Source organism: Syntrophaceae bacterium (assembly GCA_013177825.1).
GTDB lineage: Bacteria > Desulfobacterota > Syntrophia > Syntrophales > PHBD01 > PHBD01.
Map to the genome: position 1 here is coordinate 1,033,799 of JABLXX010000001.1, position 57,671 is coordinate 1,091,469.

Genomic DNA, 57,671 nt, shown 5'->3' on the forward strand with positions numbered 1-57,671 from the left:
CCCCCACGATGATTCTCGTTCCCTATCTGAAAGCAAAGACCGGCCTGCCCGTCGTGGCCGCCGGGGGCGTCAGCACCGGCGCCCAGATGGCGGCGGCCCTCGCCGTCGGAGCCTGCGGCGTCGTCGTGGGGACCCGGCTCATCGCCACCCCGGAGGCCCGGGCGGCGGAGGCTTACAAGGATGCCGTCGTCAGGGCCGATCCCGACGATATCGTCGCGAGCGACCGGATCACCGGAAACCCGGCCAATTGGCTGGAAGAGAGCATCCGGGCCTTCGACGAGCGGCCCGACCCCGCCTCGAAGCGCTGGCGGGACTTTTGGAGCGCCGGCCGCAGCGTGGCCCAGACGGAGGAGATCCGCCCCGCCGGGGAGATCGTCCGGGAGATGGCGGCGTCCTACGTCGAGGCGGTCCTACTCCTTGGCGGCACGCTTGCGGGAAACCGCTGATTCTCATGCCCCCGCGGAGTTCGGTTTATCCGGGGCGCGGGGGCTGTAACGGGGGCGTGCCGCCGTCGCGGAAACTTTTCCGGACGGGCTGTTGAAAAATACCCGTCTGCTGCGTTTCCCTTATCCTTCGCCATTCGACGTACCGAAAAGGGTACGACTCATGGCTCAGGATTTCGGGGGCCTTGCATCCGGGCATTTTTGAACAGCCCGCCCTATACTTCCGACAGGGGCGTCCCAATTGCTCCTCTGGAAACCCCCGGCCGCGCCCCCGCGAAGTTCTGTTTTGCCGGGGCGCGGGGGCTGTCGCCGGCAAGGATTGGTTTCAAACCGTTCTCCTTTTCGGGCTCGCGGTGCCGCCGGACGGATTTGGCACTTCCCGAAGGTGGGTACGCACAACATGCAGGTGGTCCTGCGCAACATGTTGTGCAGGAGGTGGGACCGTACCTCTCTGTGCTATGATAAGTGTGCGATATAAATAAGCTATATATGTTCCAGAGGATGGCATCGATCTTGCAAAATTGAGATGCGTGACCGTCCATCGGTCTTCAGCCGTTCAAACGGGGGCGGGCCTGCTGCCGGCGCCCACCAACAGGCAAATCTACGCAGAAAGGAGAACAGCTTTGGATACTTCTTACTTGGCCCTGGAAGGAAAGGTGGCCCTGGTAACGGGCGGGAGCCGCGGGATCGGCAAAGCCATCGCTCTGGCCCTGGCCGATGCGGGGGCGGACGTGGCGGTCAGCGCCCGGAAACTGCCGGACCTGGAGAAAGTGGCGGAGGAGATCCGCGCCAAAGGGCGGCGCGCCCTGGCCGTCTCAGCCCATGTGCGCGAGATGGAGGCCATCCGCAACATGGTGGAGACCGTCAAGAACGAGTTCGGACGGATCGACATCCTGGTAAACAACGCCGCCACGAATCCCGGCATGGGGCTCCTCGTGGACATGGAAGAGAAGATGTACGACCAGATTATGGTCACCAATCTCAAGGGCTACACCATGACGAGCATCCTGGTCGGCAAGATCATGCAGGGCCAGAAGAGCGGTAACATCATCAACATCTCCTCGGTAGGCGGCGTGTCGCCGGACATCGGCCTCGGCCTCTACTGCATCAGCAAGGCCGGCATCAACATGCTGACCCGGGCGATGGCAAAGGAACTGGGGCCCTACGGCATCCGTGTCAACTGCATCGCCCCCGGCGTCGTACAGACCAAGTTCAGCCAGGCCCTCTGGACGAACGAGCCCCTGCTGAAGCAGGAGATGGGCCATACGCCCCTCGGACGGATCTCCCAGCCGGAAGAGGTGGGCAGGGTCGCCCTGTTCCTGGCTTCGGACGCCTCGTCCTACATGACCGGCCAGATTCTCGTGGCCGACGGCGGCGGATCCATTTAGCGGTCAAAACCAAGCGCCCGGCCCCGCGGGCTGAAAATGAGGATCGGGGACCGGCCTTCGACGAGGCCGACCAAATCAAGGAGGCAAATCGACATGGGTTTGATGACAGCGCAGGAGTACAGGGACAGTCTGAACGACGGCCGTATCGTCTACTACAAGGGCCGGAAGATCGAGAACGTGGCGACGGATCCCGATCTGATGGCCTGCGTCGAGACCGTTGCCGTCGATTATCTGATGGCCCACGATCCGCAATACAAGGATCTGGCCCTCGTCTATGACGAGGAACTGGGAGAGAACATCAGCCGTTACAATCACGTGCCGAAGAACGGCGAGGACCTGCTCAAGCACCTGGAGCTCATCATCAAGGCGACGGAGCTGGGCGACGGCTACATTCCCCTGGCCCACGACATCGGCGCCGACGCGATGAACGCCATCTCCATCACCGCTCGGACGATGGGGGATGCGGGGAAGGTTTACCTGGAGCGGATCGAGAACTACCGGAAGTACCTGAAGAAGACCGACAAGTGCGTCGTCGCCGGAGTCACCGACGTGAAGGGCGACCGGAAGCTCCGGCCCTCCGACGCGGGCCAGGCCCACCCGGACTTCCATGTCCGGGTCGTCGACAAGAACGACGAGGGCGTCATCGTCCGGGGCGCCAAGGTCCACATCACCGGGGCGGCCTACTGCAACGAGTTCTTCGTCATCCCCTGCCGGGCCATGAGCGGGCCGGAAGACGCCCCCTACGCGATCGCTTTCGCCATCCCGGCGAACACCAAGGGGATCCGCCAGATCGTCCGGCCCTTCCACGGGCGGATCAGCGATATGGAGTTCCCCCTCGAGAGTCCCCTCCGCCGCATGCACACGGACTCCCTGATCATCTTCGACGACGTCTTCGTTCCCTGGGACCGGGTCTTCCTGTGCGGCGAGTGGAAAATGGCCGCCACGATGGTCTACAACTTCGCGCTGATGCACCGCCGTACGGGCTGCGCCTACCGCATCCCGCTGAGCGAGCAGCTGCTGGGAGTCGCCGTGGCCATCGCGGATTACAACGGCGTGAGCGACGCCCCCCACGTCCGGGAGAAGATCACCGAGCTGGTCATCTACCTGGAGACCCTCTCGGCCCTGTCGCGGTCGGCCTGCCTGGATTTCGTGAACCACGCGGGGATCCCGGTGCCGAACCCCATCACGACGAACATCGCCAAGTACCACTTCGCCCACAACTATCACAAGGTCTGCGAGATCATCCAGGACCTCGCCGGCGGCCTCCTCGTGACGGCGCCGACCTACAAGGACTGGCAGAATCCCGAGACCCAGGCAGACATCAAGAAGTACCTGCAGGGGAAGGCCTCCGTTCCGACGGAGGACCGGCTGCGGATGTTCGACCTGATCCGCCGGATCACCTCGGCGGACCTGGAGACGATCTGCCTCCATGGCGAAGGCTCACCCTTCGCCGAGCGGATGACGATCTTCATGGAAGCCAGGAAGATCATCGGCCGGTGCAAGGGCATCGCCGAGAATCTGGCAGGCATCAAGAAGTAACCGGGCGGCGGGCGGGGACCCTTTCCCCCGCCCGCCGACTCCCGGGTATCACGGGAAACAGGACGTCTCGCAGTGGAGGAGCGGCCGCGCAGACCGGCGGGTCCGTCAGCGGCGGGTTCTCGGCACGACGCGAAGCAAGGAGGAAAGCATGAGCAAGCTGAAAGGAAAGGTCGCCATCGTCGGGATCGGCGAGGTGCCGACAGGCCGTTTCCCCGAGACGGCGGCCATCTACCACGGCATGGCCTCGGCCAAGATGGCCATCAGGGACGCCGGGATCGACAAGGACGAGATCGACTACGTCATGCCGACGGGAGCCCTCTACAGCCCCGCCTTCAACACGGAGCTCGTCACCTGCCGCATCGCCGAGGAGCTGGGCCTCAAGAACGTGAAGAAGAACTGCCAGATCTTCGCCGGTGGCTCCAGCAGCACCTGCGCCCTCGAGATCGCGGCGGCCCTGATCTACAGCGGCGCCGCGTCGATGATCCTGTTCGTCCACGCGGATAAGCTGGGCACAGGTGTCACCGCCCAGGGGGCCATCGACCTATTCTCCACGGCGGGCATCTCCGCCGAGTGGGAGGTTCCCTACGGCCAGCACTATTCCGCGGTGACCGCCCTCTCGACGATGCGCTACATGTACGAGACGGGCTGCACCGACGAGCACATGGCGGCGGTCTGCGTCTCCAACCGGAAGTGGGCGGAGTTGAATCCGAACGCCTTCTTCCGCAAGCCCCTCACGATCGAGGAGGTCGTCAAGTCCAAGATGCTTTCCACGCCGCTTCGGGCCAAGCAGTCCAACATGCTCTTCGACGGCGGGGCGGCCTTCATCGTGACCTCGGCCGAGCGGGCGCGGGACCTCGTGGAGAAACCCGTTTATCTGCTGGGAGAGGGAGGAGTGGTCACCCATTTCGTCTATTCCCAGGAGCCCGATGTATCCCGGTTCGGCTGGGCAAAAGCGGGCCGGATGGCCTTCGAGGAGGCGGGACTCACCGCGGCGGACATGGACCTCGCCGAGATCTACGACTCGTACCCCATCTTCCAGATCATCGGGTTCGAGGAACTGGGCTTCTGCAAGCGCGGCGAGGCGGGGGAAATCTTCCTCCGGGGAGAGACGTGGCCGGGAGGCAGGATCCCGTGCACCACCAACGGCGGCATGCTCTCCCAGGGCCACACGGGAGCCGGTGGCTCCGTGGCGCTCCTGGTGGAGACGGCCCGGCAGCTCATGGGCAAGGCGGGGGATCGCCAGGTGCCGAACGCCCGCTTCGCCGTGGAGACGGCCGTGGGCGGGACGTACATGGACGCCCAGGTGTCCATTCTCGGAACAGAGATCCCTTAGAGAGGAGGAACGACATGGACGCACCGAAGAAACCCGTACCCGTGGTGAACCCCTGGGCGAAACCCTTCTGGGATGCCGCGAAGGAAGAACGGTTCATCATCCAGAAGTGCACGGATTGCGGAAAATACATCTTCTATCCGCGGATCGCCTGCCCCCACTGCTTTTCGGACAATGTGGAGTGGGTCCCCGCCTCGGGCCGGGCAACCGTCTACACCTACACCGTCGTCGAGAGCAATGCCCCCTCGGCCTTCATCGCCGACATGCCCTACGTCGTTGCCGTGGTCCGGCTCGAGGAGGGCGGAGTGCAGATGCTGACCAACATCGTGGGCTGCAAGCCCGAGGATGTCCGCTGCGACATGCCCGTGGAGGTCGTCTTCGAACAGCTCAACGACGACTTCAAACTGCCCAAGTTCCGCCCCGCGGCGAAGTAAAGGGAAAGGAGAAAGCCATGCCGGACAAGTACTGGGAAGATTTCGACCCGGGGTTCCATTTCCAGACCCCGTCGATCACCGTCACGGAGACCCACGTGGTGAACTGGGCGGGCCTCACCATGGACTTCTATCCGCTCCACACCGACGAGGTCTACGCCCAGAAGACCGTCTTCAAGGGGCGGATCGCCCACGGCCCGCTGATCTTCGGACTCGCGGTGGGACTGGCGGCGCAGGCCAAGATCGAGGGCGGGGCCATGATCGCCTGGATGGGGACGGACAACATGCGCATGTTCGCTCCCGTGAAGCTGGGCGACACGATCACGGTCCACATCACCGTGAAGGAGAAAAAGGAAACGGCCAAGCCGGTCCAGGGATTCCAGGTCTGGCATTACGAAGTCCGCAACCAGCGTGACGAAAAGGTCATGTCCCTGGACATGAACTTCCTCATGCACCGGCGGCCCCAGGCGGGTTGATGGATCGGGGAGACCGAGCGGAAAAGGAGACGGTGCGATGGATTTGAGCTTTACGGAACAGCAGAACGCCCTCAGGAAGACCGTCCGCGACTTCGTGGAGCGGGAGATGCCCCGGGAGTGGGTCCGGGCCTTCGACGGCCGGGACGAGTTTCCCCACGACCTTGTCCGGAAATTCTGCGACCTGGACCTGGCGCGGATCAACATTCCCAAGGAATACGGCGGAAAGGGCGGCGACGTCCTGGACCTGATGATCCTTTTCGAGGAGATCTCGAAGCGCCTGGCGGTCCTTTCCTGGGCACTGGGAAACATCCTCCTCTACGGCAACGAGATCATCACCGTAAACGGCAGTGACGAGCAGAGGGCGAAGTACCTCCCGCGGCTGGCGAAGGGCGAGATCATGTTCAGCTTCGGCCTTACGGAGCCCAATGCCGGGTCCGATGCGGCGAGCATCCGGACGAAGGCCGTCCCGGAGGACGGCGGCTGGGTGATCAACGGCAACAAGATGTTCATCACCGGCGCCGGCGTGACGGACTATACCGTCACCTTCACCCGGACGAGCGAATCCAAGTATAACGGGATCACCGCCTTCATCGTCGACACGAAGCTGCCGGGATACAGCACGCGCCCCGTCGAGAAGCTGGGCTACCACGGCTCCAACACCTGCGAGGTCAACTACGACAACGTTCGTGTACTCCCCGAGGACATCCTGGGCGGCGAGAAAGGTTTAAACAACGGCTGGAAACAGGAGATGAAGCTCCTCAACCAGGAGCGCCTTGTCCTGTCGTCCTGCTGCATCGGCATCGCCGAGGCGGCCGTCAAGGACGCCCTGGCTTTCGCCGCCGAAAAGATCAAGCGGAGTGCCGGGACCGACACCCAGTCCCTCCAGCACACCCTGGCGGAGATGGCCACGGACCTGGAGGCGATGCGGCAGCTGGCCTATTCCGCCGCCTGGAAGGAGGTGCAGCGGATGCAGCCGGTCCTGGAGACCTCCATGTCCAAGTACTTCTGCGCCGAGACGGCAAAGAAGATCTGCCTGCGCGGCATCAACGTCATGGGGGAGTCTGGTTCTCTCATGACCCACGACATGCAGCGCTATTTCCGGGACATCCTGATCCTGGCCATCGGCGGGGGGACGTCCCAGATCCAGAAGAACATCCTCAGCAAGGTCCTGGGGATGTAACGCCGCCCCTGACACTGTCGTTTCGCTGGAGGGGGTAAAATATTACCGGCAAAACGACGGAAAGGGATGAAACGCGGCAAGCGGAAGCGAGGAAAGATGCGGAATCGGCCGGACGGGTGCGGGGGGACCAATACCAAAGGCATACCCGGGAGGCACTCGGGCGGCGAGGGATGGATTGCCACAGTAACGGGGATTCACCATCGATAAAAGGAGAGGAACGATGCAGAGAAACTGGGAACAAAACTGGCCCAAGCAGGACCCCCTGGTCCCCCCCCTTCCCACGGAGCCTATTTTTGAACTGATCCGCAAGCAGGCGAAGATCCGGCCCGACAAGACGGCCATCCTGTTTTACGGACATGAAACGACCTTCCAGGAACTGGACGACGCCACCGATCGCCTGGCCACGGCCCTCGTGAACATGGGCCTCGGGAAGGGCGACCGGATCGGCCTCTACTTCGAGAACTGTCCCCAGTTCGTCATCGGTTTCTACGGCATCCTGAAGATGGGCGGCATCGTCGTGAACGTAAGCCCCATGTACAAACAGGATGAACTCGTTCATGAGCTGAAGGACGCGGGGGTCGAGACGATCATCATGGAGGACTTCTTCTGGCCCGTCCTGGAGCCTGTCATCGGCGAATGCGGACTGAAGAACATCCTCGTCACGAGTTTCGCCGACTATCTGCCGGAAAAGCCGACGATCCCCCTGCACGCCTCCATGTCCACGGAGAAGAAGAGCATTCCCGGCACCATCGACTTCAAGAGCCTCATCGAGAAGACACCCGCCAATCCGCCGAAGGTGGAGATCGACCTGGAAAACGACGTGGCCCTGCTCCAATACACGGCGGGGACGACGGGATCCCCCAAGGGGGCCATGCTGACCCACGGCAACATGGCGGTCCACAATCTGGCGGTGCGCCATTACTATGAGTACACGGAGAACGACGTCCACCTGATCATCCTGCCCCTGTTTCACATTACCGGCCTGGACATTGCCATGAACCCGGCGCTGGCGGTGGGGAGCACCCTGATCCTCTTCGCCCGGTTCGACCTCCTGCCCATGCTGGACGTAATCCAGAAATACAAGGTCACCGGGTGGGTCACCATCACGCCCATCAACGTGGCCGTCTGCAACCTGCCCATCATCGGCAACTACGACCTGAAGTCCCTCCGCTTCGTCCTCTCCGGCGGCGCCCCGGTTCCGCTGGAGATCCACAAGCGCTGGAAGGAGCTGACGGGGACCCACATCGTGGAGGGTTACGGCCTCTCCGAGTGCACGGGCGGCATCGTGGGCAACAACTGCCAGAACTTCTCGCCGGGCACCATCGGCAGCCCCGTGTTCTGGCACGACGTGAAGATCGTCCATCCCGCCACGCCGGACAAGGAAGCCGGCATCGGGGAGGAGGGCGAGCTCTGGATCAAGGGACCCTGCGTCATGAAGGGCTACTGGAATGCCCCGGAGCAGACGAAGAACACCATCACCCCCGACGGGTACCTCATGACGGGGGACATGGTTACGGTGGACAAGGACGGCTGGTTCCGCATCGTCGGACGGGCCAAGGAGATGATCAAGGTCTCCGGGTTCTCCGTCTTCCTGGCGGAGATCGACGCCTTCCTGTACCAGCACCCGGCGGTCGCCGAGGCGGCGGCCATCGGTGTTCCCCATCCCTACCGGGGAGAGGAGCCCAAGGCTTATGTCGTCCTGAAACCCGACTTCAAGGGCAAGGTCACCGAGCAGGAGATCATCGACTGGTGCAAGGACAAGATGGCGGCTTACAAGGTGCCCGCCTCGATCGCGTTCACGGACGGTCTGCCCAAGAGCGGGGCGGGAAAGGTCCTGCGGCGGCTGTTGGCGGAACAGGAGAAAAAATAAACCGATTTCGGGGTGCCGGATCGTCTCCGGTCCGGGCCATCCGGCATCCCGAAACGTGAAAGGATGAAGGACATGGGAAAGGCGTTTACCAGCGAGGATCAGGGCGGCATCGCCGTCATCCGGATCGACGTGCCGGGAGAGGCCGTCAACACGTGGACGAACGAGGCCATTGCCGGCTTCGAGGAGACCCTGGCGGAACTGGAGAAGGACCGGTCGCGCTATCGAGCGGTGGTTTTCTATTCCGGCAAGGCGACGGGTTTCCATGCCGGTGCCAACCTGGACATGCTGGGGGAGCAGACGGACATCGAGGCGTTCCGTTCCCGTCTGGCCCATTTCAACGATCTGTTCGGCCGCCTGGAGAACCTCGGCGTCCCTACCGTGGCCGCCATCAGCGGCCCCTGCATGGGAGGCGGCTACGAGTTTGCCCTGGCCATGACAGCCCGGATCGCCGCGAACGGTCCCCGGACGCAGATCGGACTCCCGGAGTGCAACGTCGGAGTCATCCCGGGCGGCGGCGGCACCCAGCGCCTGCCCCGACTGATCGGTCTGGGAGCCCTGGAGATGATCGTCCGCGGGGCCGTCGTTCCCGCCGGCAGGGCCCTGGAACTCGGCCTGGTGGATCGGGTCTGCCCGGAAAAGGAGGATCTCCTGGAGCGGGCCAAAGCCTTTGCAGACGAGATCGGCCGGGATGCATCGCTGCTCCGGAGAAGCGCGCCGGACCTCTCCGGCCTGGACGAAGCCGTCGCCGCGGCCCGCGCCCTCGCCCGGAAGGCCGCCCGGGGCCGGGACCTGCCGGCGCCCCGCCTTGCGATCAAGGCCGTTGAGGAGGGACTGAAGTGCGCTTCCCTCGCGGAAGGGCTGAAGATCGAGACGGAGTGTTTTCTCGAGGTCCTGGCGACGCCGGAATGCAAAGGCTCCATCAACACCTTCTTCCTGAAGACCTATTCGGACAAGCCTCTGACCATGATCCCCAAAGGGTTCCATCCCCGGCCCCTGAAGAAACTGGCCGTGCTGGGCTTCGGCACCATGGGACGGGGGATTGTCATCGACATGCTGCGGCGTCTCCAGGTACCGGTCGTGGTAAAGGATCTCCCCGAGGCCATGGAGCCGGGGATGGCCTTTGTGAAAAAAATCCTGGAGGGCATGGCGGCGAAGGGCCAGCTCAAAAAATCCGTCGATGACCTCATGGGGCTGCTCAAGCCGGTGTCGGAATGGACGGCCGATTTCGCCGACGTCGATCTCGTCATCGAGGCGGTTTTCGAGGATCCCGCCGTAAAGGAGCAGGTCTACGGGGACCTCTGCCGGGCCGTGCCGGAGAACTGCCTGATCGTCAGCAACACATCAAGCCTGCCGGTGGACCGGCTGGCCCGGAGCGTGACGTTTCCGCAGCGCTTTCTTGGGGCCCATTTCTTTTCCCCCGTCTGGCGCATGGAGCTCCTGGAGATCATCCGGGGAAAGGAGACCACGGACGAGGCGGTGTACGATCTCCTGAACTTCGCCGCAGGCCTGCGCAAACGCCCCATCATCTGCAACGATAATCCTGGTTTCGTCGTCAACGCCATGCTATTTCCTTATTTCATCAAGGCATACGAGTTGCTGGGGGAGGGCGTGCCCATGGATGCCGTGGACGATGCAATGATGCGGTTCGGCCTCCCCGTCGGCCCGATCCGTCTCACCGACGAGGTGGGGATCGACGTGTCCTACCTGGTCCTGACCAAGTCCCTGGGACGGAAGGCGCCGATGGCGCTGGAGAACATCTACAAGGCGGGCCGCTTCGGCCGGAACAAGAACGGAAAAGGGTTTTACACGAAGGAAGGGGCCGTCGATCCCGAGGCGCTTCCCCTTGTCAATCCGCAGGGGCTGAAGAAGGAAATGAGCGTCGAGTCCCTCCAGGAAATGCTGTTTCTGCCCTTTGTGGAGACAGGGAAGGAACTGCTCGACAAGGGCGTCGTCAAAGGGCCCCGGGCCGTCGACATCGGCGCCGTCTGGGGGATCGGCTTTCCCGCCGACAAGGGAGGGCCGCTGAAGTGGGCCGACCTGACCGGGTTGAGCGGGAAGCTTTACGGCAGGAACTTTTACAAGAGTTGAGCCTGGAGGCGGGAGGCCGGCAGGGTCTGCGGCTGTGCCCTCCATGGAGGGGGCCGGGGGACCGGCCCGCGCGGTCCGGAACAGAACCGGGACAAACGGGAAGCCTTCGGCCGAAGGAAAGCCGGGGTGAAAACAGAGGAGGTTGAGCGATGATATTCGGCACGACGGTCGGAGAGCTGTATGACCGGTGCGTCATGAATTTCAGGCACCGGGTGGCCATGAAGTACCATGACGAATCGTACACATACGACGACATGCAGAAGGCGGCCTACAGCCTGGCGAACGCGCTGACGAAGCTGGGGCTGAAAAAGGGAGACACGACGGCGTTCCTGATGGCCAACTGTCCCGAGTACATCTCCTGCGAGTATGCCCTGGCGAAGATCGGCGTGATCCGGGTGCCCCTGGCGGTCCTGCTGACCAACGACGACCACGTATTCATGATAAACCACGCGGAATGCAAAGCCCTGATCTACCATGAGAAGATGGCGTCCCGCGTGATGGAGATGCTTCCCCGCCTCAAGACCGTCAAGCACTTGATCTGCATCAGCAAGGACCATGAAAAGATCGCCGAAGGCCATCTGCACCTCCAGACGCTGATCAAGGACCATCCTCCGGAGGTTCCGCTCGTGGACATCGACGAGGAAGACCTGGCGGGGATCTACTTCACCGGAGGAACGACGGGCGTTCCCAAGGGGGTCATGCTCTCCCACCGGGCCTGGACGGGCACGTACATCACCGAGATGCTGGAGTTGGGCTTCGGCTATGACGAGGCGTTCGCCTTCGCGACACCCCTCACCCACGCGGGGGGCTGCCTGATGATTCCCATCATGATCCGCCGCGGGGTCTGCGTCATCCTCGACGGGTTCGATCCCAAGAGTTTTCTCGCGGCCGTCGAGAGGTACGGGGTTACATCGACGTTTGTGGTGCCCACGATGATCTATGCCCTGCTCGATTATCCGGACCGGGGGAAGTACGATGTCTCGAGCCTCCGGAACATCGTCTACGGGGCCGCCGCCATCGCCCCGGAGCGGTTGAAGCAGGCCATCAATACCTTCGGACCCATCTTCACGCAGCTCTACGGCCAGACCGAGGCGCCCATGATGATCAGCGCCCTGCCCCGGGAGGAGCACGTTATCAAAGACCCGGAGCGGGAGCGGCAGATCTTCAGCTCCTGCGGAAGGCCCACGTTTCCGGCGATTGTCCGGCTCGTCGACGGTGACGGGAAGGACGTGCCCCAGGGGGAGGTGGGGGACATCGTCTGCCGGCACATCAACGTCATGAGCGGCTACTGGAAGAATCCCGAGGCCACCGCAGAGACGATCCGTGACGGCTGGCTCTGGACGGGCGACATGGCGAAGATGGACGAGGAGGGGTTCCTCTACATCGTGGACCGCTCCAAGGACATGGTCGTCAGCGGCGGATTCAACATCTTCCCGCGGGAGATCGAGGACGTCCTTTTCGAGCATCCCGCTGTGAAAGGTGCTGCGGTCATCGGAGTTCCCGACGAGAAATGGGGAGAGGCGGTCAAAGCGATCGTCGTCCTCCATGAAGGAAAGACCGCCACGGAGAAGGATCTGATCAACTTCGTGAAGGAGCGCAAGGGAAGCCTCATCTGTCCCAAGACGGTCGAGTTCTGGGATGCCATCCCGCTGACCAACCTGGGGAAGGTCGACAAGAAGAAGATCCGGGAGCGCTACTGGAAGGGTTACGAGCGCAGGGTCTGAGAAGCGAGCGAGCCCCCCGATCCGCCCTGTCCCTTGACGGGCGGAGGGGCGGCGGGGAAAGCCTGAAAGGGAGTTCAAGATGGATTTCAGACTGACGGAAGAACAGGAAGTGATCAGGGATACCATCCGCCGGTTCATCGCACGGGAATGCACCCGCGATGCGGCCCGGGAAGCGGACACACAGGGGGGCTTCCCGGAAAAGCTGTACCGTCCCCTGGCCGACAACGGGTTCTGCGGCCTTGTCGTACCCGAAGCGTACGGCGGCGGAGGCCGGAACGTCCTGGCGGCGGCGCTCATTGTCGAGGAACTGTCGGCCGTCTATCCGGCCCTGGCGGGGGCCTTTGCTGCCTGCGCCTTCGGGGGAGGAAAAAATCTGGGCGATCTGGGCAGCCCGGAGCAGAAGGAACGCCACCTGCCTTTCGTTGTCGACGGGTCCGCACTGTTTGCCGGCGCCATCCTGGAGCCGGACGGGGGGTACGGCCGCTTCGCCGCCGGGATGACGGCTGTTCCGGACGGAGACGGGTTCCTGCTCAATGGAACGAAACAGTTCGTCCGCCTGGCCGGCCGGGCCGCGGCGATCCTCACCCTGGCCCGGACAGGCCCCGGAAATCCGCCCCGGGAAGGTCTTTCCTTCTTCCTGGTGGACGCGAAGAAGCCGGGAATAGCGGCCGGAACGGCGGATCTGGTGGGAACCGCGAGCCTCGGCATCGGTGAGGTCCGCTTTGAGAACGTAGCCGTTTCGCGGGAGGACGTCCTGGGCGGCCCGGAAGGGCTCAATCGGGGCTGGGAGCAGTGGGCGGTGCTGCAGGAAGCGGAACACCTGGAGATTGCCGCCTGCGGGCTGGGGATCGCCCAAGGGGCATACGACTACGCCGTCCAGTACGCAAAGGAGCGGGTCCAGTTCGGCCGTCCCATCATTGCCTTCAGTGCCGTGAAAGACATGCTTGTCGACATGGCCGTGCGAATCCGGGCGGCCCGCCTGGTCGCCCGGCAGGCTGCCTGCCTGGCCGACGAAGAGAAGCGCTGCGCCGCGGAAGCGGCGACGGCCAGGATTCTGGCCGTGGAAACGGCCAGGAAGGCCTCCATGGACTGCGTTCAGGTTCTTGGGGGATACGGATACACCATGGAGTACGACGCCCAGCGCTATGTACGGGACGCCCTGGTCCTCTTCGGCGGTGCAGGTCCGCAGGAGATGCTCAGGGAGGACCTCGGGGAGCTTCTGGGGCTGGGTTGACACTCCCGGAACGACGTCTTTCAAACCGCCCGCAATCACGGGTATTCATCTCCACCCTGCGGGAAGAAGGAGAAACCAGCAATGAATAACGCCTGACGCCGGCTGAAGGACGGCGGCGGGCACGGACCCCGGGTCCCCGGGCGCCATCCCCTCCGGATGGCGTCGACGGAGAGGTGTTCCCTGCGCACGGCCGGATCGGCCGGATGCGGAGGAGGCGGACGAACCCCGGGAGAACGGGAAAGGAGACCCTATGGCTGATCAGAATTTACTTCGCGTGGATGAATCGAAACCCTGGCTGCAGCCTGAGGCCGGATGGCCCGAAAAGGTTCCGAAGAACATCGATTTCCCCCGGATCACCCTCTACGAGATGCTGGCGGAGTCGGCGGCGAAATACGCCGACCATCGTGCGGCCTGGTTCCTGGAGTCTTTCATGACCTACCGGGAGATCCTGGGCCACGTGGACGCCTTTGCCCAGAGCCTCCGCAAGCTGGGCCTGAGAAAAGGCGACGTGGTCGCCCTGATCCTGCCGAGCTGCTTCCAGTACGTAGTCGCCTATTACGCCTGCGCCAAGCTGGGGGTCATCGTGACGGGCATCAATCCCACCTACAAGCCGGGGGAGATCCTCCACCAGCTGAACATCACCGGGGCGCGGACCCTGATCTTCCTGGACGCCCTCTACGAACCGCTGCTCAAGCCCATCGAGCAGGATCTGCACATCCACCACTGGATCAAGACGAACGTGGCGGATCTTCTCAAGATCGCGGACTGGAAGAAGTGGATGGCCAAGAAGCTCAAGAAGATCCCCACCGGTCCCGTGCCCCCCGAATCCCTCTGCTTCCTCGACCTTCTGAAGGCGAAGCCGGAGCCGCTGCGGACGGCCGTGACCCCCGACGATGTAGCCACGTACATCATGACCGGTGGGACAACGGGCGTTCCGAAGGCGGCGGTGCTCAGCCATTACAACTGCGTGTGCAACGCCATCCAGGTGGGTGCCTGGATGTGGACCATGGTACCCGGGGCCTGCATGATCGGGATTCTGCCCCTGTTCCACTCCTTCGGGATGACGGCCATCATGAACACGGTGCTCCACTGCGGGATGTGGATGATGCTCTTCCCGCGGCCCCCCGAGACGGAGGTGCTCCTGAAGACGATCTGCGACATCGCCCCGGACCAGCAGACCTATTTCCCGGGAGCGGAGGTCATGTTCCAGCGGATCGCCGACTTCCCGGATATCGGCAAGTATCCCATTGCGACGAAGCTGTACGGCTGCATCTCCGGGGCCGGCCCCCTGCACCGGAACGTCAAGGAGAGCTTCGAGAAGCTGACGGGGGCGCGTCTCATTGAGGGCTACGGCCTCTCGGAGGCCTCGCCGGTCGTGGCGGGTGGTCCCATCAGCGATGTGGACACGACAGGAACCATCGGACTGGCCCTGCCGGGCCTCGAGTGGAAGATCGTCGACATGTTCACGGGCGAGGGCGAGATGCCCGTCGGGGAGAGCGGCGAGCTCATCATGGCGGGCCCGACGGTCATGCAGGGATACCTGAACAACCCGGAAGAGACCGCCGATACGGTCCGCCTCCGGGAAGACGGCAAACGCTGGCTCTACACCGGCGACATCGGCTTCATGGACGCCCATGGGCGGGTGACCCTCAACGATCGCAAAAAGCAGCTCATCAAGGTGAAGGGCTTCTCGGTCTTCCCCACGGAGGTGGAGCAGCTCATGGGGGTTCACGAGGGAATCAGCGAAGTGGCCGTGGCGGGCCTGCCGGACCCGGAGACGGGAGAGGCCATCAAGGCCTGGGTCGTCCTGAAGGAGGCCTGGGTGGGCAGGATCACGGAAGACGGGCTCAAGGACTGGTGCAAGGCGAACATGACCCACTACAAGGCGCCCAGGCACATCGAGTTCATCAAGGAGATTCCCAAGACCCTGGTGGGAAAGGTGATGCGCCGGGAACTGCAGGAAAACGACCCGCTCTACATTGCAAAATACGGAAAGGCCTGAAGCGGGGAAGGCCTTTCTTTCAACGGAAGGCGACCGGCGGATTTTCTGCGGGCCGTCTCCCGTGCCATCGATTCCTTTCCGTAGGCAGGCCGCGGCCCCTGTTCCGTGCCCCTCCACACCGGAGCCGCCGCGGTCTGCCGCTTTTCTTCAAGAATCCCGTCAGGAAGAGGTCTCGGGCCTTTGGATCCCCAGTTTCTTCATCCGGAAGGCAAGGGTTGAAGGGGGGAGTTCCAGAAGCTCTGCCGCCCCGCCCTTTCCCCGGACCTTCCATTTCGTCTTCTGCAGAGCCCAGAGGATGTGACGCCGCTCGTTGTCCATCAGGCTCACGCCGTTGCCCGGGGGCGGTGCCTCGGAGAAGCGCGACCCCAGTTCCGGTACCCGGAACACCGGGCCGGGATTGAGGATCGTTCCCCGCTCGATAATGTTCTCCAGTTCCCGGACGTTTCCGGGCCATTCGTAATCGAGCAGCTTCTCCATTTCCACTTCGGGGATCTTGGTAAACTCTTTGCCCCGTTTCTGGGCGTAGATCCTGAGGAAGTGGAAGGCCAGAAGGGGGATGTCCTCACGACGCTCCCTGAGCGGCGGCACGTAAATGGGGAAGACGGCGAGGCGGTAGTACAGGTCCGGGCGGAACTTCTGGGTTTTTACGTCCATCTCCAGGTTCCGGTTCGTCGCCACCAGGAGCCGGAAGTCGGAGCGGATGGTTTCGCTGCCTCCGACCCGCTCGAACTCCCGGGTCTGGAGGACCCGGAGGAGCCGTACCTGCAAGTCCAGGCTGATCTCGCCGATCTCGTCGAGAAAGAGTGTTCCGCCGTCGGCCAGCTCGAAGCGGCCGAGGCGCCGGCGGATGGCTCCGGTGAAAGCCCCTTTCTCGTGGCCGAACAGCTCGCTGGGGATCAGGCTTTCCGGAAGGGCGCTGCAGTTCACCTTGATGAAGGGCTTGTCTCGCCGCGTGCTGTGGCGGTGGATGGCCCTCGCCACGAGTTCCTTGCCCACGCCGGTCTCGCCGATGATCATCACCGTTGCGTCCGTTCCGGTGACCTGGTCGATCTGGGCCAGAACCCGGTGGATCCCCGGACTATCACCGATGATGTCGTCGAAATGCAGGTTCTGGAGGTGTTCTTCCTTGTAGTAGAGATTTTCCTCGCAGAGCTTGCGGTTGAGCCGCTGGATCTCGTCGTAGGCCCGGGCATTGTCCAGGGCGAAGGCCGCCAGGGCCGCGAAATAGGACAGGAGATCCAGGTCCGATTCCCGGAAGGCGCTGGAGAGAAGCCGGTTGTCGTGATAGAGGACCCCGACGGTCTTGTCCCGAAGAATCATGGGAACGCAGATCCGGGACCGGATCACCTCGGCACCCGGGCTCCCGTTCCCTTTTTCGGGCGTTCCGTCGGCCAGGATCCGGCCCTTGCCCGTCGCGGCCACCTCCTCGATGATCTTCAGGGACGAGGCGAACGAGCCGTGGCTCACCTGCTCCGAGGTCAGGTTCTTCGATGCCCGCAGAACCGGCCTCGGTTCGCCCTCCACCCCTTCGAGGAGAAAAATGGCGCTCCGCTCGGCCCCGGTGATCCGGTTCAGGGTTGAGAGGATGTGCTGGACCAGGTCCCGGTTGTCCTGGATTGTGACCACCTTCTGGCCCAGGTTCAGGATTTCCCTCAGGAGCGATTCCCCGGCGGGCCGATCCCCGAGCAGTATCCGGAGTTCGTCGGGAATGAGCTTGTCGTTGAACGCATCCAGGGTCTCCGAGGTCATGACCGTCAGTACCTTGGCTTCTTCCCGGTCTCCTTCGGCCAGGTACTGGCGCGCCAGTTCCAGCCGCGATTTGGCCAACTCGATCTGCTGCCCCGATTCCTCGATGTTTGCAATGGAGTCCCTGAGTGACCGGATCACCTCTTCGCGCGGACGGCCCTCCCGCTGCCACTGTTGCGCCTGGAACCGGTAGGCGACTCCCTTTAGAAAGATGTTGTGCCCACCGATCATTGCCTGAATGTCTTTATCCAGGCAGAGTTCCTCCATGGCCGGGAGTTCCCCCCTGTCCATGGCGGCACGGAGTTCCAGGAGGTAAGGGTACAGGTAAACCGTTGTGTGAACCTTCCGGGTGTGGTGGAGGAATTCCCGGAGATTCTGCAGAGACTGCTCGGTATCCCCCTTGAGGTAGTACGCGTAGGCCAGGGACATCTTGCCGGTGATCCATACCCAGTCATTGTGGGCCCGTTTTGCCATTTTCGCGGAGTCTTCCAGGTACCGGATGGCCTCGTCCACCCGGCCGATCTCCAGCATGACGTTGCCGATGTTGCCCGCCGTATAGGCAGCCAGGTAGAGATCCCCCTTGCCCAGTCCATGGTTCCGGAGGGCGTCCAGCATTCCCAGTCCCTGGGTCACCTGGCCGATCTGGGCGTAGCAGTAACCCACGGTCATGACCGCCAGCAGGGGAAAGCCTCCCTGGGGATACCGCTCGATGTCCGGGACGGCTTTTTCGTACATCCGGACCGCCTCCTGGAACCGGCCCTGCCAGAAAAGGAAGAACGCGCTGAAGGTGGTTGCCGATTGCAGGACGCGGGGATCGTTCAGCTCCTGGGCCAGGGCCCACCCCTCCTCGAAATGCCGGAGGGCGCTGCCGTAGCGGGAACGAAGCCACTCATTCTTGGCCATGTGCATCTTCAGGAGGGCCCGGGCGCGGTCGACCTTCCAGCGGGTCGCCTTTTCAAGGGCCGACTCCAGGATGGAGAGGACCTTCATCGTGTCGTGCCGTGCCGTGGAGATCTTGGAGTACTTGATGGCTGTCTCGCTGAAAAGACCGTCCGCCTCGCGTCCCGTCAGTGCGGCGAGATCCTCCAGGGCCTTGCTGTAACACTGGAGGGCTTCCTCCGGACGAAAGGCCTCGAGGTGCAGATCCCCCGCCTTGATCAGGTACCGGCAGCGGTTGGCGTCGTTGAGGATGTGGATCAGGTGGTGAGCGACGGCGTGGGCCTTCTCCTCGTTGTCCGGGAGCTGCCGCATGAGGATATCGGCGATGTAGCCATGGAGCCGCTTTTCTTCCCGGGGATCGAGCGTCGCCCGCAATCGCTTGCGCTTCTTGTCGCTGGCAAATCCGTAGTAGCCGGGTTCTTTCCGGACCAGGCTGCCGTCCGCGACTCCCTGCTCCAGTTGGGCCAGGATCTGGGACGGCTTCAGGTCTGCCAGGAGATCCACCAGCCAATCGATGCAGAAATCGTCCCGAAAGAGGGAAGCGATCACCAGGGTTTTTTGTCCGTCGAATCCGCTGTTTCCGTTGGAATGGTAATACACGGCATCGGCCTCCCCGAAGTAACGCGGAATCCTACACCAGAACGGTATTTTTTTCAATCGGGCAAAGGGGTTAAGTCTTGTCTTCCGTCTGTGGTGGGCGTTTTGGGAAAAGCGTTCCGTGGACGCCGCCCGGATGCCGGGATCCGAAAAGAGGGAGTGGGGCTTTGACTTTGCAGGGCTTGTCGTTTATAGCTTTCCCGTGCCTCCGGCCCCCTGCCCAGCCGCGCCCCCGCGGCTGGATGTTTTGTCCGCGGCGCGGGGGCTGTCACGGGGGCTTCCGCCGTCGCGAAAACGTTTCCGTCCTCTGCCTTTTGAAACCGGGCAGCCGTGAAAATGGAAACGTTTTCTAATTGCTCCTCTGGAAACCCCCGGCCGCGCCCCCGCGGCTGGACGGCTGGTTTCGGCGCGGGGGCTGTCACGGGCGGCGCAGGGGGGGATCTCCATCCGCCCCTGCATTCTTCGGATGCAAGGATCGGGTTCGTGGAAAACGGGAAGCTCTATGACGTGATCATTGCCGGTGCTGGTCCCGCAGGGACCGCGGCGGGTCGGATGCTGGCCGAATCGGGTGCCCGTGTCCTGATCCTGGACAAGGCCCGGTTTCCCCGCCAGAAGCCCTGCGGCGGCGGCCTGCCGCCCCACATCGTTCCCCTCGTGGGGCCCCTTCCGGGGCATGTCCTGGAATCGTCCGTCGGCAGAGTCCGCTTTTCCTATGCCGGAGGCCGCCCGTTCGACGTGGTGCTGGATCCGCCCGGCATTGTCATGGTGATGCGGGACCGCTTCGACGACCACCTCCTGCAGTGTGCGGAGGAGGCGGGATGCGAGGTCCGGGAGGGGCTGGAGGTGACGGGCGCTTCGGAAGGGGACGACTCCGTGGAGGTCGTGACGGAAGACGGCGGGTCATGGCGGTCCCGATGGCTCATCGGTGCCGACGGGCCGCTCAGCCGGGTCGCCCGGACCGTCGGTCTCTTTCCCCGGAGGTCCCTGGGCATCGGGCTCTCTGCGGAGACGGAGGTTTCGCCGGCAGACCTGGAACGGTGGGGCGGGACCATCTGTATCGATTTCGGAGTCGTGCCCGAAGGGTACGGGTGGGTCTTCCCCAAGCGGAGCCATCTCTCCTGCGGCATGGCGACCATGCTGCCTCGGCTGCCGGACATCCGTAGGAGGCTCCAGGACTTCCTGGACCGGACCCCTGCCACGAAAGGCAGGATCCGCACCCGATTCCAGGGGCATCTCATCCCCTACTGCGACGGGACGCCGGCGATCACGTCCCGCCGAACCCTGCTCGCGGGAGATGCGGCCAGCCTCGTGGATCCCCTCACGGGTGAGGGAATCCACTTCGCCGTCCTGAGCGGACGGATGGCCGCCCGGGTCATTGCGGAAGGACGGCCGCTCCGGGAGTATGAGGAGCAGGTGAACGACGAGATCCGCCTGGACCTGCAATATGCCGCCCGCCTCGCCGGCCTGTTCTACCGGTTCCCCGGCGTTTCCTATCGCATTGGTGTCCGGAGCCGGCGGGCCGTTCGCTACTTCGAGGAACTCCTGGCGGGGAAACGGACCTACGGGTCCGTCCACGCAGAGCTGAAATCCCTCTTTGCCGCCCGGTTCCTCAGGGGCATCGGCGGCCGCCGAGACTGAGGAAGAATCAGTCCTTCTTCTTCCCCTTGCCGGCGGACTTCATGGCCGCCTCCTGAACGTCCCGGATGCTGAAAAAAGAGGAATTCCAAAGGGCCACGTAATCCAGTCCCTCCTCGACGCTGTGGTTTTCCATGAAGTTCAGGAGCCGCTTGGATCCCCTCACGGCGGAGCGAGGGTTGTCGGTGATCTCCGCCGCCAGCTTCAACGCCCCCTCCAGAAGCGCTTCCGGTGTGTCGAATATCTCGCTGAGCAGGCCCATCCGGAGGCACTCGGCGGCGGTGAAGTCCCGGGCCGTGAAGGCCATGAGCCTCGCATTGCCCTGGCCGATGATCCGGGGGAGCCGGTTCAGGCTGCCCATGTCCGCCACGATGGCGACCCGTGCTTCCCGGAGGGAGATGACGGCATCGCTCGACGCCAGGCGGATGTCGCAGGCGGCGGCCAGGTCGAGCCCTCCGCCGAGGCAGTAATGGTGGATGGCGGCAATGTAGATGTTGTCGCCGCTGTGCATCCGGTTGAATCCCTGCTGCATCTGGAGAATCAGGCGGCGGAAGTCCTCCCTGTTCGCGGGGGTCGCAGCGCTGATGGTCTCCAGGAATTCCGAAGCGAAACCGAAGATATCGATGCCGACGCTGAAGGCCCTGCCTTTTCCGGCAACCACGACCGCCTCCACCTCGGGGTCCTTCTCCAGTTCGTCCACCACCAGCGCCAGGTCCCTCCAGAAAGGCCAGTTCATGGCGTTCATCTTCTCCGGCCGGTTCAGGTAGAGGATGGCGGTCTTCTGTTCGGGTCTCTTTTCCACCGTGTAGGTTTCGTACATGTACATGCTGCCTGTACTCCTTCCTTTTGAGATATGCTGCAGGAGCGCCGTCAACGGCCGCTCCGGGAATTGCTCCGGTTTATGCCGGAGTCGCCCCGGCCTCGCCTCTGCGGGTGGATGGTTCTTCCGTGGCACCGGGTTCGTCATGGCGGTTTCCGCGTCTTATTTCCAGACCCCCCAGAGGATTGCCAGGACCAGGGCCGGGATCAGGTTGCCGATCCGGATTTTCGTGAGCTCCAGGAGGTTGATCCCGATGGCCACAATGAGGAGCCCTCCCGTGGCGGTGACCGCGTCGAGGACCGCGGGGGCCTGGAGGAAAACAAGCCGCGACGCCAGGAGCGTCAGGCTCCCTTGGACGGCGAGGACCGAGAGGGCGGAGAAAAGGACGCCCGGACCCAGCGCGGAGGCCAGGGCGATGGACGCCACGCCGTCGAGAAGGGATTTGATGTACAACGTCCGGGGATCCCCCGCCACGCCGTCCTGGATGGAGCCGACGATGACCATGGCGCCCGTCACGTAGAGCAGGGAGGAGGTGACAAAGCCCTCCACGAACGTGGAGGAGCCGGAGCGGGCCCGGGCCTTCAGCCACTCGCCGAGTTGCTCGATCCACCCTTCGAGGTTCACCGCCTCGCCGATGATGGCGCCGAGGAGCAGGCAGGCGATGTTGGCCATAAGTTCCTTGCCGGAGAGGGCCATCTGGAGACCGATGAGCAGGGTCGACAGGCCGAGGCACTGAAGAAGGAGCGTTTTCATGCGCTCCGGAAGACGTTTCCCCGCGGCCAGGCCGAGGAGGCTTCCGGCGACGACGGCGCCGGTGTTGACAATGGTTCCGGTCAAGAGAGACTCCGGGATTGGATTGCGGCGGCAGTCCCACGCTTGTACCGGAGGCCGGAAAAGGTTGTCAATGAGTTTTATAACTATCCGATTAGCAAGCCGAAAATGTTGATTTGCATGTCAAGTACCGCTTTCCCTGCCGGACCGATTGTGCTATGCATCTCCCCAATGTCCCGGAGAAGGGAGCCGGCCCGCGATCCCGCCGGCCAAAGAAGCAAAGCTCCTCTTCCCGGGCCTGAACCTCTCTTGGGAAGGAGGCAGTAAGAATCATGGGAAGCTTGATTGTTGACGAACGGGATCAGAAGTTTCTTCTCTACGAACTGCTGGACGTGGAAAAACTGTGTGCAGCGGATCGCTTTCAGGATCTCTCGGCGGATCTGTTCGACATGATTCTCACCGAGGCCCGGAAACTGGCAACGGAGGAGATCCTGCCCACCCTCGCCGCGGCGGATCGCGCGGAGTGCTCCCTGAAGGACGGCAACGTCGCCGTGCCGGAGGTCTTCCATCGTCCCTACAGGCTGTACTGCGAGGGCGGATGGATGGGCATGAGCCGCCCCGCCGAGCACGGCGGACAGGGACTGCCCATCGTGATCAGCTCGGCGGCGAAGGAATGGTTCATGCACAACTTCGCCTTTCATGCCTATCCCGGCCTCACCGAGGGGGCGGCGCACCTCGTCGAGACCTTCGGAACGGAGGAGCAGAAACGGAAATACATGGAAAAAATGTATTCCGGCGCCTGGGGTGGCACCATGGCCCTGACGGAGCCGGGTGCCGGGTCCGACGTGGGCAACCTCAAGACGAAGGCCGTCCGTATGCCCGACGGGACCTTCCGCCTCTCGGGAACGAAGATCTTCATCACCGGGGGAGACAGCGACCTGACGGAAAACATCGTCCACCCGGTCCTGGCGCGCATCGAAGGAGATCCTCCCGGGACGGCGGGCATCTCCATCTTTCTCGTCCCGAAGTTCCTGGTGAACGACGACGGGACGCTGGGAAAGAGGAACGATTACACCATCGGCAACATCGAACACAAAATGGGGCTCAAGGGCTCGGCGACCTGCCTGATCAACTTCGGCGACAACGGGGATTGTTATGCCGAGCTTCTCGGCGCGGAACGGCAGGGCATGCGCGTCATGTTCCAGATGATGAACGAGGCCCGCATCGGCGTCGGCCTCCAGGGGCTGTCCAGCGGCTCCATCGCGTATCTTCACGCCCTTCAGTATGCCAAGGAGCGGTTTCAGGGGTCGTCGCTCATGAACATGAAGAACCCCGAGGCGCCCCGGGTTCCCATCATCCAGCACCCCGACGTCCGCCGGATGCTCCTGTGGATGAAGGCCCAGGTGGAAGGAATGCGGGTCCTCATGTACTACACGGCCTGGTGCGTCGACAAGGCCCGCACGGCGGTCGAGGACGGCGAACGGGAAAAGTGGACGGGACTTCTGGAGATCCTCACGCCGATCTGCAAGGCCTACTGCTCCGACATGGCGTTCCGGGTGACCGAGCAGGCCATCCAGGTCTATGGAGGATATGGCTTCTGCCAGGAATACCCCGTGGAGCAGTTCATGCGGGACGAGAAGATCGCCTCCCTTTACGAGGGGACGAACGGCATCCAGGCCCTGGACCTGGTGGGACGCAAGCTGGGCATGAAAAAGGGCATCTACTTCATCAACCTCCTCGGCGAGATCGGGGCCGTCACGGCCCGGTACAGGGAAAGGCCCCTTCTGAGCGGGTTGTCCGACGGCGTCCAGGCCGCCGCCAACGTGCTCGGCGAAATGGCCATGTTCTTCGGAGCCAGCAGCAAGGCCGGGAAATTCATGATTCCCGTCGCCAATGCCTATCCGTTTCTCATGATGATGGGCAAGGTCGTCCTCGGGTGGCTCCTCCTCTGGGAGGCCGGCGTGGCGGAAGAAAAGCTCGAAGCCCTGTGCCGGGAGAACGGCGTCGCCCCGGAAGACCTCTTCAAGCTTTTTGAGGTCCACGATCTACTGAGAAACAACGCTGATGCGGCGTTCTACCAGGGAAAGATTGCGGCGGCGAAATACTTCATCCGGCACGTCCTGCCGGAGGTGGAAGCGGCGGCGCAGTCCATCCGCAGCGAAGACCTCTCCATGCTGGAGATTGCCGACGAGAGTTTCGGCTGAGGGGGAGGCGGTTTCCCATGACAAGGAGACGATCCGGTCGGGGCACGGGCGGCTGTTTGTGGAAGCCCCCGCGCCCTCGTGAATGCAAGGCAGAGGGACAGATTCGAAACCGATTCCGTTTCTCAGACTCCGATCCTGCTTGGGGAAATCCATGAGGGCAATTTTTCTTTCCGATACGCACCTGATCGACCGGCACGAGCCGGTCTATGGGGCGGTGATGCGGTTTCTGGAAGGATTGCAGGGTCCCCGCGGCGCACCCGGAGGAGTGCAGGCCCCCGGCGACGGGGCGGGGCGCTGCGACGCCCTGTTCCTTGCCGGGGATTTCTTTGATTTCTGGTTCGGCCGGGAGGGCCGGATCTTTCCCGATTTCCTTCCCGTCATCGAGCGGTTGACCGCCCTCCGGGACCAGGGGGTCCGGATCGGACTCTGCGAGGGCAATCACGATTTCTTCCTGGGGGACTACTTCACCGGTGTCCTGGGCATGGAGGTTTTTCCCGACTGGGCGGAACTCGATCTGGACGGGAAGCGGGTCCTCCTGACCCACGGCGACGTCATCGATCCGCCCGATTCAGGGGCCGCCCTGGTTCGTAAAGTGCTCCGGAGCCCTTTTATCTACCGGCTCCAGCGAATCCTGCCGTTCCCCTTCGTCTGGCGGGCTGCCCGCCTGACCTCCCTGGCGAGCCGCCGCTTCTCCGGGGAGGCGGAGAGCCTCCTCGTCGACGGCATGCGCCGCTTCGCCCTCGAAAAGTTCGGAGAGGGATACGATGCCGTCATCTGCGGCCACAGCCACCGGCCCGTCATCGAGCACTACGAGACGGCCGGGCTGACCCGCACCTTCCTGACTCTCGGCGACTGGCTCCGCCACTGCTCCTTTGGAGTATTCGAAGACGGCGTGTTTTCACTGTCGTTTTACAAGCCCTGAAAGGCAGGGGAGAAGCCGTCTCTGCCGGGGGGGTAAGACGACACGGTTCCCCCCGGTCTCGACATCGGGCGGGGGGTGTGCTATGGTCCCTTTCCTTTTGGGAGGTGGTTATGAATTTCGGGGGCTTGGATCCTGAATTCTGTGCTCTGGGGCAGTCCGCATTCGTCGTGATTCCCGTTCCCTACGACCTGACCTCGACCTACCAGTCGGGGTCCCGCCGGGGTCCGCTGGCGATCCTGGAGGCTTCGGGCAACATGGAGCTTTACGACGAAGAGCTGGACCGGGAGACCTATCGCTCGGGGATTCATACCGCTCCCGCCATCGAAGCGGATGCGTCGGGGCCGGAATCCATGGTCCTCACCGTAAGGGAACGGGTGGAGGAAGTTCTCGATCTGGAAAAGATTCCCGTCCTTCTGGGAGGCGAACACAGCGTTTCCCTGGGGGCCGTCCAGGCGGTCCGGCGGAAGTATCCGGGACTCAGCGTGCTCCAGCTGGACGCCCACGCGGACCTGCGGGACGCCTATCAGGGTACGCCCTTCAGCCATGCCTGCATCGCCAGGAGGATCGTGGAGCTTTGTCCCCTCGTCCAGGCTGGCATCCGCAGCATGAGCGCGCCGGAGGCGCTATACCTGAAAGACTCGGGGATCCGATCGTTTTCTGCCGATTTTGTCATGGCAGGCGAGGAAAACCTGGACCGTATCAGCGAACTCCTGGAGGGGGACCTTTACATCACCGTGGATCTGGATGCCCTCGACCCGGCCTTCATGCCCGCCACGGGAACGCCGGAGCCCGGCGGCATCGACTGGAGAGCCCTCACGGGACTGCTCCGGCGGGTCTCGCGGCGGGCCCGGATCCGGGGCTTCGACGTCGTGGAGCTTTCCCCCCTTCCGGGTCTCGTGGCCCCCGATTTCCTGGCGGCAAAACTTGTCTACCGAATGATGGGGTATGCCGGATTAACGGCAGCCCTTTGAGTTCCCTCGGGAATCGGCGCCTTTGCGGAGCCGGTTGATTCGACTTGAAAAAAAACAAAAAATAGCGCATGAAGCCTCTCGGCGCAGCCATGCCAAATTTTCCGGCTGGAGGAAAAGAATCATGATTGGATATGTCCCGAAGAAGATCTTCTTCACGAAAGGGGTGGGTGTCCACCGGGAAGAACTCCATTCGTTCGAGTTGGCTCTTCGGGACGCGGGAATCGAAAAGTGCAACCTGGTCCAGGTGTCCAGCATCATGCCACCAGGGTGCAAAGTGGTTTCCAAACCGAACGGCCTCAAGGAGCTCAAGCCCGGGGCCATAACCTTCTGTGTCATGAGCCGCTGTTGCAGCAACGAGATGAGGCGCCTGCTCGCCGCCTCCGTGGGCTGCGCCGTCCCCGCCGACAAGGGCGCCTACGGGTACATCAGCGAGCACCATGCCTTCGGCCAGACGGAGAAACAGGCCGGGGAATACGCTGAAGACCTGGCGGCGGCCATGCTGGCATCGACCCTCGGGATCGACTTCAACGTCGACGAGAGCTGGGACGAAAAAAAGGAAATCTTCAAGATCAGCGGAAAGATCGTCCGGACCCTGAACAGCACGCAGTCGAGCATCGTCAAGGCAAACAGCTACACGACCGTCCTCGCGGCGGCCGTGTTCCTTTTCTGAGGCGGCCGGCAAGACCGTGCAAGGCGGGACGTCCTCCCGGGACGGCCCGTTCGCGAATCCATCTTCCCAGTCTCGCCCTCAGGGGCACCCTGCAGGGGGGTGAGGCATTGCAAATGCCGGAACCGTACCGGTTGAAAGCATGCTTCCCGATCCCCGATACATCGCTTACGCCACTGCCATCCCCCCCGTTCTCGGCTTTTTCGTTCTCGTCTTTCTCACCGCCGTCACCCTTCTGAAGGGGCGACGAACGCCCGCAAACCGGCTTTTTGCCGTCCTGTGCCTTCTTGGGGCCCTCAACAACGCGGACCTGGCGATGCTGAGCCTCATAACCGACGGTGAACGGGTGCTCGCCGTAGAGCGGCTGATCTATGTCGTCTTCGTGTTCAGCCTGCCCGTGTACATCCAGTTCGTTCACCGCCTGCTGGGCATCATGGGGCGGCGATGGACGGAGCGTCTTGCCTGGCTCCTCGGCTTCGGATTGCTGCCGCTGACGCAGACGGATCTGTTCATCCGGGGGCTTCACCGGGGTGCCCGCGGATTCGTCGCCGAGGCGGGGCCCGCATTCCATATCTTTTCCATCCTGGCGGGATGCACGCTGGCATACTGCCTTTCTCTCCTGGTGCAGGGCCTGGGAAGGTCCGCCGACAACCGGGAGCGGAACCGGCTTAAATACATCACGGCCGGGGTAGGAATCAGCTCGCTCTTGATTGCCCTGAACATCCTGCCGGTCATCGGGCTGGACATTCATCCCATGGGGGGCTTCAGTTTCGTGCCGGCGGCGATCCTGGCCTACGGCATCCTCCGCTATGACCTGCTGGATGCCGGGGCGGTGATCCGCAGGGGGATCGTCTATTCGATCCTGGTGCTCCTCCTGGCGGCGCTTTGTGCGGCCGGCCTTTCCCTCATTCATGTGCTGTTTGTCCGCAACGGTTTCCACGATGTCGCCGCTACGTCCCTCCTGCTGGCCCTGATGATGGTCTTCCTGTTCCAGCCGATCCGGGAACGGGTTCAGGCCTTCCTGGACCGCCTGTTCTTCCGCGGCGGGTACGATGCCCGCAGGCTTCTTCGGGAGTTGAGCGGCGAACTGGCGAGCCTGAAGCACTCCGACGAGGTCCGGGACCTGCTGTTCGCGTCCATATCGGAGGCCATCCCGGTCGGGCGATTTTTCCTGCTTGTCCGGGACGCCGGGACCGGCCGCTTCCGGGCGTACGGGCGGGGAGAGGATTCCGCCGGACTGGAGGATATGCCGCCGGACCATCCCCTGGCTCTGCTCCTGGAGGAAGCGGGCGAACCGGTCAGCCGCTCCCAACTGGATGAAGAGGCCGGGGTCGTGCCGGGAGGTGAATCCCCGACGGCGTTTCTTGACGCGTACCGGATCGACCTCGCTGTGCCCATGCTGTCCCGGAACCGGCTGATTGGAGCGATCCTGCTGGGGCAGAAACGATCGGGGGCACTGTTCGTCCATGAAGATCTGGAACTGCTGGACACGATCGCCAACCAGGCGGCCATCGCGATCGAAAACGCCGCCGGGTATGAGGAGATCGAGCGGATGAACCGGGAGCTGGAGCGGCGGATCGAAGAGCGGACCGCCGAACTCCGCAGGATGCTGGAGGAAAAGGAGCAAACGCAGCAGCAGCTGATCCGATCCGAGAGCCTGGCCTCCATCGGCCAGCTCGTGGCGGGAACGGCCCATGAGCTGAACAATCCCCTGGCCAGTGCCTCCAGCCTGATTGAATCATCCCTCGATGAACTCCGGGAGCGGCCGGTCGAGGGGGCATCCGGGGAGGTGCTGGACGATCTCCGGTTTTCCCTGAAGGAGCTTCGCCGTGCCGGCTCAATTGTCCGGAGCCTGCTGGACCTTTCACGCCAGACCCAGACCTACACGGAACCGGTTGACCTTCACGCCGTGGTGGACGACGCGCTCCGGATCCTGTATAACAGCTACAAGCTCCTGCCGGTGCACATTGAACGACGGTATGCGGCGGACCTGCCGCGGGTGGAGGGCAACTTCGCCAATCTCGGCCAGGTCTTCGTCAACATCGTCAAAAATGCCCTCGATGCTCTGCCGGGGGAAGGGGGGGCGATCACCATCACCACCGCCACCGACGGCGGCCGGGAGGGCAACCGCGTGTCCGTGTCGTTCCGCGACACCGGACAGGGGATTCCCGACGGCCGGTTGGTGGACATCTTCAAGCCCTTCTTCACCACCAAAGAGGTCGGACGGGGAACGGGTCTCGGGCTCTACATTTCCCATGAGATCATCAAGCGGCACGGGGGAGAGATCCTCGTCCGCAGTGAAGGGGGGCAGGGGACGGAGGTGACGGTCCTGCTGCCGGCAAGGAGAATGCCATGAACGGATTGCTCATTGTTGACGACGAGGAAGGTGTGCGGCGGTCTTTGAAGAAGGTCCTGGAGCGGGATGGATATGATGTATGCATGGCGGAGAGCGGCGGGGAGGCGATCCAACTGGTCCGGGAACGGGGGGAGGACATAGAGACGGTCATCTCCGACTACAAGATGCCGGGAGTCGACGGGATGGAGACCCTGATCGCCATCGGACGGATCAATCCCGAGATCACCCGGATCATGCTGACGGGTTACGCCACGATGGAGAGCGCCATCGAGGCGGTGAACCAGGGGATTGACGGCTTCCTGACGAAGCCGTTCGAAAATAACGAACTGAGGGCGAAGATCCGGGAATTCAATGTCAAAAAGCGGCTCAAGCAGTTTGTCCCCGAGCAGGTTCTCGGGGAGCTCCAGAAACGGGGGAAGGGCATCCAGCCCATCAGCCAGACTGTGACGGTCGTGTTCACCGACATCCGGGGATTCACCGAGATCGCCGAGGGGATGACACCGGAGGAAGTCGCCCGTTTTCTCAACCTGTATTATTTTTCCCCGCTCGATGGGATCATCCTGGAGTACAACGGCACCCTGGACAAGCACATCGGGGACGGAATCATGAGCCTCTTCGGCGCCCCGGTGGCCGGTCCCGACGACGCCCTCCGGGCGGTCCGCAGCGCCCTCGGCATGCGGGACGAAATCGCGCGCATCAACGAGCGGCTCTCGGGTCGTCCGAAAGAACTGGCCATCGGCATCGGCATTGCGACAGGGGAGGTGATGGCGGGCATCTTCGGGTCTCACCGGAAAAAGGAGTACACCGTCTTCGGCGCCGCCGTGAACCTGGCCGCCCGGCTGATCGGGGCGGCAAAGGGGAACCAGATCCTGGTCTGCGAACGGACCTGGGAGCAGGTCCGGGACGCCGTGGAGGCCGTCCGCCTGGATCCCTTCCCCATCCGGGGAATCAAGCGGAAGGTGGCGATATATGAGGTGCGGGGAGAAAACTGCTTGACAAACGGACGGGACGGAGCGTAAGAAACGGACTCTTTTTGAGGCGGACATGACGCGGGGTGGAGCAGTCCGGTAGCTCGTTGGGCTCATAACCCAAAGGTCGGTGGTTCGAATCCACCCCCCGCTACCAATCAAATCAGGGGGTTAGGCGAAAAGCTTAACCCCCTTTGATTTGTCCGTGCTACCATCCTGCTACCATGCACCCCTTTTTCCGTCTTCGATGGAAATAAAAAAAGGCCAACCTTCTGGCTGGCTCCCTCCTCGTCCAAGTCGTGTTGTCCATTTGATCATCGACGTCATACCTGCCAAATTATCTTCTCTCACACGGCATTTTCCAGTTGCATCATCGTCGGATGACGACTACATTCGGCACGTTTCAAACCCTACACCCTACTATTCTCCTAACAGTTAGCATTGTGGCCTTCACAGGAGGATGTATGGGCTAATCCCAAGACCAAGTAGGCTTGTTCAACGGCCCTTCCGAGGGGTTCCAGAAGCAGAAAACTAACTCTAGATGTGGTAAATCTTTTTGGGGCAGGTCAGTCTTAGCGTTTGGGATATAAAGATGAATGCTGACCAATATAGAAACGTTGAGCAAATTGTCGATGATTTATGCGACAACCTTGCATGGTCTCGGGCTTACTTAATGACCCTCAAGGGACTCCATGAAGTCGCCAAGTCATCACCTAAATATCTTGATTCGTATCCCCAATTTGTTTCATGTCTTTATCACGGCCTGTTTGATTGCCTGTTCATCAAAATACATAATTTTGTCGACTCGTCAAAAGGTGCTTGCGGATTCCCGCACTTTTTTAAGGTGCTTCGTAAGTATTACCCTGACGACAACCCACTGATGACTCAAGTCAAGATAGACGTTGATCGCCTCAAGAAGCAGGTAAGCATAGAAAAAATAAAAAACTGGAGAAATAAAATTTCGGCACATCTGACACAAACCTACCGCCAGCCAGGCTTTTTTTCATCAAATAGCCTTTATCTCTCTGAGTTAGAGGAGTTACTTAACCTCATTGAAGAAATGGTCGAGAACTATTCATTCAATATGCTTTCGAGGAGAAATGATACAAGGAATCCCTCGGCCGATATAATTAAAGAAATTTCGAAATTGTTTTGGCTAAGTACCGAATCAGGCAGTGCAACGCATCACAAATAGACCCGGCTCCCAGAGACATCGTTAGTTATACATAAAAATCCTTGTAACAGTGGTCTCGTCGGTTTGAATTCTATTTGATGCAGGCAAAACGGAGGACGAGTGATACTTCAAGAAATACTGAAGTGGTCTAAAGGACTACCAGCTTGGCAAAGCGACGCATTAGCTCGATTACTTACACAGCAGGTTGTGACACCAGACGATATAGATGACTTGTTCGCGTTGCTCAAAGCAACTCATGGCATTCCCGATCCGAAAGGGCGTACTCCAAAGCCACTCGCAGCCGATCAGATCCCCGCGCCAGTTGCGGCATCGACGAACGTCGTTCTCTGTGCCATGAAAAACTTGCGGCACGTAAACGCAATTGCCGAGAACCAATATCTTCCATTTGGCACTTCCGGGTTGACGGTCATTTATGGTGACAACGGTTCAGGAAAATCCGGGTATTCGCGCGTTCTGAAGCGCGCTTGCCGTGCGCGCGATCAGGCGGAGGCGATTCACCCAAACGCAAACTTACCCGCTGGGGGAGCCACTACTGCCGAAGCTGTCTTTGAAATTATCGTCGATGGTGTTGCTAAAGATGCATTTTGGACTGCTGGCAAGGTGGCTCCCCCCGAATTATCACAGCTCTCAATTTTTGATTCACGCTGCGCCCGCTCCTACCTCAACAGCGAAGATGATTTCTCCTATGTACCTTACGGGCTCGATGTTTTCGAAGGACTGGCAACAATCTGCCGGCAATTGAAGAGCCGAGTCGATAAGGAGTACGAACAGTCATCTGTCGATTTGACCGCATTCGCGCCGCTGCAAGGTGACACAATGGTTGGCAAACTGATCTCAACCTTGTCCGCCAAGACAACAATAGAGCAGGTTGAGACATTGGCTACACTGTCACCAGGAGAACTGACTCAGCATACCGAACTGGACAAGAGCCTGAAAGAAAATAATCCGAAAGAGAAAGCCAACCAATTACGCTTACGTGCTCGTCGCATAGCCGCCATTTCAGCGAGTGCAACCAGTAAAGGTGCACTGGTAAATTCAGAAATGATTGCTAAACTGCGACATTTGGCTAACAACTACCGCACAGCGCAGGCTACGGCCGAGCTCGCCGCCAAGAAGTTCAAGGAAAGCGAGAAACTGCTTCCAGGCACTGGCGGTGAGGCATGGCGCGAATTGTTTGATGCTGCCCGTAAGTTTGCGCTCGAATCACACCCAGATAGAACATTCCCCGATCTTGGCGCCGATGCACCTTGCCCTCTTTGCCAGCAGCCTCTTGCAGAGGGCGCAGCGCGTTTGCTTCGCTTCGAGACATTCATCCAACAGGAAGCGGAAAAAACCTCTCAGGAGCGCCGCATTGCTCTATTCACCGAAGTCGAGTCATTTGCAGCGAATAATCTGACGTTAAATCTCGATGATGTGACCTACAGCGAAATAGAGGTAATTGATAAACTGCTTGCAGCGGACACACGGACTTTCGAGCAGGCGCTGACCGAACGCCAAGACGCTATTAAAGCCGCCGTAATATCAAATCAGTGGGACAGCACAGAGAAAATCTTGGCCAGCCCAGCAGTACGTCTTCAGGCAGTCGCCGATAAATTGAATACCGAAGCCGAAACCTTGGAAAAGGCATCGGACGAGAAAGCCCGTACCGTGCTAATGAAGCAATTTGCTGAACTGGATGCGCGAGTTCGGTTGAAACAGGTCAAGGATGCGGTTGTTACCGCCGTGTCCTGTCTCAACCACCAGGCTAAGCTGGCGCAATGCCTATTAGCGGTCAAGACCACGGCCATTTCCTTGAAAGCATCGGAGTTGGCCGAAAAGGTCATCTCAGTGAAGCTGGCCGAGGCGCTCAATCGCGAGTTCAAGGCGTTGGGCGTCGGAAAGCTAAGTGTTTCGTTGCAGAGCCGAGTGGAAAAGGGCAAGGCTTTGCACAAACTCAAGCTAAATCTGCAGCAGAGTTGTAGTCCCGTTGAAATCCTGAGCGAGGGAGAACAGAGTGCTATTGCTATCGGTTCCTTCCTCGCCGAAGTTGGCCTAAGCGGCAGCAAGGGCGGTGTCGTATTCGATGATCCGGTATCCTCACTGGATCATCGAATACGTGAGCGTGTGGCCAAGCGATTGGTGAATGAGGCCATTCAGCGTCAGGTCATCGTTTTCACCCATGATATCTATTTTCTATGTGTCCTTGTAGAGGAAGCGGAAGCTACCGGTGTACCGTTCGCAACGCAGAGCCTGATCCGTCGTGCCAAAGGTTTCGGCATCGCCGAGCCCGATCTTCCCTTCGAGGGCAAGAACACGAGCAAGCGGATCGGTGCACTAAAGGCCCATCATCAGTCCATCGCCAAGTTGCATAAAGATGGCGAAGAGCAGGAGCACCGCAGACAGACGGTCGAAGCTTACTTCCATCTGCGTATGGCTTGGGAACGAGCAGTCGAAGAGGTGCTCTTTCGCAAGGTTGTCCTCCGCTTCCGTAAAGGAATTGAAACACAGCGCTTGGCAGAAGTCGTAGTTGATGACAATGATTATGCTCAAGTGAATGCCGGGATGACGAAGTGCTCGAACTACGCACACGACAAGGCGATCATGGGAGGTACAGCGGTGCCTAATCCCGATGAATTACTTGCTGATATCATGGCACTGGAAGCTTGGCGGAATGAGATCGAGACAAGGAGTAAAGAAACCGGCAAACGGCGTAAAACATGAAACAACTCGGCCAAGATTCTTCTATGAGAAGCCAACAAAGCGCTGTACCGGATAGTTGCCCTTTCGGACCACTCCCGGTTGCCTTCCTATTGGGCACCACAAATAAGTAAGATGTCAAAATCACGTTTACTGGGAAGAGATATCAACAGACAGGCCGGGCGCAGAATTGGAGATGAACTTGATTCGATGGATTAAAGATCTGCTCAATTGGGTATTAGAGCCTCGTCCATTATGGCTATGTGTTCTGGTTTTGGGCTTGTCCTTATATCTCGCATTTGTCGGTCAAGTAAGTGAACCGAGGATAAGGCTCATGGGCCTCTTTCTGCAACTTAGCGGCGTTGCTACCGTCGTATGGGGACTTCGGGAAACAAGACAGTTGTTTGGGTATCCAACACTGTTTCAACATGCTATCGATTGGGCCAAGCGCTTTCCGAGGTACAAACCTTCCCCCATATCTGGAGAAGGAAAAGCCACTCTACCTGCATTCACTTGTGAGGGTAGTGGATACATATGGGAGTCTTTTAGTCGCGAAGTAGCAATAGAGAAGAGAGTGGCAGCCATCGAAAGAAATCTTAAGTGTGTGGATGAAAGACTAAACAAAGTGCAGGGACGATTGCATTACGAGACAAACAGGATCACTTCTGAGCTGCACAAAGAACGGTTACGCAGAGAAGAGGAAGACATCAACACAAGGAGACAACTGGAACTTTCTCAGACGGGTGGACTAGGAATTTCCGCCGTAGGATTTATTTGGCTCTCTATGGGGCTGATACTTAGTACGGCATCGCAAGAAATAGCACAATGGCTTACTTGAGGAACAACTAATCGATAAGGGAAGGATCCTGCTCAGCCTTTCTTCGAATCACTCCACACCATTGTAATTCGGATCCCACCTACGGCTCCCCTGACTCAGGTAGTATCCCGAGGAAATGCTTGGAATGAAAGGGGTGCAAAAAGGTGGTAAATGAGCAATCTTCTGAGCATCCAGATCCAGAGCAAAGTACCTTACAAATTCTCGAACGCTTGGCGTACTTGTTTGTTATCGACATAACTAGCTTTTTACCAGATTTGAACTGGTTCAGTTAGTCAAGATCCTTAATTAATATGTTCTCTTGAATTTGGGTTGAAGGAGGGAAGGTAAAAATATGGGAGCAAACAATCAAACAGGCTGCAACAAAGAGCATGTAATCTTCCATTCTGGTGAAGGAGAAACGGTACAAATTGGCTATGTGAATGATAACTGTCAAAAATGTCACGGAACTCTTTTTGTTGAAGGTAACGACAAGTATGCGAATGTCTACCGTCTGGAATGCCTTCATTGTGGTTATGTTTACGGAGCAAATAGCGGTGATGTGTGGGAACGCCGTTGCCCGATATGTCAGAACGGTGCGGCGGGCATTGACTACTGGAAGGCTTGACCTGAGGTTATGTAGAGAAGGCGAATCGACGCACCAAACAGCCTTGGAGCGTCAGAACCGGGGCATGCGCGCCTTGCAGCTCAATCACTGGCGCCGGGGCACGACGATGTACCGGGAATTACGGAAGATGGGCGCTTCGGAAGCGGATGCCCACAAGGTCGCCGCGAACAGCCGGTGCTGGTGGCGCAACAGTGGCCGGGCGCTGAATCGAGTGATGCCGATCGCCTACTTCGACCAGCTCGGCGTACCCCGGCTCTCATGACCTCAACGACTCGAACCGCCCGGTGCGGACCCGCATGCCGGGTGGTGTGGGAGGGGAACGGTCAGGAATCCTGACCGCCCCTATCCCGATTCAGAGGGGTTTTCCCCAACAAATTTCCAACGGACTGGTTGAAAGTTTTTCCGGGAGGCCTGCCTGCTCATCGTTGCAGGCCTCGTCATTGAAAAAATGACCGTACACCTGAAGACGGCACCCCGGCCGGGTCTCATCCAGGCTGCCTGTCAGGCAAGAATCCGAAGGCTCCATCGATGTTCCCCACCCGATCGCATCCTTTGACAAATCGGGCATTCTTTCTTATGATGCCCGAACATTGCCGACAGGAGAAAAATCAATGATCATGAGAAAATGTAGCTTTTGGGGCGTCCTTTTTTCCCTGATCATATCGCTCACACTTTCCCTCCCATCTTCTGCGTCCTCCTATGAACGGGAAATTGCCAACCTGTCTTCCATCATCGTTTCCAGCATCAGCAAATCCGGGAAAAAATCGATCGCGGTGGTCGATTTTACCGACCTTCAGGGCCAGGTAAACGAACTCGGAAGATTCATTGCCGAGGAAATGTCCGGCAACATAACTTCTCAGTCTCCCAAATTCGACGTTCTTGACCGTAATCACATCAAGCGGCTCCTTGAAGAGCAGAAGCTTTCAATGTCGGGTCTGATGGATCCGAATGCAATCAGGAAAATCGGTAAACTGGCAGGCGCTGACGTCATCATTACCGGGACCATTACACCCTTCGGCGACAGCATCCGCGTTTCTTGCAAGGCCATTGATACAAAGAGCGCCAAGGTGGTTGGATCAGCACGCGGAGACATTGCAAAGACGGCAACCATCGCCGACTTGATCAAGCTAGGCGTAACGACCTCCCGGCCTTCCCAGGAGCCGGTGAAGCAGCCGGCGTCCTCCAGGATCTTCAATAAACCCCTGTACCGCGGGTATCGCGTCGACATCTGTCTGCACTGGAGCCGATTGTGCCAAAAACCCGCTGCCGACCGCTTCTGCCAACTCAATGGATTCAGGGAGGCCAGGACATGGAAGATCGCCTACGATATCGGGTACATGACCCCTACCTACGTGATCGGAGACGACAAAACCTGTGGGATAAGGGGCTGCGACGGATTTGAAGTTATCGAGTGTGAGTGACAAAGCCGTTTCACTGGGTGACAGGTCTCCCCAACCCCTGCTCCGGAATCGGCAGGGATGACCCCGAATGCTGGCGGCGTAGTCCAGATTGTGCATGATGGACGGCGTTGGTCAGGGCGACAGTCAGGATGGTGTCATCCATGAACCGGCAGCCCGGTGAGAATAGCGGGATCCCGGTGATCTTGATCGGCCTGTATGCGCAGACGGACCCGATGATGTCTCCGGCGATGTCTCCGAGCATGGCAAGCATCCGGGTTGAGACCGCGACAGAACTCCAACACCGATTGCTGTACAAGATTTGAAAACAGGTTCATTCCGAGATTGAAACATGCCCTTGGAAAAAGTTTTGATATCATGCTCGGCATCGGATTTCTGCTCATTCGATAGCGGAAAGATTATGCCGGAATAAAGGAAGATTCCAAATATGACTGCCTGCCAGGTTTTGTTACTCCCAGGGGGAGGGAAAAGCCATGAAGATGTGCACACCAGTCGCCTTGCTCCTCGCCATTCTGATTACTTGTCCTGGTTCTTCCCCGTCCGCTGACGCGCAGGGCCTGCCATCCGAAATCGGAGCGGAAATTGCAGTCGGCAGGAATCTGACAAACGATGACTGCAAGCTGCGGCGCATCCAGCCGGCAGACTGGGGAGGCGACGCGGAGCGATATGCACTTTTTTGCGAGGGGTGGTCGCAACAGAGCGGGCAGATGATCGTATTGCGCTCCGATTCGCGGCTGAGCGCATGGTGGCTGGAGGAAAGCGGCTGGGCCCAGGTCATCCTTGCGGCTGGAGACTGTGAGCCGCCAAAGGCCGAAGCCAATGTCAGTGATCTCAAGGTGGCGGCTCGCCTTTGCCGGCATAGGCTCGGCTGGCGCCAGATCATGCTGGTGGCGAAGTCCGAATCCGGCACCTATGTCGCGAATTTTCTGCCCAACAACGCACCTTTGATCGAGCGTGCCCTGCTGACCGCCACTGGAAAGAATGCCCCGGAGACTTCCGCAACGCAGGGAAGGAAAATGATCAGCCTGAGGGCGTTGGAAGAGCTCATCGGGAAGGATTCCGAGCTGCCGTCGATCCGGGAGATCGGGAGTATCTTCGAGTTGAGCAGGCTGGCCCACTATCAGCATGAAGCTCGGTTCTACCGAACAGCAGAGTTGACATGGCTTCGGGTCCTGGCGGCCCAGGAACGCCTCTTCGGGCTGGACAGCCCCGCGCTCGCCATGACGCTGCTGAACATGTCCCATCCCATTCGGAACCAGCGCCGTCTGGACGACGCCCTGGCGTTCACGAAAAGGGCCGAGCCACTCGTGCGGAAGTCCCATAATCCCGTCCTGACCTCCCAATTATACAACCACTTTGCGTTCGACGCGCAATGGCGCAGAAACTATACAGCGGCCATCACGTTCAATCAGGATGCGATTGCCGCCTTGCCGGATGCCTGGCCGGGCTCGTCGGGCTGGCTGGCCGAAGTGTACTTCAGCCTGTCCATCGCCCAGTATGCAACCAAAGATTACAAAGCGGCCGAAAAGGCGGCACGTAATTCACTCTCGCGCTACATCAAAGCCCAGGGCCCTGACAGTGGGTGGACCAATCGGGTCCGCATGCAACTTGCGAGAATCCTGACGGCACAAAAGAATTTCGATGAGGCGGAATCCCACCTGAAAGATGCTCTTCCCTCCGCGGAACGGATGTTCGGCCGGACGATCTGGTGGGCAAATGCGAAGGTTTTGGAGGCCGGCCTTGCACGGGCGAAGGACGACCCGGACAGGGCCCTGGGTGCATACCGTGCCTTTGCCTCCGTCGCGGCGCGTGAACCATTCGCATGTTTCTACGGTCCTTGCCTCAGTCCGTATGTCGATCTGCTCATCACCCGAGCCGGCAATGATCCCGATCAAGCTCAAGGCGTTCTGAGCGAGGCGTTTTCGGCGGTCCAACTGTTCGATTTCCCTGTCGTCAGTACTGCGATCCAGCATCTGACCGCTCGAATCAGCGCCGAGGATCCGGAGCTTGCGGCCTTCACGCGTGAGCAGCAGGACCTGGCGGAACAGCAGACAAACCTCCGGGCGCAGTTGATGGTGGAGTCCAGAAAAGCGGCAAAAAATCGCTCCCCAAAAAGAGAGCAATCCATTGAGAGCAAAATCCACAAGTTGCAGGAAAAAATCGACGAACAGGAGCCGAAGCTGCAGGACCGCTTTCCCAAATATGCTCAACTCGTTTCCCGAAGGCCTGTCGATGCTCGATCGATTGACGAGATCCTGCAGCCTGACGAGGCTCTCCTGTACATGTCTCACGTCGGCGACAAGGGGTACACCTTCCTGCTGCACCGGAACAGTCTGAAAATCCACACCGTCAATCTGTCGCGAGAGCAACTCCGGCAGAAAGTAACCGCGTTGCGCAGCGGGTTAACCGTGGAGGCCGGCCACATGCGTCCCTTCGACACGGCGTTGGCGCATGCGCTCTACCGTGACCTCGTGGGATCTCTCCTGGATTCCCCGGGACCGGTTCGCCGTTTGGTTGTCATTCCGGCAGGACCGCTGCTCAGCCTCCCGCCTGACGTCCTGGTGTCCGGTGAACCGGGTACGGACGGAAAGATCCCCTGGCTGGCCCGTCGGTTCAGTATCCTGGTCGTCCCGGACGTGCGGGCTTTCGTGAACTTGCGCGGCATGGGCAAGCCGCCGTCGTCCGCTTCCGGGTTTCTTGGCATTGGCAATCCGAGATTTGACGCAGGCCAATCCGGCCCGGCGCTTTCAGGCAGGGCAAGCAATACCGGTGCAATGAGCAGGGGAATTCATCTTGTTTCTGCAAGCAAGGAGTTTCACGGAACTTCCTGCGCAGAAAAGTTGGACGTCCGCGCCCAGGTCGCGCGGCTGGCACCACTCCCCGAGTCTGATGACGAGGTGCGGGTCATGTCTTCATCCCTTGGTCATGGGAAGGCTGTGGTGCTTCTGGACGAGAAGGCGACCAAATCGGGACTCCGCAAGGCGAACCCGGAGACGTGGGGAATTGTTGCCTTCGCCACCCATGGGCTGCTGCCGGACGACCTCTACTGCGAGAACGAGCCCTCACTTGCTTTGGCGCCTGGCCCCGCCGGCGACCTTCATGACGACGGTTTGCTCCGTGCGAGCGAGATCGCCACGATGCGCCTCCATGCTACACTGGTGATCCTTTCAGCCTGCAATACGGCAGGAGCGGACGGACGACTGGGCGGGGAGAGCCTTTCCGGGTTGGTCAGGGCCTTTTTCTATGCGGGTGCGCGAAATGTGCTCGCAACACACTGGTCGATAGCTTCCCGGCCCACGGTCGATCTCATGAAGGAGATGGCAAGACGTCGAGAGCAGGGGATGAACTGGCCGGAGGCTCTGACGGAAAGCAAGTTGCGGATGATGGACGATCCCGCAACGTCCCATCCTTTCTTCTGGGGGGCATTCAGCCTGGTTGGGGGTGGCTGAAGGCAAAGACTTGAATCGGGAGACGAACAAAAAGGGAGGCCGGACATATAGCCTCCCCGGTGGTTCGAATTCATCCCTGCTACCAATCGAATCAGGGGCTTAAGCGGATCGTTTAAGCCCCTTTGATTTGCCGTGTCATCATCCTGCTGCCGGGCGTCTCCTTTTCGGCCTTCCCGATCAGCGAAAAGACGGTTCATCCTTCCGGCCGGTCCCCCAGGTCATGGATTCACCGTCTGATCGTGGATGCCAGCGGCGTCACTCGAGTTGCTCTCGAAATTCTTTTCATCCATGCGTTGACATCCGCTTCCTTTTTTTTTTACACTGATGCCGCCCGCAGGCCGCCGGCAAGCCGCTTTCCCCTGGCGGCGGTTGTTTTGCCGCGCGGTCTCTGCCCGATGTACAGCCAAGGCCGATCGTGACCCGTGATGTTACAGCTTCCAGCGACAGGTCCGGCCGAGTTCTCATTCAAATTTTCAAGACAAAGAAGAAAGATCGCGAAGACGGTGCGAACCTGCAATGTCTGCCGCGACGGAAGATTCTGTCTAGCGGTGTGCTGAAAAGCTCGTTTTGCGACAGTCCGATAAACCGGGGGTAGAATCATGAGTGTTATTCATCTGCGGGAGCGCGTGGGCCGAAACGTCTTTTCCCTGAGACCGGGGAGCCGGCCGGGGGTGCAGATCCTTTGCGCCGTTCTCATCGTGCTGGCCGGTACGGTCATGACGGCGCAAGCCGCTACGAAGCTCGTGCCGGACACGAATTACTCCGATATTATCATGAACATTTATGACGACAGTTACGCGGACGATGATCCTTATACAAATCAAGGGATCATTAACGTCTACAGCACACTGGACAACTACGGCACGTTTCGCAATGAGCCGGATGCCCTGCTTCGCAACTACGGCACGCTGCGCAGCGATACCGGCGCCACGCTGCACAACCGGTCGGGAAGCAGGCTGTTCAATGAATCAGGCGGTACGCTGATCAACCGTACGGGCGGTACACTGAACAACTCCGGCGAGTTCGTCAACACAGGCACGGCGACCAACTCCGGTGCACTGGTCAACTCGGGCGATTTGACGAACAAGCTGCACGGGACGCTGAACAACAACTCCGGCGCCACGCTGACCAACGATGCAACCGGGACGCTGACCAACCTCGGCACAATAAACAATTCCGGAACGCTGACCAACCTCGGCGTTTTCGGCGGCTCGGGAACCATCGTCAACGACGGGGGCACCATCGACAATTCCGGCACGTCCATGTCCATCACGACCCTGGTCGTGAATACGGGCAAGACGGGCATTGTCACCGGTTCAACCCCGACCACCGTCTCAACGGGCAACGTGAGCGGTACCCTGAACCACACGGGGAGCGGCGGCCTTTCCTTTACCATCCTCAACCTGGATGGCGGCGTCTTCAACAACAACGGCAGCGGCGGTACGAACATCGGAACCGCAGCCGTTGCCGACGGCTACACGGGCACCATCGGGGGCACGGGGCCCATCGGGCTGACCGCGGCCAATGTGGACGGAACGCTCAATGTCACCGCCGTTCTCTCCGGTACGGACTCCCTCACGAAGACGGGCACGGGCACGCTGACGCTATCCGGCGACAACACCTACACCGGGGGCACGAACATCAATGATGGAACAATCAGCGTGGGCAGCGACGGCAATCTCGGCGACGCTTCAGGAGCGCTTACCTTCGGCGGCGGTACCCTCAAGGTGACAAACAGTTTTACGACGAACCGGTCCGTCGCGCTGGACAGCAGCGGCGGCACGTTTGACACGAACGGCAACAGCCTGACCCTGTCCGGGGTCGCCTCCGGCACGGGCTCCCTTCATAAAAGCGGCGACGGCACCCTCACGCTCACCAGCGCCAACACCTATACCGGGGGCACGACCGTGAGCACGGGAACGCTCGCCCTCTCGGGAGCCGGCACCCTGGGCGATGCGACGGGGAGTACAACGGTGTCGGGAGGCACCCTCGATCTGGGAACGACCACCCAGACGCAGGCGGAACTCAGGCAGTCCGGCGGAACGGTGCAGAACGGAACCATGAATGTCACGACCTATCAGATGACCGGCGGGACGCTTTCGTCGGACGCAACGGTCTGTGCCGCATCCGGCTTTGACATGCAGGCCGGCACCGTGAACGGCGTTCTCTCCGGTACGGGCTCGCTCACCAAGACGGGCCCGGGCGAACTGACCCTGTCCGGCACGAATACCTACACCGGCGGAACGAACGTCAACGGCGGGACGGTCAGCGTGGGCAGAGACGACAATCTCGGGGATGCAACGGGAGGGCTCGCCTTTGACGGCGGCACCCTCAAGGCGACCGGCAGCTTTTCGACGGGCCGGTCCGTCATGCTGGGCAGTGGCGGCGGCACCATCGACACGAACGGCAACGACCTGACCATAAACGGGGATATTTCGGGTACGGGCTCCCTCACCAAAGAAGACGGCGGCAAGCTCATCCTCACCGGCACGAACACCTACACCGGCGGTACGAGCATCAACGGCGGGACCGTCAGCGTGAGCAGAGACGAAAATCTCGGCGATGCATCGGGGGCGCTCACCTTCGGCGGGGGCACCCTCGAGGTGACGAGCGGCTTTACGATGAACCGGTCCGTTGCGTTGAACAGCGGCGGCGGCACCATCGACACGAACGGCAGCGACCTGACCATATGCGGGGATATTTCGGGTACGGGCTCCCTCACCAAGGAAGACGGCGGCAAGCTCATCCTCACCGGCACCAACACCTACACCGGCGGCACGACCGTCAACGGGGGCATTCTGCAGGGCGATACGGCAAGCCTTCAGGGCGATATCACCAACAACAGCCAGGTAACCTTCGACCAGGAATCGACGGGCACGTACGCCGGGAACATGAGCGGCACGGGCTCCCTCGTCAAGGAAGGCGACGGCATCCTCGTTCTCACCGGCATCAACACCTATGCAGGAGGCACCTTCGTGGACCACGGCGCTCTCGCCGTGGAAGGCAGCATAACGGGCGATCTCGCTATCGGCGCATCGGGCACCCTCATGGGCAACGGCACGATCACCGGCAACACCGTGAATTCCGGCACCCTCGCCCCGGGGAACTCCATCGGAACCCTGACGATCGCCGGCGACTACACCCACAACGCCGGTGCCGTCTATGCCGTAGAGGTCAACGCGGCCGGCGAGTCGGACCGGCTCGTCGTCACCGGGACAGCCACCCTGAACGGCGGGACGGTATCCGTTCTGGCCGGCTCGGGGCAGTATTTCATGAATACGACCTACACGATCCTCTCCGCCGGGAGCGTCGTGGGTACGTTTGACAGCGTCACGAGCAACCTGGCTTTTCTCACCCCGTCGCTGAGTTACGACGCCGCGAACGTTTACCTGCTCTTGACCAGGAACTCCACCCGCTTCGCCGATGTGGCCCTCACCCCCAATCAGTATGCCGTTGCCTCGGCCCTCGATCGCGGCACTCCAGCCGCTGCCGGCGATATGGTCACGGTATACAACAACCTCCTGGGTCTATCCGCCGCAGGGGCGAGAAGCGCCTACAACCATACGGGCGGCCTTTCGCACATATCTCTTGCAGAGGCGACATTCTTCTCTTTCAACCGGTATGTCAGCGCCCTCGCCGGGCGCATGGAAGGCTTCGGCGCGGGAGGATCGTCGCTTGCCGGTTCGGGAAACGTACTTCTGGCCTTCCGGGAGGATGCGGGAAGCGATGCGGGAAACACCCTCCTGGCCGCCATCAAAAGTGCTAACAGTGGAAACACAAACAGCGGGGATTTTTCACCCTGGGGACTCTGGGCAAAGGGATACGGCAACCTGGGAGAACGCCGGGGGGATGACATTTCGACGAGGTATGACTACCGCGGCGGGGGGCTGGTCGTCGGCTTCGACGGGAAGGTGAGCGAGAAGCTGCTTCTGGGTGCATCCGCTGGCTACTCCTATACGAAGGTGAACATGAAGAACCTGAACGACGACATCAGGGTGGCAGGCTATCAGGGGTCACTTTACGGAGCATACGATGTGGATCCCTGGTATGTTCACGGTCTTGTCGCCTACGGCTTCAACCGCTACGACACGACCCGCAACATCATCTTCGGAACCATCGCCAGGACCGCCCATGCCGGCTATGGCGGTCACAGCCTGAGCGGCTATGGCGAGGCGGGTTACCGCTTCCGGATCGGCACGGTCAGCGTCATCCCGACGGCCTCTTTGCAGGCGGGATCGCTCTGGCGCAATGCCTTCACGGAGACGGACGCCGGGGCGCTCGGTCTCGCTGCGGACAGCGACCGGATGTCGTCGCTGATCGGTTCCCTGGGAGTCGGGCTGAAGAAGGAATTCAGGATGGAGAACGGTTCCATCACCCCGGAGATCCGGGTCCGGTGGCTCCATGAGTTTGTTGACGGCGACTATACGCTCGATGCCTCCTTTACGGATGATCCCGTTTCCACCTTCAGTGTCAGGGGCGACAGGGTGCAGCAGGACAGCGCGGTCATCGGTTTCGGGCTGAGCTGGGAGATCGGGAAGAGCTTCGATCTTGCCCTGTCCTACGATGCCACTCTGTCGGGAGACAGCACGGAGCACAGCGGGACGGCAGGAATCCGGTACGAGTGGTGAGGAATGCTTCCAACGGGTACGGCCCCCTGCAACCACTCCATTGTGCGTCTCTCAAGACAGTGAGTGGCGACTTGCTTCCCTCACTTCATTTGCATTCCTTCATCGGAGATTCGAACCCTGTTTACGACGGGCCGATAGAGAAAAAGGTTCCTGCGGATGAAGCTTGTCCTCTTCTCGAGATCCTCATGTGAATTGCATACATACGTGACGACAAGGGTTCCGTTCCCGGCGAATTCCGGATGCTCCTTGCCGGCATAGCAGAAGTTGTTCCTGTCGTATCGGGAGCTGTTCCGGTCGACTTCGGGAATCGACGCGATCAGAGGCTTCGGTTCGGACCAGGGGCCTTCCGGCGCGTCCGCTGTCTGGTACAGCATCCGGTCGCCGTTGTTCCGGACGGAAAGGTAAACGGCGATCCATTTGCCGATCCCCGGATGATAGCGTATGCTCAGTTCGGAGACGGCGGCATCGAGGACGACCCTGACGTTCGCGGGGTCCGGATCTCTTTCCCATCGTCCGCTCCGGGTCAGGTATTCGATGGCCCGGGCCGGATCGTCCAGTTTTCCGACGGGGATGCGGGCCAGGATGTTACCAAGAACGCTTTTGCCATTCCTCGTTGCGCCATACAGCGGGTAGAAATAGACATAATTCCGAAAAGCCACTGCCGTGGTCGCAAACGCGAGAATCTCCTTCGGGATTCCGGGAGTCAGGTCCAGATACTCGACGTTCCACCGGTTCGGATTGGCCTCCTCGAAGCTCATGATCCGGGCGAGTTTGTGTCCTGCGATCTCGAACTTGAAGGGGCCCGGCATTTCCGGATTTGCCTTTATGGACAGGAGCGGGATATAAAGCACATGGTCGACCAGGAAGGGATCCTGCGGCCACAGCCATTCCTTTTCCTCGAAGGACGATACGAATTCTCCGTTTTTCCTCTTCAAGTAATGACGGATTTGAAACCCGGAATCGGCGCTGCAGGTTGAAACGGCCAGCGTGGTTCCCAGGACCACCTTCATGTCCGTACGATCCTGTCTGCCTTCCTCGTCCGAAACGAAGGTGTCCCCAAAAAGCCACAGGACGCGCCCGTCATTCAGGCCGATTGAATACGCGCCGTCCCCGCCGTACCAGCCATCCCGGTCGTGGAAAAAGGGCAGGCAGTCCGCCGGTGTGGGTCGCAGAAGATCGGCCTTCTCCGGAACGGTCGAACAGGAAAGAAGCAGGAGGCAGAACAGGAACAGGACAAGCCGGACGGCCGTATGGGTCGGTTTCTGCATGGATTGGAACGTTTTCATAGGTTCTGTTCTCGCTGTTGGTTCCCGGAGATCAGGCGATCGGTCTCCTTTCGCGATTCCTGGCGATTCCGGGGCCGGTCCGTTTCCATGCTTCCGGGCATCTTCCGTAATTGCAGCGGATGTGGGGATCAGTCCAGGCTGTATCCCTTTTCGCGAAACAGCCTGACACAGGCGGAGACCACGTCCGGATCGTAACGAAGCCCTTGGTTTCCTGAAATCTCCTCCATGGCGACTTCGATTCCCAGCGCCGGCCGGTATGGCCGGTGGGAGGCCATCGATTCGACGACATCGGCGACGGCAAGGATCCGGGCCTCGATCAGGATGCTTTCCCCGGTTATGCCATGCGGGTATCCCGACCCGTCCATCCGCTCATGGTGCTGGAGGATCACTTCCGCCACCGGCCAGGGAAAGTCGATATCCTTGAGGATTTCATGCCCAGTCTCCGGGTGGATCTGGATCAGCCTGAACTCGATGGCGGAGAGCTTGGTCGGCTTGCTGAGGATCTCCGCCGGGACGGAGATCTTCCCAATGTCGTGAATGGTGGCCGCTATGCGGATGAAATCGATCTGGTCCGCCGGAAGGCCCATCTCCGTCGCAATCGCCCGGGCCAGATCGGCTGTCCTTTTCTGGTGGCCCGCCGTGTAAGGATCCCGGGCTTCCACGGCGATGGAAATGGCCTGAACCGTTGCCGCCAGGCCCCTCCTCAGCCTGTCCGTTGCCGCCTCCCGTTCCATCTCCAGTTGCTTTCGCTCGGTGATGTCCACGCAGGTGCCCACCATGCGGACGGGATGGCCGGATGCGTCATAGGTGATGGTCGCCCGGATCGACATCCACCGGACGTCGCCGTTTTTATGGACGATCCGGTAGTCCGCCTCCATCTCCTTTCGGCCCTCTCGGATGCTTCGCTTTACAACGGACTCGGCTTCCTCCCGATCCTCCGGGTGAATCAGCGGGAGCCATTCATAGCCGCGATGCTCACGCTGCTCCGGTTCCATTCCGTAGAGAATCTCCAGCTGCGACGTCCAGATTTCTTTCCCGCTCACCATGTCCCAGTCGAAAACGCCGACCTTCCCTGCGGACTGGGCCAGATCCAGCCGGTCCTGCTGCCGGCGAAGGATCTGCTCCGTCCGTTTGCGTTCGGTGACATCGATGAGAAAATTGAGGGAGGCGGGGACGCCCTCCCAGGGGATGGCCTTCGAATGGATTTCCAGCCACAGTTCGGCTCCGGACGCCGTAATGGCCCGGAAATCGTATCCCGTTTCGACCTCTTCGCCTCCGAGTCTCCGGAGATGACGATCCAGGACCTTCCGGCGGTCTTCGGGATGGATGAACGAAACGAAAGGCCTGTTTTTGATGACCTCCTCCGGATATCCGAGGGCGTTGACAAGCGATGGATTGACGAACTGAACCTTCTCGTCCTGGGCGATCAGGATGCCCTCCACGGCGTTTTCGAAGAGGAATCGGTACTTCTCTTCGTTTTTCCGAAGCATGTCCTCCGCCTGTTCCCGTTTCAGCCGGTTGACCATCAGAACACCCAGGAACGTCGTCCCCAGCGGGAAGACGGCAAGAACGGGCAGAGTGAGATTGGAAAGCGCCCGCAGGGCGGACTCCCAGGGAAGCGTCAGCATCAGGGACAGCATGGCCAGGTGGATAACAAGGCCGAACAGGTAAATCTCGCGCCACGACATCCCGTCCAGAGAGCCTCGACGCAGGTGCCGCCATGCAATCCCGATCGTTCCGGTCGTGACGATCACGCTGACACCCGTCAGGACGCCCGGTCCCCCCTGATGAATGCGAAACAGTGCGGTCATCGCCATGGCAATCACGGTGGGGATGAGACCGAAGAAAAGACCCGATATGCCCAGGAGTACGGAGCGCGTATCGAAAATAATGCCCGGCATGAACGTCCACGACGTCAGCATGACGGTGATGCCGATCACTCCGATGACAAAGCCGACGGGCAGCTGATGGAGCGATGTCCGGCCCTTGGTCCAGCGGGTCGCGCTCACATCGAAGATAAAAGCGACCGCCAGCAGGAGAGCTGCATTGTGAATCAGGCCAAGAAAGGGAATGTCGGTCATCGGGTGTCTCCTGATTTGTTCTTCATCCCGTTCGTGACGGTTCAATCAGATGTGAAAGAGAATAATATGTCGCAATTTATTCTGTATCCCCGAATCATGATCCCAAGTTCCCGATGTTGAAAAAGCTGCCAAGAAAATATCGTTTTGTCCAACAAATAATTCCACCGTCCACTATCAAGATCCATGCTCTTCCGTGAATGACATGTCCGTTTCCGGTTGCCGATACATTGGAAAAACCTGGATCCGTTCACTGACAATAATAATGGAATCACCGGAAACCATAAAAGGAGACATCAAATAAATCATGAATATAGGAAGAAAAATAATAACGTACGCATACTGAATATTCATTTATAAGAAATTGCGTAAAAAGGAATATTGACAGTCCGTGTAAAGCATGTAAGATAAAACAAAAAAATCCTATTCCAAAGAAGGAGGATTCAATCAAGATGGCCAATCCACTCGTCGAACTAACAGCGGAAATTGTTATTTCCCATGCATCCAGTGCGGCTTTGACAAAAGAAGAGCTTCTGGAAACAATAAAGGAAGTCTATTCAACCCTCGAAGCGCTGGAAAAAGGCGTTCCGGCCGGGGGTGCCGAAGCAAAGCCGACAGCGGGAGTAAAAGCAAAGAGAGGACGACCGAGGACCAAAGTTATGGCGGAGAAGCCGGCAAAGCAGGAAAAACCGGCGGAACCCGTGAAACCGCTTGTTCCCGAAGGACCGGTGTTGTCGTTTGAAGAGGCGTTTCAGCCGGACGAGGTGGGCTGCATGATCTGCGGCAAGAGAGGCATGAAGACCCTGAAAAAGCATCTCTCGGCCGAACATGGGCTGAAACCCGGCCAGTACAAGAGAAGGTTCAAGATTCCCAAGGATGTGGATCTGGTGGCCCCGAAGTATGCCGCAGCAAGGCGCCAGATGGCCATCGACAGGGGGCTTCCGGAAAAGCTGGCGGCCGCCAGGGCCTTGCGGAAAAAGAAGGCCGAATAGACGGCTGGATTCAAGAAGATCGTTTGTCCGGGAAAGGCGCAGGGAACTGCGCCTTTCCTGCATTTCAGGGTCTGTCTTACCGGCTGTGCACCGTTTCCGCTTCCATGGCAAGCAAGTTCTTCCTTGCTTCCCGATGGTTCGGATTCAGTTGAAGCACCCGCCTGAACGAAGCCATCGCTTCCGGCTTTTTCCCTTTCATCGCCTGGGCAACGCCCAGGTTGTTCCACGCATCGGAATTGTTCGGTCGCATGGATACGGACCGCTCCAGATGCGGGAGCCCCTCGTCGATCCGTCCCAGTTTCACGAGGGCGATCCCCAGATTGTAATGGGCGTCGACGAAGGAGGGATCGATCCGCAGGGCGATCCGGTAGTGGCGCAGTGCATCTTCCTTTTTTCCCCCGGCGATGAGGCTGTTGGCGAGATTGCTGTGGGCCGAGGCCAGGTCCGGATGGATCTCCAGGGCCTTCCGGTACTGTGCTCCCGCCTCCTCATAAGCGCCCGTCGCCATCAGCGTGTTCCCGAGGTTGTTGTAGCCTGCGGCGTAGTGCGGCCTGATGGCCAGAGCCTTCCGGATGGCTGCGATGGATGCTTCATGGTCGCCTCGTTCCCTCAGGGACGTACCCAGGCTGTTATAGGCAAGCCAGTTGTCCGGTACAGCCCGTAGGGCTTGCGAAAACAGGGCCCGGTCATTTTGCCAGGCCTCCACCTGGCGAGCCGACAGAAGTGCCGGAGCCAGGATCAGGGCTGCAGAAAGGAACATCCGAAGCGGCCGCCGGAGACGCAGTGCCGCCGCGAGATCCGCGCCTCCCCAGGCAAGAATGATGAAGATGCCGATCAGGGGGATATAGGTATAGCGGTCCGCCATGGCCTGGGAGCCGATATGCACCAGTCCGATGACCGGAACAAGGGTGCCCAGGTACCAGAGCCAGCCCAGGGCCAGGTATGGATAACGCCGCCTTCCGATCAGGACGCCAAGACTGATGGCGACAAGGAGAAAACCATAGGACAGGATTTCAAGCACGGGCCAGGCAGCCGGAAGCGGATAAAAGACAGAGAGGTCCGTTGGCCAGAGAGTTTTGACAAGGTAGCTGCCGTACGAGACGATTGCATTGGCCAGCCTGGCATCAAATCCATACGTATCGACAGGAACCAGGGCGCCGGCCTTTCCCTGGCTGTACACGGCCGCCGCGCTTGCCGCTGCGGCAAGCAGGATCAGGGGCAGCTTCTCCAGGACGAGAACGGAAAAGGCGGCTCTTTTCCACGGAGACGATTCCACAGGGGGCAAGTCTTTGCCGATGACCCTGTGAAGCGGGTAGAAATCGAGCAGGACCAGGAGGAAAGGCAGCGTCACGATCATCGCTTTCGAGGCCAGGCCCAGGAGAAAGAGGCTGCAGACCGCGAGGTAGCGGCCAATGCCGGGCTTTCTCGCGTACCAGAGATAGGACCCCATCGTCAGCATCCAGAACAATCCGCACAGGACGTCCTTTCGCTCGGCGATCCAGGCGACGGACTCAACGTGGAGGGGGTGGATCCCGAACAGGGCGGCCGCCAAGGCGCTTTTCCGAAGGGAACCCGTCATGGCCGAGAGCACGAGAAACAGCAGTGCCGTCGCCAGGGCGTGGATCAACATGTTCGTGCGGTGAAAGCCGCCCGGAGAAGGGCCGTACAGGCTGTAATCGACGAACAGGGAAAGCCATGTCACGGGATGCCACATTCCTCCGTCCGTCGCCGTAAGCATCCACTTCAGAGATTTTGCGGTGAGGCCTTCCGTGAGGCAGTCGTTGTCCTGAACGTAGAGATTGTCGTCGTAGTTGACGAAATCATAACGCTGCAAGGGCCAGAACACGGCCAGCACAAGCAGGACGAGGGCGGCGCAGATGACAATTTTCTTCGTTCGGGTGTCCGGCCGTTTCATCTCGCCCTCCGGGGGAGGGAAACAGGACTTTTGACAATGGGAGGCGAAGTCATTTCAATCATGATTCGAGCTGGGCGTTTCGAACTTTACGGTCGGGACTGCGGTTTGGAGAGCCGGCAACGCCGCATTCTGTATCACAGGTCGGGTCGGAATGCCTTCATTAGTCATTTGCTGACCGGGCCGTCCGCCCGGGACAGCGTCCCATACCATTGTTCCGGAGGAGTCGTTCTTCCCGGATGGTATCATTTTTGCGTTGAATCCATCAGAGCCATTGAAACCATAGAGACAAGTCGTCGGAAAAGAGAGGGAGGCCGCACTGTATGGAGAAACAATCAAGTGACGGTAAAACGCCGAATTGCAATGTTAATCCGATTGGTTGCGTCCTTATGCTTCTATTCATGGTCCTCTGCACGATTCCTGCCCGGGCAGGCCAACAGATTGACAGTGCAAACATCGATTTGACGGCCAGGAGCCTTACCGAACTCATGAACATCGAAGTGGATACGGTGTACGGGGCGTCGCGGTTCGAACAGAAAGTCACCCGGGCTCCGGCGTCCGTCTCCATCATCACGGCGGACGACATCCGGCATTACGGCTACCGCACCCTGGCGGACATCCTTTCCGGCGTCCGGGATTTCTACATAAGCAATGATCGGAATTACAGCTATATAGGCAGCAGGGGTTTCTCCCGCCCGGGGGACTACAACAGCCGGTTTCTGCTGATGATCGACGGCCACCGCCTCAACGACAGCATCTACGAGCAGGCGGCGATCGGATCGGATTTTCCCCTGGATGTGGACCTGATCGATCGGGTGGAGGTCATCCGCGGTGCCAGTTCATCCCTGTACGGAACAAACGCTTTTCTCGGGGTCATCCATGTCCTGACGAAAAAGGGCGGGCGGGTGGGCGGCGTGGAGCTGTCCGGCGAAACGGGATCGCAGTACACCTTCAAGGGCAGGCTTACCTATGGCGGGCGTTTCGAGGACCGGAACACGGAAGTCCTGTTCTCGGCGACGAAGTATCGCAGCAAAGGGAACCGGGAGCTGTTCTATCCCGAGTTCAACAGTCCGGAAACCTCGTATGGAACCGTGCAGGGCGGAGACGGGGAGGCATATGGAAACGCTTTTCTGAACCTGTCGAATGGATTCTTGAATCTACAGGGGGCGTTCTTGAGCAGGGAAAAGGACATCCCGACAGCGGCCTGGGGAACGGTTTTCAACCAGGCGGGGACGAAATCCATCGACGACAGGGGGTATGCCGATCTTCGTTTCGACCGGACCTTCGACAACGGGCTCGGTGTCCTGGCCCGTCTTTATTATGACCATTATCGTTATGACGGGGATTATGTGTTTCCGTACCTCCTGAACAGGGACCAGGCGATCGGCCAGTCCTGGGGTGGGGAACTGAAAGCCACCAAAGTGCTCTTCGATCGTCACCGGCTGGTCGCAGGTGTGGAATACACGGATTATTTCCGGCAGGATCAGTTGAACTGGGACGAGAATCCAAGGATCGAGTACCTCAACGACCAGCGGTCAACGTACCAGTGGGCGGCGTACCTGCAGGGTGAAGTCACGCTCCTTCCGGAACTGATTCTAAATCTGGGTGTCCGTTACGATCATTACGGCACCTTCGGCGACACGGTGAATCCGCGGCTGGCGCTGATTTACGCCCTTCGGGAAACGACACACCTCAAACTCCTGTACGGCGAGTCTTTCCGGGCGCCGAGCGTCTATGAGCTGTATTACAGCGACGGCAATGTGGCATCGAAGGCCAATCCTGATCTCCAACCGGAGAAGATCGCCTCCTATGAGTTCGTCCTGGAACAGTATTTCCCCAGGGATATCAAGATGACGGGCTCGCTGTTCCGGAACACCATCCGGAACCTGATTGTGCTCCAGACGGATCCGTCGGACGGTCTGCTGGTTTTTCGGAACGTGGACAAAATGGAGACGGCGGGGATCGGCCTGGAGTTTGAAAAGCGCTGGAGCAGCGGAATCCGGGGGCGCATCGCCTACACCTACCAGGAGTCCGAAAACAAACTGGATGGAACGGTCCCGGTCGCATCCCCGAGACACCTGGCCAAGATGCGAGTACTGATTCCATTCCTCGACGAGCGGCTGACGCTGTCGCTGGAAGAACAATACGTGGACAGCCGCCGGACGATCGGCGGGACCGACGCGGCCCCTTACTTCCTGACGAACGTCACCCTTCTGGGCAGGGGTTGGATCCCGGGCCTGGAGGGGTCGGTCAGCGTGTATAACGTCTTCGACAAGCGATACGAAGACCCGGCCTCCCAGGAGCACGTGCAGAATACGATCACCCGGGACGGACGTGAATTCAGGTTCAAACTGACGTATCGCTTCTGAACGGGAATGGCCATGTCCGGAAATCGCTCATCCAGGCTCATCGTCTTCATGCTGATCGCAGGGATCGTCCTGGGGTTTCCGGCCACAGCTCTTTCCGAAGACAAGCCCGTCCGCGAATATGATCTCAAGGCGGCATTCCTGTATAATCTTCTGAAGTTCGTCAACTGGCCCGATGAAATCCAGTGCGGTTCCCACCTGGTCATCGGGATTTTCGGCGATGATCCTTTCGGTGCCTCCATGGAGGTCCTGAAGGACAAGATGATCGGCAGGCGCCTCATCGTCATCCGCAAGGGACGCAGCCTCCAGGCGCTGAAGCGCTGCGATGTCCTGTTCGTTTCCCGGTCCGAGTCGGATAGGGTCGAAAGGGTCGTGCGTTCCGCCCTTCCGATGCATACCCTGGTCGTCGGGGACTCGGCCGGGTTTGCGGAACGGGGCGTCATGATCAACTTTTTCCTTCATGAACGGAAGCTTCGTTTTGAAATCAATGTGGATGCGGTCCGACGCGCGGGATTGACGGTCAGTTCCCAGGTTCTGAGGCTGGGACGGGTGGTCCAGGAGTAGCGGCTCCTTGCAAAGAGGGATATACACCATGCCTTTCGAACGATTCAAATCGATGCCCATCCGGAGGAAGCTGGTCTCCATCGGCCTCATCACAATGGCCGTCGCCGTCGGCATCATGTCCCTTTTTCTGCTGGTCCGAGAGATTGTCACGTTCCGGACAACGTTCCTCGAGCATCTTACGGCGCAGGCCGATATGGCCGGTTACAGCATCAAGGCCGCCCTGGTATTCGATGTTCACAAGGATGCGGAGGAGGCGATCGCCGCCCTCGGGCTGGACAGGAACATTCTGTCCGTGGCCGTTTACGACAGGCAGGGAAAGATTTTCGTCACATACAACAGAGATGTGTCGAAGGCATCGTTTGATCTGCCGGGAGAACCAAAGGAAACCTTTGACTGGCTCGGAGGATTTGTCCAGATCGTCGAGCCCGTTGTCGTGGACGGCGAGCCGGTGGGATCGATCCTGATCCGGTCGAGTCTGGGCCCGTTTTTTAGCCGGCTGGTCGGCTACATTGTCATGAGCTTGATTGCAATGCTCATTGCGATGGCCATCGGCTTCGGTCTGGCGACCCGGCTCGGCAATCTGATCGCCCGGCCGATCCTGGAGATCACGGATGTCATGCAACGTGTTGCGAGCAGGAAGGATTTTCGCTTGCGCGTGGAGTCCGATTCCCGTGACGAAATCGGATTTCTCGCCGGGAACCTGAACGAGATGCTGTCACAGATCCAAATGCGGGACGAGGAACTGGAGGAGCATCGCCATAATCTGGAGAGGCTGGTCCGGCTGCGGACCGACGCCCTGGAGAAGGCGAACCGGCGCCTCACGGCGGAGCTGCAGCACCGCAAGCTCGCGGAGGAAGAACATCTTCGGCTGGCAACGGCCATCGAGCAGTCGGCGGAAGGGATCTATCTGGCGGATCCCAACTGGATCATCCTCTATACGAATCCTGCCTTTGACAGGATGCTCGGCTACAAACCGGGAGAACTGCTCGGCTGGCATACACGGCTTCTGAAGAGCGGCATGCACGACAGGGACTTCTACAGGAACATCCGGGAGACCATGGCCCGGGGAGAGATATGGACGGGGAGGGCGTTCAACAAACGAAAGGACGGATCCATCGTCCCCATTGAAGCCACCCTGTCTCCGGTCCGGGACGGGACGGGGCGCATCATCAACTATGTCAGCAGCCATCGTGACATCACCCTCCAGCTGGAGGCGGAAGAGGTGCGCATGGCCCTGCAGGACCGCCTGCAGCGCGCCGAAAAGATGGAGGCGCTGGGAACGCTGGCCGGCGGAGTGGCCCACGATCTCAACAACGTCATCGGCGTCCTGGTCGGGTATTCGGAACTGCTTCTCATCAAGAGCCCGGAGAACAGCCCGCTCAAGGCTTACGCAGCGCAGATCCTGCAGGGTGGACAGCGGGCGGCGGCCATCATCCAGGACCTCCTGACCCTGGCGAGGAGAGGGGTGACGGTCTCGGAAGTGCTGAATATCAATCACGTCATAACCGATTTCATGAAGTCTCCGGAGCAGGAGAATATCCGGTCTTATAACGCGGGCGTCCGGTTCGACGTCCACCTGGACCAGGGGCTTCTGAACATCAGGGGCTCCAGGATCCACCTGACCAAGACCGTGATGAACCTGCTTCTGAATGCCGTCGAGTCCATACCGGGGGACGGGCGGGTGACGATCCGGACGGAGAACGTCTATCTTGACACGCCCCTTCCCGGTTACGAGAGCACGAAAGAGGGCGAGTATGCGGTCCTCACGGTGGCCGATTCGGGGATCGGAATTTCACAGGATAACCTGGAGCGGATTTTCGAGCCCTTCTACACGAAGAAAGTCATGGGCAGAAGCGGCACCGGCCTGGGGCTGGCCGTCGTATGGGGCACCGTCAAGGATCATGACGGGTATATCCATGTGCAGAGCGAGGAGGGTTTGGGGACGACCTTTGCACTGTACTTCCCCCTGTGCCGGGAATCTCTGCCGGAACAGCAGGAAGCCGTTTCCCGGAAAGAATACGAGGGTCGGGGGGAACGCATCCTGGTGGTCGATGACGTCGAAGGCCAGCGCAATCTTGCCGTTTCCATGCTCGACGGCCTTGGCTATACGGTTCATGCCGTGGCCAGCGGTGAAGAGGCGGTTCTGCACCTCAAAGCGAATCCGGCCGACCTCGTGGTGCTGGACATGATCATGGATCCGGGATGGGACGGCCTGGAAACCTACCGGGAGATCGTCAAGATCTATCCCCGCCAGAAAGCGATCATCGTCAGCGGATACGCCCTGACGGAGCGAGTGCGGGAAGCCCAGGCACTGGGTGCCGGCGCTTACATCCGCAAGCCCTATGTCATGGAGCAGATCGGGCTGGCCGTTCGCGGGGAGCTGCGGCAACCCGGTGAGAGGCGGCAGACGCCGGTCCGGCCGGGCGAAGGATCCGCATCGTGAGGACGCCGATTTCCGGTGATGCTCCTATTCTCTATTTATCCACGTTTTTTTAACCGATATGGTTTCGGATTCCTGCCGCGTATGTACTATTGAGTGTTGCCGGCCTTCGAAACATGATAGAGAAAATGCCGGACACACCCGCCTTTGATTTTATGAAGGTTCCCTTTGCATTCGAGACTGTGTGGATAGATGTGGTCGGGGTGCTGCAGACCGTCAACTGTTCGCAAGCCTCCCGTTGATCCGGCGGATTCGGCAGCGTTACAGGGATAAAGAAGAAACCGACTGAGCGGCCCCCGCGTTCCGGGACCGCGGAAAGACAGGCAGAAATGGAGAGACAGGGATTCTATCTGATGGACAATGAGGAGGAAACGGTCCGCCTGGAGGTCAAAACGGACCCGGATGCCGTTCGCGAGGAAGCCCGCTGGTGCGGCGTGAAACCGGGTATGCGCATCATGGATGCCGGGTGCGGACCGGGCCTCACGAGTTTTCTTCTTCTGGAGATGGCCCGGCCCGGAGGAGAAGTGATGGGCGTCGATTACATGGGCCCGAGGATTCAGGACGCGCGGGAGAAATACGGTCGCCAGCCCGGGATCGGGTTCCTTCTGCACGATTTAAGGAATCCCCTGCCCCCGATGGAGTCCTTCGACCTGATCTGGGTCCGTTTTGTCCTGGAATACAATCTGCGGGAAAGCCTCGATATCGTGCGGAACCTCACCGCCTGCCTGAAACCCGACGGGCTCCTCTGTCTCATGGATCTGGACTACAACTGCCTGAGCCACTACCCTCTGCCGGGGCCCATGGAAGCCGCCCTGCAGGAGGGAATGCAACTGTTCCAGAAGGACCTGAATTTCGATCCCTATGCCGGCCGCAAACTCTATTCCTATCTTTACGACCTTGGGTACCGGGACGTTGCGGTCCGCA

38 protein-coding genes and 1 tRNA gene (2 of these 39 running past the window's edge) are annotated in these 57,671 nt (G+C 60.1%); 32 read left to right on the forward strand and 7 right to left on the reverse strand.

Features of this window, described 5'->3' with window-relative positions; all coding sequences use genetic code 11:
* The 12 genes from HPY65_04635 to HPY65_04690 all read left to right on the forward strand — a co-directional run.
* Positions 1 to 446, forward strand: partial view of a nitronate monooxygenase gene (locus tag HPY65_04635; GenBank protein ID NPU83755.1) — the 3' portion only. The gene continues 427 nt to the left of window position 1, outside the view; only the last 446 of its 873 coding nucleotides appear in the window; its start codon lies beyond the left edge, outside the window; it ends in the stop codon at positions 444 to 446.
* A 620-nt stretch (positions 447 to 1,066) separates the two neighbouring features.
* Positions 1,067 to 1,831, forward strand: coding sequence for a glucose 1-dehydrogenase (locus HPY65_04640; protein ID NPU83756.1), 765 nt, complete (start codon positions 1,067 to 1,069; stop codon positions 1,829 to 1,831).
* A 93-nt stretch (positions 1,832 to 1,924) separates the two neighbouring features.
* Positions 1,925 to 3,370 carry a hypothetical protein gene (locus HPY65_04645; GenBank protein NPU83757.1) on the forward strand — a complete coding sequence of 482 codons (1,446 nt, stop codon included), beginning with the start codon at positions 1,925 to 1,927 and terminating at the stop codon, positions 3,368 to 3,370.
* Between the two features lie 148 nt (positions 3,371 to 3,518).
* On the forward strand, positions 3,519 to 4,703 hold the full coding sequence (locus HPY65_04650) for a thiolase family protein (GenBank protein ID NPU83758.1): 1,185 nt from the start codon (positions 3,519 to 3,521) through the stop codon (positions 4,701 to 4,703).
* Between the two features lie 14 nt (positions 4,704 to 4,717).
* On the forward strand, positions 4,718 to 5,134 hold the full coding sequence (locus HPY65_04655) for a Zn-ribbon domain-containing OB-fold protein (GenBank protein NPU83759.1): 417 nt from the start codon (positions 4,718 to 4,720) through the stop codon (positions 5,132 to 5,134).
* 17 nt (positions 5,135 to 5,151) lie between these two features.
* A complete protein-coding gene (locus HPY65_04660; protein ID NPU83760.1) occupies positions 5,152 to 5,607 on the forward strand; it encodes a hypothetical protein in 456 nt (151 codons plus the stop codon).
* 37 nt (positions 5,608 to 5,644) lie between these two features.
* Positions 5,645 to 6,787, forward strand: coding sequence for an acyl-CoA/acyl-ACP dehydrogenase (locus HPY65_04665; protein ID NPU83761.1), 1,143 nt, complete (start codon positions 5,645 to 5,647; stop codon positions 6,785 to 6,787).
* A 220-nt stretch (positions 6,788 to 7,007) separates the two neighbouring features.
* Positions 7,008 to 8,657 carry an AMP-binding protein gene (locus HPY65_04670; protein ID NPU83762.1) on the forward strand — a complete coding sequence of 550 codons (1,650 nt, stop codon included), beginning with the start codon at positions 7,008 to 7,010 and terminating at the stop codon, positions 8,655 to 8,657.
* A 72-nt stretch (positions 8,658 to 8,729) separates the two neighbouring features.
* Entirely contained in the window at positions 8,730 to 10,745 is a 2,016-nt protein-coding gene (locus HPY65_04675; protein NPU83763.1) for a hypothetical protein, read from the forward strand.
* Positions 10,746 to 10,894: 149 nt separating this feature from the next.
* Positions 10,895 to 12,469 (forward strand): AMP-binding protein, encoded by a 1,575-nt coding sequence (locus HPY65_04680; GenBank protein NPU83764.1) that lies wholly within the window; start codon positions 10,895 to 10,897, stop codon positions 12,467 to 12,469.
* A 79-nt stretch (positions 12,470 to 12,548) separates the two neighbouring features.
* Positions 12,549 to 13,703 carry an acyl-CoA dehydrogenase gene (locus HPY65_04685; GenBank protein ID NPU83765.1) on the forward strand — a complete coding sequence of 385 codons (1,155 nt, stop codon included), beginning with the start codon at positions 12,549 to 12,551 and terminating at the stop codon, positions 13,701 to 13,703.
* Positions 13,704 to 13,953: 250 nt separating this feature from the next.
* Positions 13,954 to 15,705: an AMP-binding protein gene (locus tag HPY65_04690; GenBank protein NPU83766.1), complete on the forward strand. Its 1,752-nt coding sequence runs from the start codon at positions 13,954 to 13,956 to the stop codon at positions 15,703 to 15,705.
* Between the two features lie 159 nt (positions 15,706 to 15,864).
* On the opposite strand, the gene HPY65_04695 is transcribed toward HPY65_04690, so the two are convergent.
* Complete coding sequence (locus HPY65_04695) at positions 15,865 to 18,990, reverse strand: sigma 54-interacting transcriptional regulator (protein ID NPU83767.1); 3,126 nt, start codon at positions 18,988 to 18,990, stop codon at positions 15,865 to 15,867.
* Positions 18,991 to 19,470: 480 nt separating this feature from the next.
* Here HPY65_04695 and HPY65_04700 point away from each other — a divergent pair, with 480 nt between their 5' ends.
* Entirely contained in the window at positions 19,471 to 20,625 is a 1,155-nt protein-coding gene (locus tag HPY65_04700; protein NPU83768.1) for a geranylgeranyl reductase family protein, read from the forward strand.
* A gap of 7 nt (positions 20,626 to 20,632) precedes the next feature.
* On the opposite strand, the gene HPY65_04705 is transcribed toward HPY65_04700, so the two are convergent.
* The gene (locus HPY65_04705; protein ID NPU83769.1) at positions 20,633 to 21,448 is read right to left on the reverse strand and encodes an enoyl-CoA hydratase; all 816 of its coding nucleotides are present in this window, start codon (positions 21,446 to 21,448) and stop codon (positions 20,633 to 20,635) included.
* Positions 21,449 to 21,604: 156 nt separating this feature from the next.
* Complete coding sequence (locus HPY65_04710; GenBank protein ID NPU83770.1) at positions 21,605 to 22,279, reverse strand: DUF554 domain-containing protein; 675 nt, start codon at positions 22,277 to 22,279, stop codon at positions 21,605 to 21,607.
* 266 nt (positions 22,280 to 22,545) lie between these two features.
* On the opposite strand from HPY65_04710, the gene HPY65_04715 reads away from it, so the two are divergent.
* From HPY65_04715 to HPY65_04770, 12 genes are all read left to right on the forward strand, one after another.
* Positions 22,546 to 24,417, forward strand: a complete 1,872-nt coding sequence (locus HPY65_04715; GenBank protein ID NPU83771.1) for an acyl-CoA dehydrogenase — start codon at positions 22,546 to 22,548, stop codon at positions 24,415 to 24,417.
* 151 nt (positions 24,418 to 24,568) lie between these two features.
* Positions 24,569 to 25,339: a UDP-2,3-diacylglucosamine diphosphatase gene (locus tag HPY65_04720; protein NPU83772.1), complete on the forward strand. Its 771-nt coding sequence runs from the start codon at positions 24,569 to 24,571 to the stop codon at positions 25,337 to 25,339.
* 110 nt (positions 25,340 to 25,449) lie between these two features.
* Positions 25,450 to 26,310, forward strand: coding sequence for an agmatinase (gene speB, locus HPY65_04725; protein ID NPU83773.1), 861 nt, complete (start codon positions 25,450 to 25,452; stop codon positions 26,308 to 26,310).
* 121 nt (positions 26,311 to 26,431) lie between these two features.
* On the forward strand, positions 26,432 to 26,980 hold the full coding sequence (locus HPY65_04730; protein NPU83774.1) for an arginine decarboxylase, pyruvoyl-dependent: 549 nt from the start codon (positions 26,432 to 26,434) through the stop codon (positions 26,978 to 26,980).
* A 139-nt stretch (positions 26,981 to 27,119) separates the two neighbouring features.
* Entirely contained in the window at positions 27,120 to 29,333 is a 2,214-nt protein-coding gene (locus HPY65_04735; GenBank protein NPU83775.1) for a GAF domain-containing protein, read from the forward strand.
* The gene (locus tag HPY65_04740) at positions 29,330 to 30,352 is read left to right on the forward strand and encodes a response regulator (protein NPU83776.1); all 1,023 of its coding nucleotides are present in this window, start codon (positions 29,330 to 29,332) and stop codon (positions 30,350 to 30,352) included. Before HPY65_04735 ends, HPY65_04740 begins: the two co-directional genes overlap by 4 nt.
* A gap of 29 nt (positions 30,353 to 30,381) precedes the next feature.
* Positions 30,382 to 30,458, forward strand: a tRNA-Met gene (locus tag HPY65_04745).
* 435 nt (positions 30,459 to 30,893) lie between these two features.
* Positions 30,894 to 31,496 (forward strand): hypothetical protein, encoded by a 603-nt coding sequence (locus HPY65_04750; GenBank protein NPU83777.1) that lies wholly within the window; start codon positions 30,894 to 30,896, stop codon positions 31,494 to 31,496.
* A 99-nt stretch (positions 31,497 to 31,595) separates the two neighbouring features.
* Positions 31,596 to 34,196, forward strand: a complete 2,601-nt coding sequence (locus tag HPY65_04755; protein NPU83778.1) for an AAA family ATPase — start codon at positions 31,596 to 31,598, stop codon at positions 34,194 to 34,196.
* Between the two features lie 172 nt (positions 34,197 to 34,368).
* Positions 34,369 to 35,010 (forward strand): hypothetical protein, encoded by a 642-nt coding sequence (locus HPY65_04760; GenBank protein ID NPU83779.1) that lies wholly within the window; start codon positions 34,369 to 34,371, stop codon positions 35,008 to 35,010.
* Between the two features lie 373 nt (positions 35,011 to 35,383).
* On the forward strand, positions 35,384 to 35,614 hold the full coding sequence (locus HPY65_04765; protein ID NPU83780.1) for a hypothetical protein: 231 nt from the start codon (positions 35,384 to 35,386) through the stop codon (positions 35,612 to 35,614).
* Between the two features lie 611 nt (positions 35,615 to 36,225).
* Positions 36,226 to 37,035 (forward strand): hypothetical protein, encoded by an 810-nt coding sequence (locus tag HPY65_04770; protein ID NPU83781.1) that lies wholly within the window; start codon positions 36,226 to 36,228, stop codon positions 37,033 to 37,035.
* 10 nt (positions 37,036 to 37,045) lie between these two features.
* Here the strand turns inward: HPY65_04770 and HPY65_04775 are convergent, their stop codons facing one another.
* Positions 37,046 to 37,276 (reverse strand): hypothetical protein, encoded by a 231-nt coding sequence (locus HPY65_04775; GenBank protein NPU83782.1) that lies wholly within the window; start codon positions 37,274 to 37,276, stop codon positions 37,046 to 37,048.
* A gap of 229 nt (positions 37,277 to 37,505) precedes the next feature.
* Here HPY65_04775 and HPY65_04780 point away from each other — a divergent pair, with 229 nt between their 5' ends.
* On the forward strand, positions 37,506 to 40,481 hold the full coding sequence (locus tag HPY65_04780; GenBank protein ID NPU83783.1) for a CHAT domain-containing protein: 2,976 nt from the start codon (positions 37,506 to 37,508) through the stop codon (positions 40,479 to 40,481).
* 599 nt (positions 40,482 to 41,080) lie between these two features.
* Positions 41,081 to 45,109: an autotransporter domain-containing protein gene (locus HPY65_04785; GenBank protein ID NPU83784.1), complete on the forward strand. Its 4,029-nt coding sequence runs from the start codon at positions 41,081 to 41,083 to the stop codon at positions 45,107 to 45,109.
* 80 nt (positions 45,110 to 45,189) lie between these two features.
* On the opposite strand, the gene HPY65_04790 is transcribed toward HPY65_04785, so the two are convergent.
* Together HPY65_04790 and HPY65_04795 are read right to left on the reverse strand one after the other, a co-directional pair.
* Positions 45,190 to 46,395: a DUF4185 domain-containing protein gene (locus tag HPY65_04790; GenBank protein NPU83785.1), complete on the reverse strand. Its 1,206-nt coding sequence runs from the start codon at positions 46,393 to 46,395 to the stop codon at positions 45,190 to 45,192.
* 128 nt (positions 46,396 to 46,523) lie between these two features.
* A complete protein-coding gene (locus HPY65_04795; protein ID NPU83786.1) occupies positions 46,524 to 48,476 on the reverse strand; it encodes a PAS domain S-box protein in 1,953 nt (650 codons plus the stop codon).
* A gap of 449 nt (positions 48,477 to 48,925) precedes the next feature.
* Between HPY65_04795 and HPY65_04800 the strand changes: the two genes are divergently transcribed.
* The gene (locus tag HPY65_04800; protein ID NPU83787.1) at positions 48,926 to 49,465 is read left to right on the forward strand and encodes a MucR family transcriptional regulator; all 540 of its coding nucleotides are present in this window, start codon (positions 48,926 to 48,928) and stop codon (positions 49,463 to 49,465) included.
* A 76-nt stretch (positions 49,466 to 49,541) separates the two neighbouring features.
* Here the strand turns inward: HPY65_04800 and HPY65_04805 are convergent, their stop codons facing one another.
* Positions 49,542 to 51,380 carry a tetratricopeptide repeat protein gene (locus HPY65_04805; GenBank protein ID NPU83788.1) on the reverse strand — a complete coding sequence of 613 codons (1,839 nt, stop codon included), beginning with the start codon at positions 51,378 to 51,380 and terminating at the stop codon, positions 49,542 to 49,544.
* Positions 51,381 to 51,865: 485 nt separating this feature from the next.
* On the opposite strand from HPY65_04805, the gene HPY65_04810 reads away from it, so the two are divergent.
* The 4 genes from HPY65_04810 to HPY65_04825 all read left to right on the forward strand — a co-directional run.
* Positions 51,866 to 53,746, forward strand: coding sequence for a TonB-dependent receptor (locus tag HPY65_04810; protein ID NPU83789.1), 1,881 nt, complete (start codon positions 51,866 to 51,868; stop codon positions 53,744 to 53,746).
* A gap of 12 nt (positions 53,747 to 53,758) precedes the next feature.
* Positions 53,759 to 54,307 (forward strand): YfiR family protein, encoded by a 549-nt coding sequence (locus HPY65_04815; GenBank protein NPU83790.1) that lies wholly within the window; start codon positions 53,759 to 53,761, stop codon positions 54,305 to 54,307.
* A gap of 28 nt (positions 54,308 to 54,335) precedes the next feature.
* The gene (locus tag HPY65_04820) at positions 54,336 to 56,750 is read left to right on the forward strand and encodes a PAS domain S-box protein (protein ID NPU83791.1); all 2,415 of its coding nucleotides are present in this window, start codon (positions 54,336 to 54,338) and stop codon (positions 56,748 to 56,750) included.
* 326 nt (positions 56,751 to 57,076) lie between these two features.
* Positions 57,077 to 57,671 carry the 5' portion of a methyltransferase domain-containing protein gene (locus HPY65_04825; GenBank protein ID NPU83792.1) on the forward strand. The gene runs 227 nt beyond the window's last position, so the window shows 595 of its 822 coding nt (coding positions 1-595); its start codon is at positions 57,077 to 57,079; the stop codon falls past the right edge of the window.

What these genes read in the sequence shown, in the direction of transcription:
- HPY65_04760 (NPU83779.1), top strand. Translation starts at nt 34,369, where the DNA reads ATGAACTTGATTCGATGGATTAAAGATCTGCTCAATTGGGTATTAGAG.
- HPY65_04655 (NPU83759.1), top strand. Translation starts at nt 4,718, where the DNA reads ATGGACGCACCGAAGAAACCCGTACCCGTGGTGAACCCCTGGGCGAAA.
- HPY65_04705 (NPU83769.1), bottom strand. Translation starts at nt 21,448, where the DNA reads ATGTACATGTACGAAACCTACACGGTGGAAAAGAGACCCGAACAGAAG.
- HPY65_04815 (NPU83790.1), top strand. Translation starts at nt 53,759, where the DNA reads ATGTCCGGAAATCGCTCATCCAGGCTCATCGTCTTCATGCTGATCGCA.
- HPY65_04800 (NPU83787.1), top strand. Translation starts at nt 48,926, where the DNA reads ATGGCCAATCCACTCGTCGAACTAACAGCGGAAATTGTTATTTCCCAT.
- HPY65_04720 (NPU83772.1), top strand. Translation starts at nt 24,569, where the DNA reads ATGAGGGCAATTTTTCTTTCCGATACGCACCTGATCGACCGGCACGAG.
- HPY65_04750 (NPU83777.1), top strand. Translation starts at nt 30,894, where the DNA reads ATGAATGCTGACCAATATAGAAACGTTGAGCAAATTGTCGATGATTTA.
- HPY65_04730 (NPU83774.1), top strand. Translation starts at nt 26,432, where the DNA reads ATGATTGGATATGTCCCGAAGAAGATCTTCTTCACGAAAGGGGTGGGT.
- HPY65_04675 (NPU83763.1), top strand. Translation starts at nt 8,730, where the DNA reads ATGGGAAAGGCGTTTACCAGCGAGGATCAGGGCGGCATCGCCGTCATC.
- speB (NPU83773.1), top strand. Translation starts at nt 25,450, where the DNA reads ATGAATTTCGGGGGCTTGGATCCTGAATTCTGTGCTCTGGGGCAGTCC.
- HPY65_04680 (NPU83764.1), top strand. Translation starts at nt 10,895, where the DNA reads ATGATATTCGGCACGACGGTCGGAGAGCTGTATGACCGGTGCGTCATG.
- HPY65_04770 (NPU83781.1), top strand. Translation starts at nt 36,226, where the DNA reads ATGATCATGAGAAAATGTAGCTTTTGGGGCGTCCTTTTTTCCCTGATC.
- HPY65_04820 (NPU83791.1), top strand. Translation starts at nt 54,336, where the DNA reads ATGCCTTTCGAACGATTCAAATCGATGCCCATCCGGAGGAAGCTGGTC.
- HPY65_04795 (NPU83786.1), bottom strand. Translation starts at nt 48,476, where the DNA reads ATGACCGACATTCCCTTTCTTGGCCTGATTCACAATGCAGCTCTCCTG.
- HPY65_04670 (NPU83762.1), top strand. Translation starts at nt 7,008, where the DNA reads ATGCAGAGAAACTGGGAACAAAACTGGCCCAAGCAGGACCCCCTGGTC.
- HPY65_04790 (NPU83785.1), bottom strand. Translation starts at nt 46,395, where the DNA reads ATGAAAACGTTCCAATCCATGCAGAAACCGACCCATACGGCCGTCCGG.
- HPY65_04810 (NPU83789.1), top strand. Translation starts at nt 51,866, where the DNA reads ATGAACATCGAAGTGGATACGGTGTACGGGGCGTCGCGGTTCGAACAG.
- HPY65_04805 (NPU83788.1), bottom strand. Translation starts at nt 51,380, where the DNA reads ATGAAACGGCCGGACACCCGAACGAAGAAAATTGTCATCTGCGCCGCC.
- HPY65_04735 (NPU83775.1), top strand. Translation starts at nt 27,120, where the DNA reads ATGCTTCCCGATCCCCGATACATCGCTTACGCCACTGCCATCCCCCCC.
- HPY65_04650 (NPU83758.1), top strand. Translation starts at nt 3,519, where the DNA reads ATGAGCAAGCTGAAAGGAAAGGTCGCCATCGTCGGGATCGGCGAGGTG.
- HPY65_04780 (NPU83783.1), top strand. Translation starts at nt 37,506, where the DNA reads ATGAAGATGTGCACACCAGTCGCCTTGCTCCTCGCCATTCTGATTACT.
- HPY65_04690 (NPU83766.1), top strand. Translation starts at nt 13,954, where the DNA reads ATGGCTGATCAGAATTTACTTCGCGTGGATGAATCGAAACCCTGGCTG.
- HPY65_04685 (NPU83765.1), top strand. Translation starts at nt 12,549, where the DNA reads ATGGATTTCAGACTGACGGAAGAACAGGAAGTGATCAGGGATACCATC.
- HPY65_04785 (NPU83784.1), top strand. Translation starts at nt 41,081, where the DNA reads ATGAGTGTTATTCATCTGCGGGAGCGCGTGGGCCGAAACGTCTTTTCC.
- HPY65_04645 (NPU83757.1), top strand. Translation starts at nt 1,925, where the DNA reads ATGGGTTTGATGACAGCGCAGGAGTACAGGGACAGTCTGAACGACGGC.
- HPY65_04660 (NPU83760.1), top strand. Translation starts at nt 5,152, where the DNA reads ATGCCGGACAAGTACTGGGAAGATTTCGACCCGGGGTTCCATTTCCAG.
- HPY65_04775 (NPU83782.1), bottom strand. Translation starts at nt 37,276, where the DNA reads ATGCTCGGAGACATCGCCGGAGACATCATCGGGTCCGTCTGCGCATAC.
- HPY65_04740 (NPU83776.1), top strand. Translation starts at nt 29,330, where the DNA reads ATGAACGGATTGCTCATTGTTGACGACGAGGAAGGTGTGCGGCGGTCT.
- HPY65_04715 (NPU83771.1), top strand. Translation starts at nt 22,546, where the DNA reads ATGGGAAGCTTGATTGTTGACGAACGGGATCAGAAGTTTCTTCTCTAC.
- HPY65_04665 (NPU83761.1), top strand. Translation starts at nt 5,645, where the DNA reads ATGGATTTGAGCTTTACGGAACAGCAGAACGCCCTCAGGAAGACCGTC.